This is a genomic window from Burkholderia sp. CpTa8-5 (assembly GCF_017815045.1).
Taxonomy (GTDB): domain Bacteria; phylum Pseudomonadota; class Gammaproteobacteria; order Burkholderiales; family Burkholderiaceae; genus Burkholderia; species Burkholderia sola.
The window spans coordinates 338264-395190 of sequence record NZ_JAGIQD010000004.1; the positions used below are offsets into that span (position 1 = coordinate 338264).

At 67.3% G+C, this 56927-nt stretch carries 51 protein-coding genes (2 of these 51 running past the window's edge); 29 read left to right on the forward strand and 22 right to left on the reverse strand.

What is annotated here, in order from left to right; translation table 11 throughout:
• The 4 genes from J8I35_RS09525 to J8I35_RS09540 all read left to right on the forward strand — a co-directional run.
• Positions 1-1219 carry the 3' portion of a PLP-dependent aminotransferase family protein gene (locus J8I35_RS09525; RefSeq protein WP_209925104.1) on the forward strand. The gene continues 290 nt to the left of window position 1, outside the view, so the window shows 1219 of its 1509 coding nt (coding positions 291-1509); its start codon lies off the left edge, out of view; it ends in the stop codon at positions 1217-1219.
• 145 nt (positions 1220-1364) lie between these two features.
• Entirely contained in the window at positions 1365-2429 is a 1065-nt protein-coding gene (gene selD, locus J8I35_RS09530; RefSeq protein ID WP_124555310.1) for a selenide, water dikinase SelD, read from the forward strand.
• Between the two features lie 72 nt (positions 2430-2501).
• The gene (locus J8I35_RS09535) at positions 2502-3095 is read left to right on the forward strand and encodes a LysE family transporter (RefSeq protein WP_209925105.1); all 594 of its coding nucleotides are present in this window, start codon (positions 2502-2504) and stop codon (positions 3093-3095) included.
• Positions 3096-3326: 231 nt separating this feature from the next.
• A complete protein-coding gene (locus J8I35_RS09540) occupies positions 3327-4406 on the forward strand; it encodes a purine nucleoside permease (RefSeq protein WP_209925113.1) in 1080 nt (359 codons plus the stop codon).
• A 123-nt stretch (positions 4407-4529) separates the two neighbouring features.
• Here the strand turns inward: J8I35_RS09540 and J8I35_RS09545 are convergent, their stop codons facing one another.
• The 5 genes from J8I35_RS09545 to J8I35_RS09570 all read right to left on the reverse strand — a co-directional run bounded on the left by J8I35_RS09545 (position 4530) and on the right by J8I35_RS09570 (position 8746).
• Positions 4530-5297 (reverse strand): hypothetical protein, encoded by a 768-nt coding sequence (locus J8I35_RS09545; protein WP_209925115.1) that lies wholly within the window; start codon positions 5295-5297, stop codon positions 4530-4532.
• A 13-nt stretch (positions 5298-5310) separates the two neighbouring features.
• Positions 5311-5997, reverse strand: coding sequence for a M35 family metallo-endopeptidase (locus J8I35_RS09550; RefSeq protein ID WP_209925118.1), 687 nt, complete (start codon positions 5995-5997; stop codon positions 5311-5313).
• 61 nt (positions 5998-6058) lie between these two features.
• Positions 6059-6622 carry a PAAR domain-containing protein gene (locus J8I35_RS09555; RefSeq protein WP_209925119.1) on the reverse strand — a complete coding sequence of 188 codons (564 nt, stop codon included), beginning with the start codon at positions 6620-6622 and terminating at the stop codon, positions 6059-6061.
• Positions 6623-7380: 758 nt separating this feature from the next.
• Positions 7381-7674 (reverse strand): DUF4148 domain-containing protein, encoded by a 294-nt coding sequence (locus tag J8I35_RS09565; RefSeq protein WP_124595390.1) that lies wholly within the window; start codon positions 7672-7674, stop codon positions 7381-7383.
• A 385-nt stretch (positions 7675-8059) separates the two neighbouring features.
• Entirely contained in the window at positions 8060-8746 is a 687-nt protein-coding gene (locus J8I35_RS09570) for a response regulator transcription factor (protein WP_209925122.1), read from the reverse strand.
• 331 nt (positions 8747-9077) lie between these two features.
• Between J8I35_RS09570 and J8I35_RS09575 the strand changes: the two genes are divergently transcribed.
• On the forward strand, positions 9078-9395 hold the full coding sequence (locus J8I35_RS09575) for an H-NS histone family protein (RefSeq protein ID WP_124631302.1): 318 nt from the start codon (positions 9078-9080) through the stop codon (positions 9393-9395).
• A gap of 266 nt (positions 9396-9661) precedes the next feature.
• Positions 9662-10369, forward strand: coding sequence for a hypothetical protein (locus J8I35_RS09580; protein WP_209925124.1), 708 nt, complete (start codon positions 9662-9664; stop codon positions 10367-10369).
• A gap of 18 nt (positions 10370-10387) precedes the next feature.
• On the opposite strand, the gene ceoR is transcribed toward J8I35_RS09580, so the two are convergent.
• The gene (ceoR, locus tag J8I35_RS09585) at positions 10388-11392 is read right to left on the reverse strand and encodes a putative multidrug efflux transcriptional regulator CeoR (RefSeq protein WP_089489807.1); all 1005 of its coding nucleotides are present in this window, start codon (positions 11390-11392) and stop codon (positions 10388-10390) included.
• Positions 11393-11566: 174 nt separating this feature from the next.
• On the opposite strand from ceoR, the gene J8I35_RS09590 reads away from it, so the two are divergent.
• The 4 genes from J8I35_RS09590 to opcM are packed head-to-tail and all read left to right on the forward strand — an operon-like array spanning position 11567 to position 18454.
• The gene (locus J8I35_RS09590; protein WP_050017334.1) at positions 11567-12427 is read left to right on the forward strand and encodes an alpha/beta hydrolase; all 861 of its coding nucleotides are present in this window, start codon (positions 11567-11569) and stop codon (positions 12425-12427) included.
• A 32-nt stretch (positions 12428-12459) separates the two neighbouring features.
• A complete protein-coding gene (gene ceoA / locus J8I35_RS09595) occupies positions 12460-13677 on the forward strand; it encodes a multidrug efflux RND transporter periplasmic adaptor subunit CeoA (RefSeq protein WP_050017333.1) in 1218 nt (405 codons plus the stop codon).
• A 45-nt stretch (positions 13678-13722) separates the two neighbouring features.
• Positions 13723-16908, forward strand: coding sequence for a multidrug efflux RND transporter permease subunit CeoB (gene ceoB, locus J8I35_RS09600; protein ID WP_050017332.1), 3186 nt, complete (start codon positions 13723-13725; stop codon positions 16906-16908).
• 10 nt (positions 16909-16918) lie between these two features.
• Positions 16919-18454 (forward strand): multidrug efflux transporter outer membrane subunit OpcM, encoded by a 1536-nt coding sequence (gene opcM / locus J8I35_RS09605; RefSeq protein WP_209925126.1) that lies wholly within the window; start codon positions 16919-16921, stop codon positions 18452-18454.
• Positions 18455-18646: 192 nt separating this feature from the next.
• Here the strand turns inward: opcM and J8I35_RS09610 are convergent, their stop codons facing one another.
• The gene (locus J8I35_RS09610; protein WP_209925128.1) at positions 18647-19537 is read right to left on the reverse strand and encodes a LysR family transcriptional regulator; all 891 of its coding nucleotides are present in this window, start codon (positions 19535-19537) and stop codon (positions 18647-18649) included.
• A gap of 101 nt (positions 19538-19638) precedes the next feature.
• On the opposite strand from J8I35_RS09610, the gene J8I35_RS09615 reads away from it, so the two are divergent.
• On the forward strand, positions 19639-20079 hold the full coding sequence (locus tag J8I35_RS09615) for a PACE efflux transporter (RefSeq protein ID WP_027790477.1): 441 nt from the start codon (positions 19639-19641) through the stop codon (positions 20077-20079).
• A 92-nt stretch (positions 20080-20171) separates the two neighbouring features.
• Here the strand turns inward: J8I35_RS09615 and J8I35_RS09620 are convergent, their stop codons facing one another.
• The 5 genes from J8I35_RS09620 to J8I35_RS09640 form a co-directional block, all read right to left on the reverse strand.
• Positions 20172-21023 (reverse strand): alpha/beta hydrolase, encoded by an 852-nt coding sequence (locus J8I35_RS09620; RefSeq protein WP_209925129.1) that lies wholly within the window; start codon positions 21021-21023, stop codon positions 20172-20174.
• A 239-nt stretch (positions 21024-21262) separates the two neighbouring features.
• A complete protein-coding gene (locus J8I35_RS09625; RefSeq protein ID WP_050017328.1) occupies positions 21263-21592 on the reverse strand; it encodes a DUF3579 domain-containing protein in 330 nt (109 codons plus the stop codon).
• A gap of 25 nt (positions 21593-21617) precedes the next feature.
• The gene (locus J8I35_RS09630; protein WP_209925130.1) at positions 21618-22979 is read right to left on the reverse strand and encodes a sigma-54 dependent transcriptional regulator; all 1362 of its coding nucleotides are present in this window, start codon (positions 22977-22979) and stop codon (positions 21618-21620) included.
• Positions 22969-24855 carry an ATP-binding protein gene (locus J8I35_RS09635; RefSeq protein WP_124595395.1) on the reverse strand — a complete coding sequence of 629 codons (1887 nt, stop codon included), beginning with the start codon at positions 24853-24855 and terminating at the stop codon, positions 22969-22971. The genes J8I35_RS09630 and J8I35_RS09635 overlap by 11 nt, the downstream gene beginning before the upstream one ends.
• A gap of 159 nt (positions 24856-25014) precedes the next feature.
• Positions 25015-26379, reverse strand: a complete 1365-nt coding sequence (locus J8I35_RS09640) for a 2-hydroxycarboxylate transporter family protein (RefSeq protein WP_209925132.1) — start codon at positions 26377-26379, stop codon at positions 25015-25017.
• 434 nt (positions 26380-26813) lie between these two features.
• Here J8I35_RS09640 and J8I35_RS09645 point away from each other — a divergent pair, with 434 nt between their 5' ends.
• The 6 genes from J8I35_RS09645 to J8I35_RS09670 are packed head-to-tail and all read left to right on the forward strand — an operon-like array spanning position 26814 to position 33027.
• Positions 26814-27653: a MetQ/NlpA family ABC transporter substrate-binding protein gene (locus J8I35_RS09645; protein WP_050017324.1), complete on the forward strand. Its 840-nt coding sequence runs from the start codon at positions 26814-26816 to the stop codon at positions 27651-27653.
• Positions 27654-27663: 10 nt separating this feature from the next.
• On the forward strand, positions 27664-29073 hold the full coding sequence (locus tag J8I35_RS09650) for an LLM class flavin-dependent oxidoreductase (protein ID WP_209925134.1): 1410 nt from the start codon (positions 27664-27666) through the stop codon (positions 29071-29073).
• Positions 29074-29091: 18 nt separating this feature from the next.
• The gene (locus J8I35_RS09655) at positions 29092-30276 is read left to right on the forward strand and encodes an ATP-binding cassette domain-containing protein (RefSeq protein WP_050017322.1); all 1185 of its coding nucleotides are present in this window, start codon (positions 29092-29094) and stop codon (positions 30274-30276) included.
• Positions 30269-30925 (forward strand): methionine ABC transporter permease, encoded by a 657-nt coding sequence (locus J8I35_RS09660; RefSeq protein ID WP_124555329.1) that lies wholly within the window; start codon positions 30269-30271, stop codon positions 30923-30925. Before J8I35_RS09655 ends, J8I35_RS09660 begins: the two co-directional genes overlap by 8 nt.
• 51 nt (positions 30926-30976) lie before the next feature.
• On the forward strand, positions 30977-31819 hold the full coding sequence (locus J8I35_RS09665) for a hypothetical protein (RefSeq protein ID WP_209925136.1): 843 nt from the start codon (positions 30977-30979) through the stop codon (positions 31817-31819).
• A complete protein-coding gene (locus J8I35_RS09670) occupies positions 31816-33027 on the forward strand; it encodes an acyl-CoA dehydrogenase family protein (protein ID WP_185625059.1) in 1212 nt (403 codons plus the stop codon). The genes J8I35_RS09665 and J8I35_RS09670 overlap by 4 nt, the downstream gene beginning before the upstream one ends.
• An 87-nt stretch (positions 33028-33114) precedes the next feature.
• Here J8I35_RS09670 and J8I35_RS09675 read toward each other — a convergent pair whose 3' ends face one another.
• Positions 33115-34842 (reverse strand): YadA family autotransporter adhesin, encoded by a 1728-nt coding sequence (locus J8I35_RS09675; RefSeq protein ID WP_209925138.1) that lies wholly within the window; start codon positions 34840-34842, stop codon positions 33115-33117.
• A 541-nt stretch (positions 34843-35383) separates the two neighbouring features.
• Entirely contained in the window at positions 35384-36229 is an 846-nt protein-coding gene (locus J8I35_RS09680; protein WP_050017317.1) for a helix-turn-helix transcriptional regulator, read from the reverse strand.
• Positions 36230-36485: 256 nt separating this feature from the next.
• Here J8I35_RS09680 and J8I35_RS09685 point away from each other — a divergent pair, with 256 nt between their 5' ends.
• Positions 36486-37439 (forward strand): DUF2167 domain-containing protein, encoded by a 954-nt coding sequence (locus J8I35_RS09685; protein WP_209925140.1) that lies wholly within the window; start codon positions 36486-36488, stop codon positions 37437-37439.
• Positions 37436-38161: a site-2 protease family protein gene (locus J8I35_RS09690; RefSeq protein ID WP_175974080.1), complete on the forward strand. Its 726-nt coding sequence runs from the start codon at positions 37436-37438 to the stop codon at positions 38159-38161. Before J8I35_RS09685 ends, J8I35_RS09690 begins: the two co-directional genes overlap by 4 nt.
• A 66-nt stretch (positions 38162-38227) precedes the next feature.
• Here the strand turns inward: J8I35_RS09690 and J8I35_RS09695 are convergent, their stop codons facing one another.
• Complete coding sequence (locus J8I35_RS09695) at positions 38228-39610, reverse strand: MFS transporter (protein WP_209925143.1); 1383 nt, start codon at positions 39608-39610, stop codon at positions 38228-38230.
• Between the two features lie 246 nt (positions 39611-39856).
• Between J8I35_RS09695 and J8I35_RS09700 the strand changes: the two genes are divergently transcribed.
• Complete coding sequence (locus J8I35_RS09700; protein ID WP_089489802.1) at positions 39857-41434, forward strand: aldehyde dehydrogenase (NADP(+)); 1578 nt, start codon at positions 39857-39859, stop codon at positions 41432-41434.
• 126 nt (positions 41435-41560) lie between these two features.
• Here J8I35_RS09700 and J8I35_RS09705 read toward each other — a convergent pair whose 3' ends face one another.
• Together J8I35_RS09705 and J8I35_RS09710 are read right to left on the reverse strand one after the other, a co-directional pair.
• Positions 41561-41932: a PIN domain-containing protein gene (locus tag J8I35_RS09705; protein ID WP_209925144.1), complete on the reverse strand. Its 372-nt coding sequence runs from the start codon at positions 41930-41932 to the stop codon at positions 41561-41563.
• Complete coding sequence (locus J8I35_RS09710) at positions 41929-42126, reverse strand: type II toxin-antitoxin system VapB family antitoxin (protein WP_006752328.1); 198 nt, start codon at positions 42124-42126, stop codon at positions 41929-41931. Before J8I35_RS09710 ends, J8I35_RS09705 begins: the two co-directional genes overlap by 4 nt.
• A gap of 185 nt (positions 42127-42311) precedes the next feature.
• Here J8I35_RS09710 and J8I35_RS09715 point away from each other — a divergent pair, with 185 nt between their 5' ends.
• A complete protein-coding gene (locus J8I35_RS09715; RefSeq protein ID WP_209925145.1) occupies positions 42312-42866 on the forward strand; it encodes a hypothetical protein in 555 nt (184 codons plus the stop codon).
• Between the two features lie 116 nt (positions 42867-42982).
• On the opposite strand, the gene kdgD is transcribed toward J8I35_RS09715, so the two are convergent.
• Positions 42983-43897, reverse strand: a complete 915-nt coding sequence (gene kdgD / locus J8I35_RS09720; protein WP_089489801.1) for a 5-dehydro-4-deoxyglucarate dehydratase — start codon at positions 43895-43897, stop codon at positions 42983-42985.
• Between the two features lie 229 nt (positions 43898-44126).
• Here kdgD and garD point away from each other — a divergent pair, with 229 nt between their 5' ends.
• The 4 genes from garD to J8I35_RS09740 all read left to right on the forward strand — a co-directional run bounded on the left by garD (position 44127) and on the right by J8I35_RS09740 (position 47463).
• A complete protein-coding gene (garD, locus tag J8I35_RS09725; RefSeq protein WP_124639766.1) occupies positions 44127-45680 on the forward strand; it encodes a galactarate dehydratase in 1554 nt (517 codons plus the stop codon).
• Positions 45681-45905: 225 nt separating this feature from the next.
• Positions 45906-46298, forward strand: coding sequence for a nuclear transport factor 2 family protein (locus J8I35_RS09730; RefSeq protein ID WP_089489800.1), 393 nt, complete (start codon positions 45906-45908; stop codon positions 46296-46298).
• Between the two features lie 79 nt (positions 46299-46377).
• Positions 46378-46833, forward strand: a complete 456-nt coding sequence (locus tag J8I35_RS09735) for an RbsD/FucU family protein (protein ID WP_050017306.1) — start codon at positions 46378-46380, stop codon at positions 46831-46833.
• 192 nt (positions 46834-47025) lie between these two features.
• On the forward strand, positions 47026-47463 hold the full coding sequence (locus J8I35_RS09740; protein WP_050017305.1) for a DoxX family protein: 438 nt from the start codon (positions 47026-47028) through the stop codon (positions 47461-47463).
• Between the two features lie 113 nt (positions 47464-47576).
• Here the strand turns inward: J8I35_RS09740 and J8I35_RS09745 are convergent, their stop codons facing one another.
• A complete protein-coding gene (locus tag J8I35_RS09745) occupies positions 47577-48887 on the reverse strand; it encodes an MFS transporter (RefSeq protein WP_209925146.1) in 1311 nt (436 codons plus the stop codon).
• Between the two features lie 321 nt (positions 48888-49208).
• Positions 49209-50345, reverse strand: coding sequence for a branched-chain amino acid ABC transporter substrate-binding protein (locus tag J8I35_RS09750; protein WP_050017345.1), 1137 nt, complete (start codon positions 50343-50345; stop codon positions 49209-49211).
• A 622-nt stretch (positions 50346-50967) separates the two neighbouring features.
• On the opposite strand from J8I35_RS09750, the gene J8I35_RS09755 reads away from it, so the two are divergent.
• The gene (locus J8I35_RS09755; RefSeq protein ID WP_209925152.1) at positions 50968-51762 is read left to right on the forward strand and encodes an AraC family transcriptional regulator; all 795 of its coding nucleotides are present in this window, start codon (positions 50968-50970) and stop codon (positions 51760-51762) included.
• Positions 51763-51848: 86 nt separating this feature from the next.
• Here the strand turns inward: J8I35_RS09755 and J8I35_RS09760 are convergent, their stop codons facing one another.
• Entirely contained in the window at positions 51849-52112 is a 264-nt protein-coding gene (locus tag J8I35_RS09760) for a hypothetical protein (protein WP_050017302.1), read from the reverse strand.
• 280 nt (positions 52113-52392) lie between these two features.
• The gene (locus J8I35_RS09765) at positions 52393-54285 is read right to left on the reverse strand and encodes a sugar phosphate isomerase/epimerase and 4-hydroxyphenylpyruvate domain-containing protein (protein ID WP_209925153.1); all 1893 of its coding nucleotides are present in this window, start codon (positions 54283-54285) and stop codon (positions 52393-52395) included.
• Between the two features lie 300 nt (positions 54286-54585).
• Here J8I35_RS09765 and aroQ point away from each other — a divergent pair, with 300 nt between their 5' ends.
• The 3 genes in view from aroQ to J8I35_RS09780 are tightly spaced (at most 37 nt apart) and all read left to right on the forward strand, a layout consistent with a single transcriptional unit that may run on beyond the window.
• A complete protein-coding gene (gene aroQ, locus J8I35_RS09770; protein ID WP_050017300.1) occupies positions 54586-55041 on the forward strand; it encodes a type II 3-dehydroquinate dehydratase in 456 nt (151 codons plus the stop codon).
• Complete coding sequence (locus tag J8I35_RS09775) at positions 55038-55892, forward strand: shikimate dehydrogenase (protein ID WP_050017299.1); 855 nt, start codon at positions 55038-55040, stop codon at positions 55890-55892. The genes aroQ and J8I35_RS09775 overlap by 4 nt, the downstream gene beginning before the upstream one ends.
• Before the next feature lie 37 nt (positions 55893-55929).
• A protein-coding gene (locus J8I35_RS09780) for an MFS transporter (RefSeq protein WP_209925155.1) crosses the window boundary here: on the forward strand, positions 55930-56927 show its 5' portion. 346 nt of this gene lie beyond the right edge of the window; 998 of the gene's 1344 nt are visible here — the first part of the coding sequence; its start codon is at positions 55930-55932; its stop codon lies off the right edge, out of view.

Consider the following 56927-nt stretch of genomic DNA (forward strand, 5'->3'; position numbering starts at 1 on the left):
GTCCGACGCGGCGGCCGGCCCGGCCGTCGCGACGCCGTCCGCGCGGCGGCTGTCCGCGCGCGGCACGCGGCTCGTCGAAGGCGCCGGCGTGTCGAAGCGCCAGGGCGGCGCGTTCATGCCGGGCGTGCCCGATGTGTCGCGCTTTCCGGCGCGCGTGTGGACGCGGCTGCACAACAAGTACTGGCGCCGTCTGCGTCCGGACCTGCTGACCTACGCGCCCGGCGGCGGGCTCGCGCTGCTGCGCGAGGCGCTGGCCGACTACCTGCGCACGTCGCGCTCGGTGCGCTGCATGCCCGAGCAGATCGTGATCACGACCGGCATCCACCAGTCGATCGACCTCGCGGTGCGCCTGCTGACCGACCCGGGCGACGCGATCTGGACCGAAGATCCGTGCTACTGGGGCGTGCGCAGCGTGCTCAACGTGTCGGGGCTGACCACGCGGCCGATTCCGGTCGACGACGAAGGCATCGCGCCGTCGGCGGCCGATCTGGCCGAGCCGCCGAAGCTGATGCTCGTCACGCCGTCGCACCAGTATCCGCTCGGGATGGTGATGAGCCTTGCGCGGCGGCGGATGCTGCTCGAATACGCGCGCCAGCACGGCTGCTGGATCATCGAGGACGACTACGACAGCGAATTCCGCTATGGGAGCCGGCCGCTCGCGTCGCTGCAGGGCCTCGACACGGCCGGGCAGGTGATCTACGTCGGCAGTTTCGGCAAGACGCTGTTTCCGGGGCTGCGGGTCGGTTATCTGGTCGCGCCGGAGCCGCTCGCGGAGAGTTTCGCGACCGCGAGCGCCGAGCTGTATCGCGAAGGGCAGTTGCTGCAGCAGGCGGTGCTCGCCGAATTCATCGCGGAAGGGCATTTCGTGTCGCATATCCGCAAGATGCGCACGCTGTACGGGCAACGCCGCGAGGTGCTGCTCGACGCGGTCGCGCGTCGCTACGGCGATACGCTGCACGCGCTCGGCAGCGACGCGGGGCTGCATCTGGTCACGCAATTGCCCGATGGCGTCGACGATCGCGCGGTCGCGCAGGCGGCGCTCGAGCGCAACATCGTCGTGCGGCCGCTGTCCGGGTATTACGCGGATCGCTCGCGCGCTGCATCGGGATTGCTGCTCGGCTATGCGTGCGTGCCGGAAGACGAGATCGCGACCGCGTTCGCGACGCTTGCCGCGGCGATCGACGAGCGGGCGTTCGGCGGGGCCGTTGCGCTGGCTTGACGGGTGAGCACAAGCGATATCGACGCGTTGCGATTCCGTCAAAGGCCGGTCGAAGCGCGATTCTCTCCGCAACGTGGAGTGCGTATCGGGCGCGCTCGCGCCGAATTGTCGATAATAGAACGTTGTTATTCACTGGATGCCGACGATGACCGAAGCCACCCAAGCCCAGCCTGCCGTTCCGCGCCTCACGAGCCTGTCGCACGGGGGCGGCTGCGGCTGCAAGATCGCGCCGGGCGTGCTGTCCGAGCTGCTCAAGCGCGCGACGCCGCCCGCGCTGTTCCCCGATCTGTTGGTCGGCACCGAGACGTCCGACGACGCGGCCGTCTACCGGCTCAACGACGAGCAGGCGATCGTCGCCACCACCGATTTCTTCATGCCGATCGTCGACGATCCGTTCGACTTCGGCCGTATCGCGGCCACCAATGCGCTGTCCGACGTCTATGCGATGGGCGGCAAGCCAATTCTCGCGCTCGCGCTGGTCGGCATGCCGATCAACGTACTGCCGCACGAGACGATCGCGGCCGTGCTGCGCGGCGGCGAATCGGTGTGCGCGGAGGCCGGCATTCCGGTCGCCGGCGGCCATTCGATCGATTCGGTCGAGCCGATCTACGGGCTCGCGGCGATCGGCGTCGTGCATCCGTCGCGCGTGAAGCGCAACGCGGCCGCGCGCGCGGGCGACGTGCTCGTGCTCGGCAAGCCGCTCGGCGTCGGCGTGCTGTCGGCCGCGCTGAAGAAGAACCAGCTCGATGCCGACGGTTACGCGCAAATGGTCGCGACTACAACGAAGCTCAACCGGCCGGGCGCCGAACTCGCCGCGTTGCCGGGCGTGCATGCGCTGACCGACGTCACCGGCTTCGGGCTGCTCGGCCATACGCTCGAACTGGCGCGCGGCGCGCAGCTCACCGCCCGCGTGCACTACGCGTCGCTGCCGTGGCTCGCGGGCGTCGAGACGTTCGTTGCCGACGGCGTGTTCACCGGCGCGTCGGGCCGCAACTGGGCCGCGTATGGCACGGACGTGCGGCTCGCCGACGGGCTGCCGCCCGTCGCGCAGGCGCTGCTGACCGATCCGCAGACGTCGGGCGGGCTGCTGGTCGCGTGCGCACCCCAGGCCGTCGACGACGTGCTCGCCTGCTTCCGCGCCGACGGTTTCGACCGCGCGGCCGTGATCGGCGAGATGGTGGACGGGCCGTCGCGCGTCGACGTCGCTTGACGCGGTTTTTCTCACGCTGGCGTGCCGTCGGTCGATAGAATCGATGCCTTCCGTTGAAGGTATCGACGACCGATGAACGACTTCCTGTTCGGGCTGATGATCGCGCTGTCGGTCGGGCCCGTCGCACTGATGATCGCGAACTACGGCATGCGCGCCGGCACCGCGACCGGCGTGCGCGCGGCAATCGGCGTGGCCGCTGCCGACGGCTGCTATGCGGTCGTCGCGTTCACGGTCGGCGCGATGCTCGCGGGCACGCTGGCGTCGCATCTGTCGCTGTTCCGCATCATCGGTGCGCTCGTGCTGCTCGCGATGGGCGCACGGATGCTGTGGCGGGGGCTGCGTGACCGGCGCCGCGCGCTCGACGGCGACGTACCGACGCCGCCGGGCGATCGCCCGTTCCTGTCGATGTTCTTCGTCACGCTCGCGAACCCACTGACCATCCTGCTGTTCTACGGCTATGCGACCGCTGCCGCCGGTGCGCACCGGCACTGGCTGCTCGGCGCCGCGTGCGTGTTTGCGGGCAGCCTCGCGGGGCAGCTCGTGTTCGCGGTCGGCGGCAGTGCGATCGGGCGCTTCGTGAAATCGCCGGGGTGGCTCGCGGCGAGCCACGTGGTCGCCGCACTCGTCGTGCTCGGTTATGGCGTCGCGGGGTTGATGCGCGTGTAGTGCGGCGAGAAACGGCCGACGTCGCGCGTGGCGAAGAACCCGATAGCATTCCTGATGTTTGAAAGGCCGCGGCGAACGTACGATTTTCGATCACGCAACATGCGTTCGTTCGCACGAAACACCACCCGTCGTTTCGTAGTCGGGTTCCGCATCGCGCACGCCCGTTCTATACTCCCTCGCGCAGTCTCCGACAGCCGTTCTCACCCAACACCATCGAAACAAGGAACGCCGATGCTGACTCGCTCCATTCTTTCCGCCGCTGCATTCTCGCTCGCCGCCTGTGCGACCGCGCCATCGATCGCGCAGGACAATCAGGGCAACGACGCAGGCAACGCCGCATTCGTCGAGACCGGCTCGCATGGCCGCCCGGTCAAGGTCATGATCATCACGATGTTCGGCCCGGAAGGCCAGGCATGGCTCGACCGGCTCGGCCCGTGGCGCGACATCGCCGTGCCCGGCCTGTCGCCCGACTATCCGGCCGTCCACTGCAACAAGCAGGACGTATGCGTGGTGACGACCGGCATGGGCTATGCGAATGCGTCGGCGACGATCATGGCGCTCACGTTCTCGCAACGCTTCGATCTGCGCCGCACGTATTTCCTGGTCTCGGGCATCGCGGGCGTCGACCCTGCACAGGGCACGGTCGGATCGGCCGCGTGGTCGAAATACCTCGTCGATTTCAGTCTGCAGTGGGAGCTCGATGCGCGCGAGATTCCGGCCGGGTGGAACACCGGCTTCCTCGGCATCAACACGAAGAGCCCGAGCGACAAGCCGCCGCTCGACTATCGCACCGAAGTGTTCCAGCTCAACCCGCAGTTGACCGATGCCGCGTATGCGTTGTCGCGCAACGTCGTGCTCGCCGACAGCGCACAGGCGCAGGCCGCGCGCGCGAAGTTCACGTATGCGCCGGCGAACCGGCCGCCGACGGTGATCCAGTGCGACACGTCATCGGGCAACACGTGGTTCTCGGGCACGCTGATCGGCGAGCGCGCGCGCCAGTGGACCAAGATCCTGACGGACGGCAAGGGCACCTACTGCATGACCGCGCAGGAAGACAACGCGACGTTCGAAGCGCTCAAGCGCGCGGCGAGCGTGAAGCGGGTCGACCTGTCGCGCGTCGCCGTGCTGCGTACCGGGTCCGACTTCGACCGGCCGTATGCGGGGCAGACGAGCGCCGACAACTTGCTGAACTACGCGGACCAGGGCGGCTTCGCGCCGGCGACCGAAAACCTGTACCGCGCGGGCAATCCGCTGGTGCAGGACATCGTCACGCACTGGGGCGAATGGCGTGATGGGGTGCCGCGTCGTTGAGCTGATTTGATCCGATGGGACGGTGCAGACTGATGCACTGTCCCGTCGGCCAAATGGGCCGGATGGTCTCCGGCGGCGCGGGATGCGACTGCGCCGCCGGCGATGAGCAAAGGTCGGTGGCTGCTACGGAGTGGACCTGTCCGGTCTCTCGATCCTGATTTCGATTTTCGTGTATTCGGGACCCAATAATTGCGCGCGCCCGGTTTGACCGCGTTCGTCGGTCATGCCCGAATATCGGGCGGCGCTCGTGCTGATCCGATAGCAGGTCCGTGCCAGCGGCCGCTTTTGATCATCCAGAAGCGTCAGCGGATTATCGTTCGTCCGTTCGGTCCAGCGCGTGGTGGTCACGACGCGGGTGCGCGCAGGGGCAGGATCGTCGCTGCACGTCAGACGGTCGGCATCTGGAGGCGGTCCGGGCGTGGCAGGTGTTATCGCGTGGCTGGCGACTCCTTCCAGCCCTGGCGTGTTGCAAAGTTGCTGACATCCGGCCGGCGGACATTTCGGAACGAATTGCACCCAGATTTGCTTCGCGCTGTCGGCGTCGAGCTCGCCGTCCTTGCGAGTGAAGATGCGTTCTTGTACGTAGACATCGTCCGGTGCCATGCCGAGTCCGACGAGAAAGGATTTCATTTGTTCGCCACGTTGCTTGGCCAATTGAGCCGGCCTGTGCTCCCATTCGTATGCAAGCGCATCGATCGTGGCCATCGCGCCTTCCTGTGTCCACTCTCGCGCCGTCAGATAGTGCCTGACGAGGCTGAGCCTCGCGCTGTTGCTTATCTCGGTCGAGTTCAACGGCAACTGCATGCTGTCGGTGAGCAGGACTTTGCACGCGTTTGCTTGCACCGGGCCAAGCAAAAGGGCAATCAGCAACGAGAAGAAGGTACGCTTCATGGATTCGGCCTGGTTAGCGAGCAAGAATGAACCACGCAATGCTGTCCGCATTGCCTAATGCATCGTTGGGGCGGTGTTTGGCGAAATGCAGGCATGCGGTCCGCCCATACGCACCCGAATGGTCGACCGCGTTGAACGTGTCCTCGAAGTGTGTGCACTCGTGCACGATCGTCAGTTGCTGTGAGGACAGGTTTCCCGCCGATCGCTCCGGGAGTGAACAGAACGGGAGACTGATGGCGATGGTATGGGTCGACGTATCGGGGCGGCATACATGAGCGACTTCCGCATCGAGATTTTTCATATTGGGTAGACAGCCGGTGGCGCGGTCGGCGTCTGATCCTGTACGGACGAAGTTGCTGGCGTCCAGCCTTGCCATGACGTCAGCCAGGGCGTTGAGTCCGTTTATCAGCGTGCGTTGGGTTTCGATGTCGGATATGCCGAACCAGTCGATGACGCGTGCTTCGGTGGCGGGGCTCCATCGAGCCAGTTCCCGGATTCGTTGCCGCGTGATGGCGACAGCCTCGTCTCGCAATTCGAGCATCCGCTTTCTGAACATCGAATCCGTCATGTTCGGGCATATCGGTGGGCCGTCGAGCGATAGCGGTATTGAAACGACGGAATCGCGGATCGTGTTGGCCGATACGGTCGCGATCCGGATCCATTCTTCATCGTTCGTTGCGTCGGGATCATTCAAAGGCATGGGCTCTCCTGACAGGGAAAGAACGTACATCGCGGCGTTGCGCGCCGGAATGCAAGCGTATTCATCCGGCAACAATATCGAGATGGAGTTGTCCGTGGCTGGCGAGGCTGACACGCCGCGTGCGGCCGTCCATATCGGTCGTCCCCGTGATGATGGAGTCGGGGTCGACATCGGATGTGATCCGATAGCGGACGTGCTCCAACGGATGCCCGGTTGACTGGTCGATCAGCTGAAACTGCTCGTCGTACGTTGCGCGGGTTGCCGGCGCTTCGTGCGGCGGGAGGGGAGTCGAGTTGCGGCCGGAGTGTCGCTCGAGGAAGATACCCGAGTCGCTTCCGGCCATCACTCGGTTGTTGCCGCAAGGACACGACACGGAATCGCCATCGACGACGGCGTTGCGACCGCCCTCGGATATTCCCTTTCCCGTTCCGACAATGCTGAAATGACCTTCGCAAATGCCGCATGACGCGCGGTCTTCGCTGAGCGCGATATGTTTGCCGTGGTCGAACATCGTCGACGAGTGTGCGATGACGAGCCCTCGCGTCGTGGTCGGGTCGCCGTCGCGCACGACGGCCTTGCGTTGCGTTGTGCTGTCCGTTTCACGGGTACGAGTCGACGTAGTCATATGAGTCTCCATTCGGGTATGGCCAGAGCGCTCATGCTAAGGACTCGGCGCCAGCGAATAATTCGCGGAAATGCGAACGACGCGGCTCTGATTATTGGAAAGTGTGAACGAGAAGGATGGCGATTAGGCGTGGTTTCGACGCAGAGGCGAACCTGCGCGTGCAGCGCGACATGACGTGAAGGCGATCAGCACCGCTGTGGGCGACGGCCGACATGGTATGCAGCAATGGAGCCTGTTCGCGAGATTCGCTGGTCAGGTAAACCTGCGTTCGTCAAGCGTTTGGCCAAATGGCGGCGCATCTGGATTTCCGGATCGTGGCTGTCCAATGTTATCGATTGTGTCGACGCGGCACCTTTTTGCGCTGCGATGGCAGCGCGCTCGCCCGGTATCGACAATAGCCGTCCCGTGTATCCGTCGAATGCGCGAGCGACTCCAGAGGCACCTTCTTCGCACCGGCGACCGAAAACCTGTACCGCGCGGGCAATCCGCTGGTGCAGGACATCGTCACGCACTGGGGAGAATGGCGCGACGGCGTGCCGCGCCGTTGACAGCCGGACGACGGCTCAGCGGCCCGTCAATGCGATTGCGGGGCCGAGCGGAACGGCGTCCACACCGGCGTGGTGTCGTCCCAGTGATCGAGCGGCGAAGGAAGTTGATCGTTCATCATGTGCTCCTGTAACTCACTGATTCAGCAAAGTCGTCGATAAGGTCGTTCGAGACGCCGCGCACGGGGCAACCCGCTGCGCGGCGTCGCGCGTTTACCGGCCCCCGCCGGCGAGCTGGTTGCCTTCCGGCATCGGGCGATACGGGCCTTGGGCGAGTTCGAGCCCTTGCGGATACGAGGTCGCCTTGCGCAGGTACGCGAGCGTGCCGTCCTTGCGTGCCTGCTCGACTTCCGCGCTGACTTCGGCGCGCGTACGCGGGCCGTTGTGTTGCGAGTACCACGACGTGTTGGCGTAGTCGCCGGCGTGCGGGGTGCCCGAGTCGGCAAAGGCCGGTGCGGACACGGCAAGTGTGAGAGCGAGGGCCGAGAGAAGATGGCGGCGGTTCATGGCGTAACTCCTAGAGATGTCGGAGCTGGCGCCCGAGCGCTGACTCCGGTCCCGCCAGGCGGGATCTGTTCGATGCGCAACGAGGTGCGCGACAGGGTTTACTCTAGGTGTCCGTTCCGTCGCGATAAATGCGGCAGACGCGAATTGAATTGTCGCTGTACAGGAACAATTGGAATCCGCACACGCAGTGAGGACATGCGCGCAGCCTTGCCCGGCGGCGCCGACAGCGAGATACGGCAGGTCCGCCGGAACGCGCCGCGACGATCGGCGCGTGTTCAGCAACAGTCCATTGCGTACGGTGTCAGGATGCCGCGGCGCGCGCCGTTCATCGCGCATCGTGTCGACGGGAACGGCCGGCTGCGGTACGCGATGATGGGACGGCGAATCAGATCGCTTCGAGCCGGTAGCCCAGCGTATAGACCGCGCTGAGGCGCACGCCGTTCGACGGCTGCAGCGCGAGCTTCATCCGCAGCCGATAGATGTGCGTGTCGAGGCTGCGCGACACGCCAGCCATGTCGCGGCCCCAGAGCGAGCGAATCAGCGCGTCGCGCGGCATGATCCGCCCGGGATTGCGAAACAGCAGCACGGCGAGATCGAATTCCCGCGGCGTCAGCTTGACCGGCGCGCCATGCAGCAGCACGGTTCGCGTTCGCGTGTCGATCAGATAGCCGCCGAGCCTGAGCGTGTCGTGCCGGCCGGCGCCGCCGTGATACGCGCGCCTGAGCAGCGCGTTGGCGCGCGCCAGCAGCTCGAACTGATTGATCGGCTTGACCATGTAGTCGTCGGCGCCCGCGTTGATCGCGGAGAAGACTTCATCGTCGCGCGCGCGTTGGGTCAGGAACAGGATCGGCAGACGGCCCCCAATGCGCTCGCGTGTCCATTGGAGCACTTCGAATCCGGACATGCCGGGCACCCGCCAGTCGAGAATCAGCAGATCGACCACCGAACTCTCCAGATGGCGAATCGCCTGATTTCCGTTGCTGACTGCATGCACGCGATAGCCTGCCGTTTCCAGTGTCGACGTGATCAACTCCACATAGGCGGGATCGTCCTCGAGATAGAGAACGTTCATGTTACGTACTCCTTCGATGTTGATCGTAACGATCGGGCCGTGTCGAGCGTCCAGGCGGGAAAGGGAGATCCGGCTCACGCACGCGACGATCGGCAGCACGTAATTTGCCGCGATGTTCGTCTCGATGTGTCGGAAAAATTGTCAACGATTTTGAACGTGTGGAATTCATTAAGTTAGTGGTATTAATCATTTTTTTTGGTTTGTGAAAGGGCCGCGAGGTTGGGTCTCTTTGTTGACAAAGGTTGTCAATGTCCGTGAATGGCTCGATTACGCTTGGTCGTGCCGGTAGCAGGCCGGCGCACGACAGGAATGAGCGATCCAGGGGGCGCGCATGTTGATTTACAAGTCGTTTGTGGAAAAGAAGGCGCTGCTCGAGGCCCAGCTGGAGCGGGAGCGTCTTGCCATTGCAGCGACGGTATTGACCGAAGTGCGACGTTGCATCGAAGAGTTCGGTTTCACGCCGCAGGAGATTTTTTCGGACAACGGCGGTACGCCCGGAAGAAAGCGTCGCGCGAAATACTTCAATCCGGAGACCGGACAGACGTGGTCCGGCGTCGGCCGTGAACCGGCTTGGATACGCGGTCAGGATCGAAGCCGGTTCGCGATCGATGCGCCGCCTGTCGATTCGAATCAACCTGAGTACTCCTGATCTCGTATGAATGATGAATCGGCATGTGGGTTCCGGCGGTGCGGTAACGCTGATGTTTCCCCGTGCGTCCCGCCCGCCTCGCAGGCCGGTCACCGACAGCGCGATCGCCGGTCGGTGGGTTGACTTGCTATGGCCCGATTACCATCATGAATGGGACCGGTTTCCAATACAAATATATTACATCTGTAGTGTGACATTTCGTGGAACTGACCAAGGTCCTGCCGGCAAGCGGGCGGGATACGGGTCGGTAGCGAGGAGAAATGCGTATGAACAATGGAACGGCCGGTCGGCATCAACCGGGGCTGGCACCCGCACCCGTGTGCGTGGGTATCGGCGTGGCGCACGAGACGCTCGAGATATGTATTTCGTCGCTGAGCGTGATTTTCGGCTACCGGAACGAGACGTTCGGCATCGAGTCGCTGGCCGATGGGATCCTCGCGTGGGCGCCGGCGCTCATCGTGCTGGAGTCGGCCGGCGGGGCCGAGCATGAAGTGGCGTGTGCGCTTCAGGCGCTGCGATTGCCGCTCGCCATCGTCAAGCCGCATCAGGCGCGGGACTGGCTCCCGGATTCGGTGACGCTACCGCTCGACGGAAAAGGGGCGCGGGCACGCCTGCTGGCGGCGCTCGCCGATGCGCTGAACCGGCATCCGTCGGGCGGGCGCCTCGTCGAGCCGCTGTCCGATCCGCAACTGGGGCACGTGCAGGCGCTGGTTCAGCGCCGACGTCAACTGGCGCGCATGCAGATCGCGGAATATCAACTGCTGACGTTGTGTCACGGGAGCGTGCGCAACGGCATCGTGCAGACGATCGCGTTCCTGAAACACCAGATCGCGGTGGTCGATCGCCATTGCGCGCGGCATGTGAACACGCAGCGCGACGCGTTCGCGCGGTTGCTGGCGCACGAGGTGCGACCCGGCCGCGTCGCGCGTCACGTGCAGGTGGGCGCGTTCATCCGCAACTGGCGGGCGAAGTGACGCGGCGGTGCGCCGCGTTCAGGCAACCCACTCGTTGATGACCGGCGTATCGAGCACCGGCGCGCGTTCGGCTTCCTCGAACGTCCGCTTGCTGCACGTCGCGTCGAGGCTGCCCTTGCCGCTCAGCAGCGGGCAGCGGTCGAACACTTCGGCAATCCAGTCGACGAACACGCGCACCTTCGGCGACAGATGGCGGCTGTGCGGATACACGACCGAGATCGGCATCGGCAGCGGCTTGACGCCGGGCAGCACTTCCTTGAGCCGGCCTTCGCGCAGGTGCGGCAGCACCATGAACAGCGGCGGCTGGATCAGCCCGAAGCCCTCGATTCCGCACGTCACGTACGCGTCGGCGTCGTTCACCGACACGATGCCCTCCATCTTCATCTCGACTTCCTTGCCGTCGATCAGGAACGTCCAGTCGATCGTGCGGCCCGTGCGGCTCGAGAAGTAGTTGACGGCCTTGTGCTGGCTGAGGTCGTCGATCGTCTGCGGCTCGCCGTGGTGCTCGAGATAGTCGGGCGACGCGACCGTCACGCATTCGAACAGGCCGACGCGGCGCGCAACGAGCGACGAGTCCTGCAGCGCGCCGACGCGGATCACGCAGTCGACGCCTTCCTGCAGCAGGTCGACCGGCCGGTCGGACAGGCCGAGTTGCAGGTCGATGTCCGGATAGCGCGTATGGAATTCGCACAGCGACGGAATCACGAGCAGCCGCCCGATCGAGCCCGGCATGTCGATACGCAACTTTCCGTGCGGCTTCCGGTTGTTGGCCTGGAAGCTTGCTTCGGTTTCCTCGACGTCCGCGAGGATTCGCACGCATCGTTCGTAGTACGCGGCGCCGTCCGGCGTGAGCGACAGCCGGCGCGTGGTCCGGTGCATCAGCCGCACGCCGAGGAAGGCTTCGAGATTCTGGATGATCGTCGTGACGGACGCCCGCGGCAAGCCGAGCGTTTCTGCTGCCTTGGTGAAGCTGCTTGTATCGACGACGCGAGTAAACACCTGCATGGCCTGAAGCCGGTCCATCACAACCTCCGCAATTTAATTTGCCGCCGGAACAAGAAGGCTGCGCTACCTCGTGGGTAAACGCAGCCTCGGATTGTTCGGGGGCGTTGAATTGTGTTGCCGGATTATAGGCATTTATCCCAATGTCTGCCGGACTCAGAATTCGTTCCATCTCGAAATGGACGCTGCATCGTCATGGACGCTTCTGAATTCAGCAAATTCCTGAAAGCCGCGCTGCCCGCTCAAGCCATAGCGGGCGCGGCGCTGACGGTTGCCGAAGTGGAAATTCCCGGCTACGCGCAGGACATCGTGCTGCGCCTCTACCGCCGTCCGGACAAGACCGGGCTGCCGGTAGTGCTTTATTTCCACGGCGGCGGCTTCGTCCGCGGTTCGCTCGAAGACGCGGATTTCGCCGCGCGCTTTTTAGCAGAACGCTTACCAGCTCTCGTAGTGTCGGTCGATTATTCGCTCGCGCCGGCCTTTCCTTTTCCGGCCGCGCCGGAGGATGCGTATCGCGCCGCCGTGTGGGCCGCGACGCGCGCCCGCGCGTTCGGCGGCAACCCGAAAAAGATCGGCGTGGCCGGGCACGACGCGGGCGGCCAGCTCGCGAACTGCCTGGCCTTCATCGCCCGCGACCGCGGCGAAGTGTCGATCGCTGCGCAGGCGCTGTTCGGGCCGATGCTCGATCCGAGCATGACGCGCATCGGCGACGCCGAGCGCCTCGCGTCCGACATCACCGCGCGCGAATGCGCGGCCTGTTATCGCGCATATCTGCCGCAGGCGGCGCAGCGCATGCACCCGTACGCGGCGCCGATCGAGTCGGTGCGCCTCGCGGGGCTGCCGCCGACGCTCGTCGTCACCGCGCAGAACGACGTGCTGCACGTCGAGGCGGAGAAATATGCGGGCTGCCTGATCTCGTCGGGCGTGCTCACGCAGGTGATCCGCTATCCGGACATCACGCACGCCGCGCTCGCCACGCACGAAGCCGCATTCGAGGAAGCCGTGCGCTTCTTTCAGTGCCGCTTCCAGGCGCGCCAGCCGAACCGTTCCGAATAACCAGAACCAATCCACGCTTACCGGAGATCCACATGGCCATCCTACGCACCTCCCGCTCCCGAATCGCGACCGCGGCGATCGTCACGCTCGCCGTCGTCGGCCTCGGCACGTTCGGCGCGATGCGCGTGAACGCGAACGCCCCCGAGAAAGCGGCGGCGCCGCTGCCCGAAGTCGACGTCGCGACCGTCGTGCCGCAGACCGTCACCGACTGGCAAAGCTATTCGGGCCGCCTCGAGGCGGTCGAGAAAGTCGACGTGCGCCCGCAGGTGTCGGGCACGATCGTCGCGGTGAACTTCAAGGACGGCGCGCTCGTGAAGAAGGGCGACGTGCTGTTCGTGATCGACCCGCGCCCGTACCAGGCGGAAGTCGATCGCGCCGCCGCGCAGCTCGCGGCCGCGCAGGCGCGCAACGGCTATGCGCAGACCGACTGGCAGCGCGCGCAGCGGCTGATCGGCGACAACGCGATCGCGAAGCGCGACTACGACGAGAAGCAGAACGCGGCGCGCGAAGCGAACGCGAACCTGAAGGCCGCCGAAGCCGCGCTGGAAACGGCGCGCATCAACCTCGGCTATACGCGCATCACGGCGCCGGTATCGGGCCGCGTGTCGCGCGCGGAAATCACGCTCGGCAACGTCGTATCGGCCGGCGCATCGGCCGCGCCGCTGACGACGCTGGTGTCGGTGTCGCCGATCTACGCGTCGTTCGACGCGGACGAGCAGACCTATCTGCAATACATCAACGGCGCGCGCAGCGGCCGCAAGGTGCCGGTCGAGCTCGGCCTCGCGAACGAAACCGGCTACTCGCGCAGCGGCGAGATCGATTCGGTCGACAACCGGCTCGACACGTCGTCCGGCACGATCCGCGTGCGCGCACGCTTCGACAACGCGGACGGCACGCTCGTCCCGGGCCTCTACGCACGCGTGAAGGTGGGCGGCAGCGCGCCGCACGAGGCGCTGCTCGTCGACGACGCGGCGATCAACACCGACCAGGACAAGAAGTTCGTGTTCGTCGTCGATCAGCAGGGCCGCGTGTCGTACCGCGAAGTGCAGCCGGGGATGCAGCACGGCAACCGGCGCGTGATCGTGAGCGGCCTTGCCGCCGGCGATCGCGTGGTCGTGAACGGCACGCAGCGCGTGCGCCCCGGCGCGCAGGTGAAGCCGCACATGGTCCCGATGACGGGCGGCGACGAGCCGTCCGCGCCGCTCGCGGATAACGCGAAGCCGGCCGCACCGGCGAAGGCGGATTCGTAAGCGGCGCGCCGCTTCGCATCCGCGTTCAACCAGACAGAGCAACCCATGAACATTTCCAAATTCTTTATCGACCGGCCGATCTTCGCAGGAGTCCTATCGGTGATCATCCTGCTCGGCGGGGTGATCGCGATGTTCCTGCTGCCGATTTCGGAATATCCGGAAGTCGTGCCGCCTTCCGTGATCGTGAAGGCGCAGTACCCGGGCGCGAACCCGAAAGTGATCGCCGAGACGGTCGCGTCGCCGCTGGAAGAACAGATCAACGGCGTCGAGGACATGCTCTACATGCAGTCGCAGGCGAACAGCGACGGCAACATGACGATCACCGTCACGTTCAAGCTCGGCACCGATCCGGACAAGGCCACGCAGCTCGTGCAGAACCGCGTGAACCAGGCGCTGCCGCGTTTGCCGGAAGACGTGCAGCGGCTCGGCATCACGACGGTGAAGAGTTCGCCGACGCTGACGATGGTGGTCCACCTGATCTCGCCGGACAACCGCTACGACATGACCTACCTGCGCAACTACGCGCTGATCAACGTGAAGGATCGCCTGTCGCGGATCCAGGGCGTCGGCCAGGTGCAGCTGTGGGGGTCGGGCGACTACGCGATGCGCGTGTGGCTCGATCCGCAGAAGGTCGCGCAGCGTGGGCTGTCGGCCGAGGACGTCGTGCAGTCGATCCGCGAGCAGAACGTGCAGGTCGCGGCCGGCGTGATCGGCGCATCGCCGTCGCTGCCCGGCACGCCGCTGCAGCTGTCGGTGAACGCGCGCGGCCGTCTGCAGACGGAAGACGAATTCGGCGACATCGTCGTGAAGACGACGCCGGACGGCGGCGTCACGCACCTGCGCGACATCGCGCGGATCGGGCTCGACGCATCCGAATACGGATTGCGCTCGCTGCTCGACAACAAGCCGGCCGTCGCGATGGCGATCAACCAGTCGCCAGGCGCGAACTCGCTGCAGATTTCGGACGAAGTACGCAAGACGATGGCCGAGCTGAAGCAGGACATGCCGGCGGGCGTCGACTACAAGATCGTCTATGACCCGACGCAGTTCGTGCGCTCGTCGATCAAAGCCGTCGTGCACACGCTGCTCGAAGCGATCGCGCTGGTCGTGATCGTCGTGATCGTGTTCCTGCAGACCTGGCGCGCGTCGCTGATTCCGCTGATCGCGGTGCCGGTGTCGATCATCGGCACGTTCTCGCTGCTGCTCGCGTTCGGGTATTCGATCAACGCGTTGTCGCTGTTCGGGATGGTGCTCGCGATCGGGATCGTGGTCGACGATGCGATCGTCGTCGTCGAGAACGTCGAGCGCAACATCGAAGGCGGGATGAACGCGCGGCAGGCGACCTACAAGGCGATGCAGGAAGTGAGCGGGCCGATCATCGCGATCGCGCTGACGTTGGTCGCCGTGTTCGTGCCGCTCGCGTTCATGTCGGGCCTGACCGGCCAGTTCTACAAGCAGTTCGCGATGACCATCGCGATCTCGACGGTGATCTCGGCGTTCAACTCGCTGACGCTGTCGCCGGCGCTGTCCGCGATCCTGCTGAAGGGACACGGCGACAAGGAGGACTGGCTCACGCGCGTGATGAACCGCGTGCTCGGCGGCTTCTTCCGCGGCTTCAACAAGGTGTTCCATCGCGGCGCGGAGAACTACGGCCGCGGCGTGCGCGGCGTGCTGTCGCGCAAGACGCTGATGCTCGGCGTGTACCTCGTGCTGGTGGGCGCGACCGTGCTCGTGTCGAAGGTCGTGCCGGGCGGCTTCGTGCCCGCGCAGGACAAGGAATACCTGATCGCGTTCGCGCAACTGCCGAACGGTGCATCGCTCGACCGCACCGAGAAGGTGATCCGCGACATGGGCTCGATCGCGCTGAAGCAGCCGGGCGTCGAGAGCGCGGTCGCGTTCCCGGGATTGTCGGTGAACGGCTTCACGAACAGCTCGAGCGCGGGCATCGTGTTCGTCACGCTGAAGCCGTTCTCGGAACGGCACGGCAAGGCGCTGTCGGCCGGCGCGATCGCCGGGGCGCTGAACCAGAAGTACAGCGCGATGAAGGATTCGTTCGTCGCGGTGTTCCCGCCGCCGCCGGTGCTCGGCCTCGGTACGCTCGGCGGGTTCAAGATGCAGATCGAGGATCGCGGCGCGGTCGGTTACGCGAAGCTGTCGGATGCGACCAACGACTTCATCAAGCGCGCGCAGCAGGCGCCCGAACTTGGCCCGCTGTTCACGAGCTACCAGATCAACGTGCCGCAGCTCAACGTCGATCTCGACCGCGTGAAGGCGAAGCAGCTCGGCGTGCCGGTGACCGACGTGTTCAACACGATGCAGGTGTATCTCGGTTCGCTGTACGTGAACGACTTCAACCGCTTCGGTCGCGTGTACCAGGTGCGTGTGCAGGCCGATGCGCCGTTCCGCCAGCGCGCGGACGACATCCTGCAACTGAAGACGCGCAACGACAAGGGCGAGATGGTGCCGCTGTCGTCGCTCGTCACGGTGACGCCGACGTTCGGCCCGGAAATGGTCGTGCGCTACAACGGCTACACGGCGGCCGACATCAACGGCGGCCCGGCGCCCGGCTTCTCGTCGGGGCAGGCACAGGCCGCGGTCGAGCGCATCGCGCACGAGACGCTGCCGCGCGGCGTGCGGTTCGAATGGACCGACCTCACGTACCAGCAGATCCTCGCGGGCGATTCGGCGATGTATGTGTTCCCGATCAGCGTGCTGCTCGTGTTCCTCGTGCTCGCCGCGCTGTATGAAAGCCTGACGCTGCCGCTCGCGGTGATCCTGATCGTGCCGATGAGCATTCTGTCGGCGCTGACGGGCGTGTGGCTCACGCAGGGCGACAACAACATCTTCACGCAGATCGGCCTGATGGTGCTGGTGGGGCTGTCCGCGAAGAACGCGATCCTGATCGTCGAATTCGCGCGCGAGCTCGAACACGACGGCAGGACGCCGCTCGAGGCCGCGATCGAGGCGAGCCGGCTGCGGCTGCGCCCGATCCTGATGACGTCGATCGCCTTCATCATGGGCGTGGTGCCGCTCGTCACGTCGACCGGCGCCGGTTCGGAAATGCGCCATGCGATGGGTGTCGCGGTGTTCTTCGGGATGCTCGGCGTGACGCTGTTCGGGCTGATGCTGACGCCGGTGTTCTACGTCGTGCTGCGTACGCTCGCGGGCGGCAAGATCCACGTCGCCGGCAAGGATTCGACGGGATACGGCGTGCCGGCGCCCGATGCTTGAGGACCAGAAAATGAATAACTTGCACAACACGAACGGCCTGATGCGCTTCGCGAAGGTGGCGGCCGCGAGCACCCTGCTCGCGACGCTGCTCGCCGCGTGCGCGGTGGGCCCCGACTACAAGCGTCCGGACGCGGCGGCGCCGGCCGCGTTCAAGGAAGCGCCGACCCTCGCCGCGGGCGAGCAGGCCGGCACGTGGAAGACGGCCGAGCCGTCGGACAACGAACATCGCGGCGAATGGTGGAAGGTGTTCGGCGACCCGGTGCTCGATTCGCTCGAGACGCAGGCGCTCGCCGCGAACCAGAACCTGAAGGCCGCGGCCGCGCGGGTCGAGGAAGCGCGTGCGGCGACCCGTTCCGCGCGCTCGCAATGGTTCCCGCAGGTCGGCGCCGGGTTCGGGCCGACGCGCGAAGGGCTGTCGTCGGCGTCGCAGTTCCAGCCGCAGGGCACCGGCCCGACCAACGCGACGCTGTGGCGCGCGCAGGGCACGGTGTCGTACGAAGCCGACCTGTTCGGCCGCGTCGGCCGCAACGTCGAGGCGTCGCGCGCCGACCAGGCGCAGAGCGAAGCACTGTTCCGCTCGGTGCAGCTCGCGCTGCAGGCCGACGTCGCGCAGAACTACTTCGAACTGCGCCAGCTCGATTCCGATCAGGATCTGTACCGCCGCACGGTGGAGTTGCGCGAGCAAGCGCTGAAGCTCGTGCAGCGTCGCTTCAACGAAGGCGACATCAGCGAGCTCGACGTGTCGCGCGCGAAGAACGAGTTGGCGAGTGCGCAGGCCGATGCGGTCGGCGTCGCGCGTCGGCGTGCCGCGTCCGAGCATGCGCTGGCCATTCTGCTCGGCAAGGCGCCGGCGGATTTCGCGTTCAAGGAAACGCCGATCGTGCCGGTCGCGGTGAAGATTCCGCCGGGCCTGCCGTCCGCGCTGCTCGAACGGCGTCCGGACGTGTCGGCGGCCGAGCGCGCGATGGCGGCCGCGAACGCGCGGATCGGGCTCGCGAAGTCGGCGTACTTCCCGAAGCTCGATATCACCGGGGCGTTCGGGTATGAAGCATCGACGCTCGGCAACCTGTTCCTGTGGTCGAGCCGCACGTTCCTGCTCGGGCCGTTCGCCGGCACCGCGCTGACGTTGCCGCTGTTCGACGGCGGACGGCGGGCTGCCGGTGTGCAGCAGGCGCGCGCGCAGTACGACGAGCAGGTCGCGAACTACCGGCAGCAGGTGCTCGTCGCGTTCCGCGAGGTCGAGGACAATCTTGCGGACCTGCGTCTGCTCGACGACCAGATTCGCGCGCAGGATGCGGCGGTCAATGCGTCGCGCCGTGCGGCGACGTTGTCGCGGACGCAGTATCAGGAAGGCGAAGTGGCCTATCTCGACGTGATCGACAGCGAGCGGTCGGTGCTGCAGTCGCAATTGCAGGCGAACCAGCTGACCGGCGCGCAGGCCGTATCGACGGTCAACCTGATCCGGGCGCTGGGCGGCGGGTGGGGGCCGGCGCCGGCTGCGGTTGGCGACGCGGCGACCGGCAAGGCGGAGGTGGCTGCGCGCTGAGCGTGAGCGGCGGGCGATTCGGGCAATTCGTTGCCCGGCCGTCGGCCGCGAATCGAAGAACCCCGGCATGCAGGCTCAGGCCTGCGTGACCGGGGTTTTTTCATGGTGCGTCGAGCTGATATCGCAACTAACGGTCAAACTCTCCCGGCACCGGCGGGCGGAGCGTGCGGCCGTGTCCCGCCGCACGCCCGATCAAGCTAGGTGGCCTTCAGCCCGCAGCGCCCGCACCAGTTCGCCGGCCGCCTTGCCGAGCCCCGAGTGCTTCGGCCGGCGCAGATACACGGGCAGCGGCAGCCCGTTGCGGATGTTCGCGAACACGAGCGGTGCGAGCTCGCCGGCGGCGACATGCCGGCCGATCAGCGATTCGGGAAAATTCGCCCAGCCATGCCCGGCCTTCACGAGCGCGATCGCGGTCGCCATGTCGGTCACCTTCCACGTGCGGTTGCCGATCACCGGGCGCACGTCGGTGAGCGGTCGCCCGGGATCGGCGATCACGATCTGCCGGAACCCCGACAGTCGCTCGATCGCCTCCGGATGCGCGGCTTCGGCAATCGCCGGATGATCGGGCGCGGCGACCGCGATCAGCGTCTCGGTCCACAGCGCGTGAATCTGTTCCTGCGGATGAAGATCGAGCCCGCCGTACGCGACGCAAAGATCGACGGCGCCGCGATGCAGCGCATCGACGATCGCATCCTGCGGCGCGATGACGACGCTGACCGCGAGCGCCGGATATTTCGCGGCGACGGCGGTCAGCGCGCGCGCAATCGGCGCGCCGTCGATTTCGGCCGCGAGCCCGAGCCGAAGCGTGTCCTCGACACCGTCCGACAAGTGCTGCGCATGCGCACGCAGCGCATGCAGCCGTTCGGCGATCGCGCGCGCGTCGGGCAGCAGCGCGGCCATCGCGGCGGTCGGCGTCGGCTCGCGCGAGCCGCGATCGAACAGCACGAGGTCGAGTTCGGCCTCGAGGTTCGCGATCGCCATGCTGACCGCCGACGGCGTGCGGCCGAGCGCACGCGCGGCCGCCGAGAACGAGCCTTTGTCGATGACGGCCAGCAGCATGTCGATGTGATCGCTGGTCAGCATGGTCGGCCGCCTCCTGTCAGAAAAATTGAAAGGACCTGACTTTGGCGGACGAAGTGCCCGCTGTAGTCTCGCCACCTGGTTCGAAACGAAGGTGATCGGTCATGCAAGGATGGAAGAGACGCATAGTCTACGTCGTGATGTTCGAGGTGCTCGGCATCCTCGTCGCGTCGTCGGTGCTCGGCATGCTGAGCGGCGCGAGCGCGGCGACGAGCGGCCTGCTCGGCGTGATGATCTCGACGACGGGCGTCACCGTCAATTTTCTGTACAACCTCGGGTTCGAGGCGTGGGAGCGGCGGCGTACCGAAACGACGCGCACCGTCGGGCGGCGTGTCGTGCATGCGATCGGGTTCCAGGTCGCGCTCGTGACGTTCCTGATCCCGCTGATCGCGTGGTGGCTCGATGTGTCGTTATGGCAGGCGTTCCTGTACGACGCGGTGCTGATCGTGTTCTTCCCGATCTTCACGTTCACGTACAACTGGGCGTTCGACAGCGTGTTCGGGTTGCCGGATGCGGTGACGCGCAAGGCGGCGTCGGCGGCGTGATGCAGCGGGATACGAAACGAGGCGGACCGCCCGCGCCGTTTCGCTTCTGCAAGAGAGAGGAAGACGGGCGGCGTGCATGCCGCCCGCTCGCGTTACGCGGCGACGAACTCGTGCACGTAACGGTTGAACACGGCGGGGCTCGCCGCATTCATCCCATGCGATGCGCCGGCGACGGTCTGCCGTTGCGCGTTGCCGATCCACTGCGACAGCGTGTCGACGTTGTGGCGGAACATTTTCGGGCTGCGCTGGCCGTCGATCAGCAGCGTGCGGCATGCGATATCGCCGGCCGCGTGCTGCGAATACGCGGGCAGCGGGTCGCGCAGTTGCTTCGGCAGCGTGCTCGCATTGTCGATCGCCATCGTGCGGAAGCGCGCCGTGCTCTTCTTCCACGCGCCGGGCAGGCTCACGGAATCGACGAACATCTCGAGGCCGGCTTCGACTTCGCCTTGATCGATCAGGTTCACGGCCTTCGTGCGCAGTGCGAGCGCGGCGGCCGGCAGCGCGGCTTCGCGCACGCCCGGCTGCTGGAGCGGGCCGCCCGGATCGGCGAGCGTCAGCGACTCGACGAGGTGCGGATGCTGGCGCGCGACGTTGAACGCGACACTGCCGCCGCGCGAATGGCCGACCAGATGCACGGGGCCGAGATCGAGCGCGTCGATGAATTCGGCGAGTTCGTCGACGTGGTTCTGCCAGCTGAACTCGTCCTGGATGCCCGCTTCGACGGCCGGCCAGTAGTGGCTCAGGCTCGGCGCGATGCAGCGGTAATGGGCCGACAGCGCCGCGAGTTGCGGATCCCAGTAGCGGTAGTCGCACAGCGAGCCGTGCACGAACACCATCGGCGCACCGCCGCCCCGCTCGACATACGGCAGGCTGATGCCTGACGAAAGCGTCGCAAATTGCAGGTCGGGGTTCGCGAGCACGGACGGCTCGATTCGCATGTTCATGACTGAAAGACTCAAAGGTGCGTCAACACGACGCAACTATGCATCACGGCGACCTGCAAGGAAAACGCATAATTTTCATCGTCACGATCAATTTTATTGATGACTGCGCCGGAAACCCCTGTCGCAGCGTGGTCATGCATCGAAACCTTCAATCCTCTGACGATTGATTGCTGCACCGAAAGGGGCGTGCGGCGGCCTGCGCGCACGCGCCTTTGCATTGAGAAAGGGAGGGTGGCGCGTCAGCGTACCGTCAATGCCGGCACGCGCTGAAGCTCGACCGGCAAATCATTATCGGCCGCGAACTGCATCGCGAACTCGAACGCATCCGCACACACGGCGCGCAATTCGTCGGACACGAACAGGCATTTGACGCCTCCATCGACGACCGGCATCGCGAGCCGCGACAGCGCGCACGGATAGCCGGGCCGCCGTTCGCCGACGAACAGCGTGATGACGCCCGCGAGCCGCTCGGGCCAGTCGCTCGGGCGGAAGGTTTTCTGCGCGCGCGTGACGCCGCGGATCAGGTGGCCGGCGATGCGGCCGTGCTCGGTGATGTCGATGCGATCCATGCTGTTGTGCGTGTCCTCGTGCGCGTCATTCGCCGCCGTCGGCCGCCGCGTCGCCGCGCGCGGGAATCCGCAGGTTGCGCAGCTTGTGATAGAGCGTTTTCTTCGGCATGCCGAGCGCCTCGCTCGCGTCCGCGACGTTGCCGTTGTGACGCCGCAGCATGTCCTCGATCAGCATCCGCTCGAAATACGCGAGCTGCTCCGCGAGCGTGCTGCCGGCCGTCGGCGTGCCGCCGGACGACAGCAGGCTGTCGCCGGTCAGCCCGAGCACGAAGCGGTCGGCCACGTTCTGCAGTTCGCGCACGTTGCCGGGCCACGCGTGCGTCATCAGTTCGGACACCTGCGCGGCGGTGACGACCGGCGCCGGCTGCCCGAAGCGCCGCGCGGCCGCGAGCACGAAATGCTCGAACAGCAGCGGCACGTCCTCGCGCCGCTCGCGCAGCGGCGGCAGCTCGATCTGCGCGACGTTGAGGCGATACAGCAAGTCCGCACGGAAACGCCCGTCGGCCGCGAGTTCGGCGAGATCGGCCTTCGACGCGGCCACCACGCGGCAGTCGACCGGAATCAGGTCGTTCGCGCCGAGCCGCTCGACCACGCGCTCCTGCAGCACGCGCAGCATCTTGATCTGCAGCGCGATCGGCATCGTCTCGATCTCGTCGAGGAACAGCGTGCCGCCATCGGCCCATTCGATCTTGCCGATGCGCTTCTTGATCGCGCCGGTAAACGCGCCGGCCTCGTGGCCGAACAGCTCGCTCTCGAAGATCTGCTCGGGCAGGCCGCCGCAATTCAGCGCGACGAAGTGCGCGTCGCGCCGGCCGCCGAAGTCGTGCAGGCTGCGCGCGATCAGCTCCTTGCCGGTGCCCGTCTCGCCGGTGATCAGCACCGACACCGACGTATCGGCGAGGCGCAGGATCTTCTTGCGCACGTCGGCCATCGCGGGCGACTTGCCGAGCACGAACGCCTCGATGCCCTGCCAGTTGTTCAACGCGGCGCGCAGCCCTTGCACCTCGAGCGTCAGGCGGCGTTTCTCGACCGCGCGCGCGACGCGCCCCGCGATCACGTCCGACGAAAACGGTTTCTCGATGAAGTCGTACGCGCCGACCTGCATCGCGCCGACGGCCGTCGAGATGTCCGCATGGCCGCTGATCAGCACGACCGGAATCTGCGCATCGATGGCCATCACGCGGTCGAGCAGCTGCAGCCCGTCGATGCCCGGCATTCGCACGTCCGACACGATCACCACCGGCGCGCCGGGCGCGACGTGCGCGAGTGCGTCGGCGGCCGACGCGAACGCGTCGACCGGGAACCCGGCGAGCGCGACGGCCTGCTCGACGCCGATCCGGACGTTCTCGTCGTCCTCGACGACCAGCACGCGAATCTCATCTTCCATGCTCTGTCCTTTGTTGCGGCGTCGCCGCCGCGAATTCGATGGTGAACTGCGCGCCGCCTTCGTCGCGGTTCGTCGCGGCGATCTTCGCGCCGAACGCCTCGACGATGCGCGACGTGATCGCGAGGCCCAGCCCGAGGCCCTGGCCGCGCGGTTTGGTCGTGACGAATGGCTCGAACAGGTGCGGCAGCACGTCGGGCGCGATGCCGGCGCCGCTGTCGGCCACCGTGAAGCGCACGCGGCCATCCTCGTCCGGGCCGGCCGCGTCGATGACGATGCGGCGCACCGGCGCGTCGTGCACCGCGTCGAGCGCGTTGCCGAGCAGGTTCACGATCACCTGCTGCAACTGGCTCGATTCGGCCGAGACCGTCGTACCGGGCGCGATGTTCACGTCGAGCCGCACGCCTTCGTCGCGAATCCGCGCATCGTAGATGAGCCGCGCATGCGCGACGGCCTCGTTCAGCGACACCGCGACGCGCTCGACGTCGGGCTTGCGCGCGAAGGTCTTCAGTTCGCCGGTGAGCACGGCCATGCCGTCGACCAGCTTGCCGACCCGTTCGAGATTCGCGAGCGCCGGCGCCGGCTGGCCGCGTTCGAAGAACGTGCGCGCGTTGTCGCACAGCGTGCGGATCGCGACGAGCGGCTGGTTCAGCTCGTGCGTGAGGCCGGCGGCCATCTGCCCGAGCACCGCGAGCTTGCCCGCGTGCACGACTTCCTGCTGCGAATCGCGCAGCCGCTGCTCGGTGCGCTCGCGTTCGTCGATCTCGCGCTGCATCCGCTCGTTCGCGGCCGTCAGCGCGGCCGTGCGCTGCGCGACGGTCAGTTCGAGCCGGTCGTTCGCGCGGCGCAGCGCGTCCTGCGCGCTCAGCCGCGCGAGGATCGCCCGGCGGCGCTGGATCGCATAGCCGACCAGCAGCGCGACGATCAGGAACGCGCCGGTGACGAACACGAAAGCCGTCTGCTGCTGGCGCCGCGCGCCCGCGATGTCGAGCAGCACCATCAACGAATCGCCGCCCTGCGGCGCGGGGCGCGACATCACGAGATAGCGCGTGGTGCGGCCGGCGTGGCGCGGATCGGGGAAGGTGCCGAACCACGCGGCCGAGCTGCGGTCGCCGATGCGGCGATAGGGCAGCGCGTCGACGGTGCGGCCCGCGTACTGGCGCGACGCCTGGATGTCGCGCTGCTGCTGCGCGGTGATCGGGCGCAGCGCGGTGAATTTCCACGCGGGCTCGGTCGAGATCACGACCACACCGTTGCTGTCGACGACCAGCGCGGCGACGCCCGGCGCACGCCACGCCGATTCGAGCGGGTCGACGCTGATCTTCACGGCGGCCACGCCGATCGGCGCGCCGTCGCTGCGCACCGCGCTCGCGAAGTAGACGCCCGGCACGCCGGTGTTGGTGCCGATGCCGAAGAAGCGGCCGCTGCCGCGCGCGAGCGCGTCCTTGAAGTATGGCCGGTACGACACGTTGGTGCCGACGAAGCTGATCGTCTCGTTCCAGTTGCTCGCGGCGATCACGTCGCCTTGCAGATCGATCACGTCGACCGCGCCGCTGCCCGCGTCGCGATTCACGGCTTCGAGGTAGGTGTTCACCGCATGCACGAGCGCGGGTGCGTCGTTCGGCGCGGCTTTCAGCATCGCGCGCACGCCGTCCTGCCGCGCGACCAGGCCGGGCAGGATCTCGAAGCGGCCGAGCTCGCTTTTCAGGCTCGACGCGTACAGGTCGAGCCGGTGCGCGCCGGCTTCCTCGAGCGCGTCGATCGCGCGTTCCCATGCGAAATCGACGGCCGCGCCGGCCACGCCGACGTACAGCACCGCGGCCGATGCCCAGCCCCACCACGGGATTCCCTTGAAGCTTTTCTGCACGTTCGCCCTCATCGAAGCCGCCACCGGCCGTCCGCTACCGGCCGTCCGCTACCGGCCGTCCGCAACCGGCCGTCCCAATCGCCCGCCCGGAACGACGCGCGCCGCGCGCCGGCTCAAGGCCGGCGGCGGCGCGTGCGAGGCAGCCGGCGCGACGGTGCGCGCGGCCGCGCGTTATCCGAAGTGCGCGACCAGGATCAGCGTCACCGTGACGACGATCGCGCCGCCGATGCGGGTGGCGATCTGCGCGAACGGCATCAACTGCATCCGGTTCGCGGCGGTCAGGATCGCGACGTCTCCGGTGCCGCCTTGCCCGCTGTGGCAGGCGTTCACGATTGCGGTGTCGATAGGGTACATCTTCAGCAGGCGGCCGACCACGAAACCGGTGCCCATCAGCGTCGCGACGGTCGACACGATCGTGACCACGTTGACGATCGTGAGCGCGGCGGTCAGCTTGTCCCACGGCGTCATCGCGACGCCGATCGCGAACAGCAGCGGATACGTGACGGCGGTCGAGAAGAACTTGTAGACGACGAACGCGCCTTCCTGCAGCGGCGGCGACACCGCGCGCGCGAGCTTCACCAGCACCGCGAGGAACAGCATCGCGACCGGCGCGGGCAGGCCGAACAGCTTGTGCGCCATCAGGCCGACGAGGTACAGCGTGATCGCGGTGATGCCGGCGCCCGCGATGTGCGTGACGTCGACGTGGCCGCGGATCTCTTCGCTTTGCGGCGCCATGTCGCCGCTTTCGCCGACTTGCAGGCGGCCGTTGCCGGTCAGATGCGGCAGGCGCTTGCCGAGCATGTCGAGCGCACCCGACAGGATGATCGCGGTCAGGCTGCCGAGCATCACCGGCGGCAGCACCATCGCGAACATCTCGCCCTGCGGCAGGTGCATCAGTTCCGAATAGCCGATCGACAGCGGAATCGCGCCTTCGCCGACGCCGCCCGCCATGATCGGCACGACGATGTACAGCAGCGTGTGGCGCGCGCCGAGGCCGAGCGCGGTGCCGACCGCCGTGCCGACGATCGCGGCCGCGACCGAGCCGGCCGCGAGCGGAATGAAGATCTTCACGAAGCCCTGGATCAGCACGCGGCGATCCATGCTCAGGATGCTGCCGACGATGATCGACGCGATGAACAGGTACAGGAAGTTGGTCGATTTCGTGAATTCGACCGTCAGATTCAGCACCGGCTTCGGCAGCACGTGGTAGTACGTGAGCGCCGACGGCACGAAGGTCGCGAAGATCGCGGCCGCGCCGATGTTGCGCAAGAGCGGCAGGCGCTTGCCGAGTTCCGCGCAGGTGAAGCCGAAGAACGCGAGCACGGCGATCGCCATCGAGATTTCGCCGGGCACCTTGCCCGTCACCGCGAAGCCGACGATCAGCCCGAACAGGATCACGTAGACCGGCAGCGGAATGATGCCGATGCGAATCTCCATCAGCTTCCACCAGCCTTCCGGCCAGAAGCGTTCGCGCGTGGCGGGACCGGCTGCCGCAATCGGCTCGGGATGGGACGGGGTATGGATAGAGGTCTGCAAGACGTGTCTCCTGATGTTTGGAATGCCTGCATTGCTTCGCGGCATCGTGTGCCGTCTATTACGCAACCCCCATGCCAGAATTCCGAAGCGCCGGAATATTTTTAGTCCATTGATTCATAAGGGATTTATTTCGTCTGCGGAAAGAGTTTTCCGTGAGGGCTGGCCGAGATTTCGGAATTCCCGCGGCGGCGAGGCCGAGATTTCGGCCTGACGGCGGCCCGAGCGCCCGGCCCTGCCAGCCGCCCGCCGTACCGCCCGCCATATCGCCGCGCGCGATTTTCTTCGCACAATCGCTTCGTAGACCGCCTTCCCGCCGCTCTCTATCATCGGCTGATCTTTTTCCGACGTGACGACGACTGTCCGGAGAACGCCCGCGCGTTCGCCGCGGCTTCGCTCATCCGTCGATACCGTCTTTGGACAGGAGAGTGGTTCCCATGCTGCATCCCGTGTTTTCCGCCCGCTTTTCCGCCGGCCGTGTGGCCCGCCTCGCCCGCCTGCTGACGGCCGCGCTGCTCGGCGTCGTGCTGCTGAACGGCGCGCGCGCCGACACCGCGCCGCTGAAGGTCGGCATCTCGACCAGCCCGCAGATCGAGGCGCTGAAGATCGCCGCGAAGGAGGCGAAGGAGCAGGGCCTCGACGTGAAGATCGTCGAATTCACCGACTGGAATACGCCGAACGCGGCGCTCGCGAACAAGGACATCGACGTCAACTACTTCCAGCACATCCCGTTTCTCGAGAACGCGAAGAAGCAGGGCGGCTACAACTTCATCTCGATCGCGCCCGGCACGATCATGAAGATCGGCCTCTATTCGAAGAAGGTGAAAAGCTTTGCCGAGCTGAAGGATGGCGCGCGCGTCGCGATCGCGAATGATCCGGTCAACGGCGGGCGCGGGCTGTTGCTGCTGCAGCGCGCGGGGCTCATCACGCTGAAGCCGGGCGCCGACTACCGCGCGACGACGCACGACATCGTCGCCAATCCGAAGCACCTGAAGATCATCCCGCTCGAAGCGTCGCAACTCGCGCGTTCGCTCGACGACGTCGACCTCGCGCAGGGCTACCCGAGCTTCATCAAGCTCGCCGGCACGACCGACCCGAACAGCGCGCTGCTGTTCGACGGCACCGAGAACAAGAACTTCGCGATCCAGTGGGTCGTGCGGCCCGAGAGCGCGAACGATCCGCGCATCCGCAAGTTCATCTCGATCTACCAGCACTCGCCGGCGGTGCGCAAAGCGCTCGACAACGCGTTCGGCTCGCTGTACGCGATCGCGTGGTGACGGAGGCGGCATGACGACGGCGAACCGCAAGAAGATCCTGCTCAACGCGTTCAACATGAACTGCGTCGGGCACATCAACCACGGGCTGTGGACGCATCCGCGCGACCGCTCCGCGCACTACACCGATCTCGACTACTGGGCCGATCTCGCGAAGACGCTCGAACGCGGCAAGTTCGACGGGATCTTTCTCGCGGACATCGTCGGCGTGTACGACGTGTTCGGCGGCGGGCCCGACGCCGCGCTGCGCGAATCGGTGCAGGTGCCCGTCAACGATCCGCTGCTGCTCGTGCCCGCGATGGCGCAGGTCACGCGGCATCTCGGCTTCGGCGTGACCGCGAACCTGACCTACGAGCCGCCGTACCTGTTCGCGCGCCGCATGTCGACGCTCGATCATCTGACGAAAGGGCGCGTGGGCTGGAACATCGTCACCGGCTACCTCGACAGCGCCGCGCGCGGGATGGGCCTCGCGCAGCAGATCGGCCACGACGATCGCTACGAGCGCGCCGACGACTACATGGACGTCGTCTACAAGCTGTGGGAACAGAGCTGGGACGACGACGCGGTGATCCGCGACGCACAGGCGCGCGTGTTCGCGCAGCCGGGCAAGGTGCGGCGCGTGAAGCACGACGGGCCGTTCTATTCGATCGATGCGATCCATCTGAGCGAACCGTCGCTGCAACGCACGCCGGTGCTGTACCAGGCCGGCTCGTCCGCGCGCGGCGTCGAGTTCGCGGGCCGTCACGCGGAATGCGTGTTCGTGAACGGGCAGAGCAAGTCCGCGGCGCGCGCGGCGGCGCTCGACATCCGCGCGGCGGCCGCGCGGCAGGGGCGCGACCCGGCGTCGATCAAGATCTTCGCCGGCGTGAGCGTCGTGACGGCCGAGACCGAATTGCTCGCCCGCGAGAAGTTCGACGAGTACCGGCGCTACGCAAGCCCTGAAGCCGGCCTCGCGCATTTCGCGAGCTCGACCGGCATCGATTTCGCGAAGTACGGCCTCGACGAGCCGATCTCGTACGTGAAGACCGATTCGATCCAGTCGGCCGTCGATGCGATCTCGAAGAAGAGCACGACCGGCACGTGGACCGTGCGCCGGATGCTCGAACAGATGTCGCTCGGCGGCCGCTATGCGCCGATCGTCGGTTCGCCGTCGCAGGTCGCGGACGAACTGCAGGCGTGGATCGACGAGACCGGCATCGACGGCTTCAACCTGACGCGCACCGTGATGCCCGAGTCGTTCGAGGATTTCGTCGACTGGGTCGTGCCCGAGCTGCAGAACCGCGGCGTCTACAAGGAAGACTACGATCCCGCGTCGACGCTGCGCGAGAAGCTGTTCGGCGCCGGCCCGCGCCTGCCCGCCTGGCACACCGGCGCGCAGCACCGGCCGGCGGCCGCAGCCGAACCCGAACCCGCGCATGCCTGAACGTGACGGAGCGAAGCGATGACGCAATTGTTCGATACGCTGGGTTTCATCGAGGCATCGGCCGTGCGCGCCGGCGCGGGCGTCGGTGCGACCGCGCATGACGAAACGGCCGTGCCGGCCGACGGCGCGGCCGTGTCGCTGGAGCAGGTCGGCAAGGTGTTCGCGACGCCGCGCGGCCAGGCCGCCGCGCTGCGCGACGTGACGCTCGACGTGCGGCGCGGCGAGGTGTTCGGCATCATCGGCCGCAGCGGCGCCGGCAAGTCGACGCTGCTGCGCCTCCTGAACGGCCTCGAACGGCCGAGCTCGGGCCGCGTGCGCGTGCAGGGCGTCGACGTCGGCGCGCTCGACGAGGATGGCCTCGTCGCGTTGCGGCGCCGCACCGGCATGGTGTTCCAGCATTTCAACCTGCTGTCCGCGAAGACGGTGTTCGAGAACGTCGCGCTGCCGCTGAAGATCGCCGGCGTGCCGAAGGCCGAGCGCGTGCGCAAGGTCGACGCGCTGCTCGACCTCGTCGGGCTCGCCGCGAAGCGCGACGCGTACCCGGCGAGCCTGTCGGGCGGGCAGAAGCAGCGCGTCGGCATCGCGCGGGCGCTCGTGCACGATCCGGAGGTGCTGCTGTGCGACGAAGCGACGTCGGCGCTCGATCCGGAAACCACGCAATCGATCCTCGCGCTGCTCGCGGACATCAACCGTCGTCTCGGGCTGACGATCGTGCTGATCACGCACGAGATGGAGGTGATCCGCGCGGTATGCGACACGGTCGCGGTGATCGAACAGGGCGAAGTCGTCGAAACGGGCCCGGTGTGGCGCGTGTTCGGCGATCCGCGCCATGGCGCGACGCGCGCGCTGCTGAGCACGCTGCAGCACGACCTGCCGGCCGAACTGGCCGCGCGCGTGCGGCCGCTGCCCGAGCAGGCCGCGCTGCCCGACGGCGCGCAGATCGTGCTCGACGTCCGCTATACGGGCGAGAGCGGCGGCGAGCCGGACGTCGGCGCGCTCGCGGCGGCGCTCGGCGGCTCCGTGCGGTTCCTGCACGGCGGCATCGAAAGCATCCAGGGACACGCGCAGGGGCGGCTCGTGATCGCCGCGACACCGCGTGCGGATGACGCCGGCCCGTCGGCCGCGCGCGGCGGCGCGGTCGCCGCGCTGCTCGAACGTGCGCGCCGTCATGCGAATCATGCGGAGGTGCTCGGCTATGTTTGAGCTCTGGTGGCCCGAACTGCTCGACGCGATTCGCGACACGCTGTCGATGGTCGCCGCGTCGGCCGCGATCGCCGCGCTGATCGGCATCCCGCTCGCGGTGATCCTCGTGACCACCGCGCCCGGCGGCATCTACGCGCGGCGCGGCGTGAACGCGGTGCTCGGCGCGCTCGTCAACGTGTTCCGCTCGACGCCGTTCATCATCCTGCTGGTCGCACTGCTGCCGTTCACGCGCATCCTGATCGGCACGACGATCGGCGTGTGGGCGGCCGTCGTGCCGCTGTCGATCGCCGCGATCCCGTTCTTCGCGCGGATCGCCGAAGTGAGCCTGCGCGAAGTCGATCGCGGGCTGATCGAGGCCGCGCTCGCGATGGGCGCGAAGCGCCGCCACATCGTGTGGTACGTGCTGCTGCCCGAAGCGCTGCCCGGCATGCTCGGCGGCTTCACGATCACCGTCGTCGCGCTGATCGGCTCGACCGCGATGGCGGGCGCCGTCGGCGCGGGCGGCCTTGGCGATCTCGCGATCCGCTACGGCTATCAACGTTTCGACACCACCGTCATGGCGACCGTGATCGTGATCCTGATCGCGCTCGTCTCGGCCGTGCAAATCACGGGCGACCGCCTGGTCCGACGCGTGACCCGGCGAACCTGAGCGACGCCACAAGCGTCCGCTCGCTTCATTCCTGATCCTGAGAGAAAAACCATGACCTTGCCCATCGGCGCGCCGCGCGAATGGAACGGACAATTCGAGGAAGCGCTGTTTCTGCAGGTGGCGCGACGCCATCGCCCGGACTTCCCCGACAAGGTGGCGACGCCGCCGCGCGAGCCGCGCAACGGCGACGAGCTGGCTGCCGTCGCGGACTACTACACGAAGATGGCGTCGCACGACCTGTTCATCGTGCAGGTTGTCGCGAAGGCGATCGACACGCTGTTCCGCGGCGATCCGCATTTCCAGTTGATCTTGTCGCGCCAATTGGGCGACGACGGCGCGCACGCGGTGATTGGCCGTGAGCGCGTGACCGAACTCACGGGGCGCGACCCGCTGCCGGAAGTCGACCGCCTCGTCGCCGCGCACTGGGCGCGCATCGGCGATATCGCGGTGCGCGACGTCGCGGGCTTTCTCGCGTTCGAATGGCATTACGAGCTGCACATCCTCGCGAAGCTGTGGATCCAGCGCAAGACCGGCCGCATCGGCGACAGCGCGATGCGCGAGCACGGCGAGAACCGGATTCGACCGGACGAGGAATGGCATCGCGTGCAGATCGTCCAGTGGTGGTTCGACACGCTGCAGGCGCTGCCGGTGGCCGAGCGCGACGCGCTGATCGATCGCGTGATCGCGGCCGACGAGGAAACCCAGGGGCGGCTCGACGGCTATCTGCACGACGAATACGCGCATACCGCACTGGTGTTCGGCGCGGATATCGCCGACTATCGTGCGATCTACGACGACTGGCGGCGCGAGATCCTGTCGCGGCTGACCGGCCGCCGGCTTGGCGCCCTCGTCCCGCTGTCGGGCGAAACCGTTGAACAGGAAGCTGTCGCATGAACGATCCACGCGGCCCGGCGACGCTGGCGCCGGATACCGATACACCGGCTTTGGACCGCGCCGCGCTGGCACGCGCGATCGATGCGCTGCGCGTGAGCGCCGCCGAGCGCGACCGCGCCGGCGGTCATGCGGCGCAGGAGAAGCAGTGGCTCGCCGACGCGGGCCTGCTGACGCTCGCGGTCCCGCGTGCGTTCGGCGGGCAGGAAGCGGCGTGGCCCGCGATCTACGACGTGATCCGGCAGGTCGCGCGGGTCGACAGCGCGCTCGCGCATCTGGTCGGCTTCCAGTGCCTGCAGGTAGTAAGCGTCGACGTGTGGGGCAGCGCCGCGCAGCGCGAGCGCTACCTGCGCGGCACGGTCGACGGGCGCTGGTGGTGGGGCAACGCGGTCAATCCGCTCGATACGCGGCTCGTCGCCACGGCGACGCCCGACGGCGGCTACCGGCTCGACGGCGTGAAAGGTTTCTGTTCCGGCACGCGCGGCTCGCAGCGGATGACGGTGTCCGCGCACGATCCGGCGATCGGCCGCACCGTGTTCGGCGTGGTGCCGACCGATCGGGCCGGCATCACGGTCAACGAAGACTGGGATCCGGTCGGCCAGCGTCAGACCGATAGCGGCAGCGTGCGCTTCGACGGCGTGACGCTCGCGCCGGACGAAGTGCTGCACCGCTCCGAGACTGCGCCGACGCCGCGCGCGACGCTGCGCACGCTCGTGTCGCAGCTCGTGCTGACGAACCTGTTCGTCGGCCTCGCGGAAGGCGCGCTGGCCGAGGCGCGCGACTACGTGCGGCAGCATGGCCGCCCCTGGATTCACTCGGGCGTCGAGCGGGCCGAGGACGATCCGTACACGCTGCAGCGCTTCGGCGACATGCGCGTGCGCGCGGTTGCGGCGGCGGCGCTGGCCGATCGCGCGGCCCACGCGTTGCAGCACGCGTGGGCGCGGCAGGATGCGCTGACGGCGGACGAACGCGCCGAAGTCGCGCTCGCGGTATCGGAAGCGAAGATCGTCGCGCAGCGCGCGGCGCTCGACAACGGCGAGGCGCTGTTCGACGCATGCGGCGCGCGCGCGACGGCCGCGTCGCTCGGCCTCGACCGCTTCTGGCGGAATGCGCGCACGCATACGCTGCACGATCCGCTCGACTACCGGCTGCGCGACGTGGGCCGGTTCGCGCTGACCGCGGCGTTGCCGCAGGCGTCGCTCTATACGTGAAGGCGGCCCGCCCCCTGCGCCGTGGCGCCGATGGCGGGCCGCCCGACGTCAGGAGCAGCGCCCTGACGCGTCGCTGTCGCAAGCCGATTACCAGCGGTAGCCGACGCCCGCCCCCGCGCCGAACGAGCCGTGCCCCGACACCGCCGTCGTGACCGAGCCCTTGACGAGCCATTTCGCCGTCGCGACGGACAAGCCGACCGCCATCGCGCTTTGACCGCCGTACGTGCCGCCGCCGAGCGCGACGACCTTCTCGCCCGGCAGCACGGCTTGCGGCAGGTTCGCCATGGCGATCGCGCTCGCCGTGCCCGCATTCGCGTCCTTGCGGTACTTCGACATTTCTTCGCGCACGGAGTTGATCGCACCGTTCAACTGGCGCACGTTCACGCCGTCCGTCGGTGCGGTGCCGTCCGCCACGTTGGTCAACTGGCGCTCGGCCCCGGGCGAGCCGATCGACACCGTGTTGTCCCGATCGGCAACCGAATTCGCGCCCAGCGCCACAGCATTGTTCGCGGTGGCCCGGCTGTTCGTGCCGATCGCGGTCGAATCCGTGCCGGACACGTTCGAGCCCGTGCCGATCGCCGTTCCGTTCGCCGTCGTGACTTTCGAATTCGTGCCGATGGCCGTTCCGTTCGTTGCGGCGACCGTGGAGTTGACGCCGACAGCCGTACCGTTGTCGCCCGAGACGTTCGACCCGTTGCCGACCGCGGTGCCGTTCGTCGCGGTGACCGACGTATTCGTGCCGATCGCGGTGTCGGTCGGGTTCGTCACCGTGCCGCCCGGGACGCTCGACGAGATCTTGCCGACGGTCGTCGTGAGATTGGCCAGGTCCGCCGTCAGCGTTGACACCTGATTGGCGATCGAGAAGAGCTGCGAGCCGTTCACCGCATCGGTGCTGGTCGCGCTGATGGCGCCAGCCGCGACGTTGACGACCTGACGCTCGGCACCCGCGCTGCCGACGCTGACCACACCGACCGGCGTGCCCGCGAAGCCGCTGTAGGTCACGCCGTTGAGCGCCACGCTGTTGACGGTCGTATAGGCGCGCGTGGTCGCGTTCGAGCCCAGCGCGACGGCGTTCGCGTCGGCGGCGTTCGCCCCCTCGCCGATGGCGACCGCGTTCACGGCGGAGGCCGTCGCACGGGCAATGGCGACGCTGCCGGTCGCGGATGCCGAGCTGTCGACACCGAGCGCGACCGCATCGGCCGCACCGGCATTGGCCTGGAAGCCGAGAGCCGTACCGCCTGCTGCAATGCTGCCCTTGCCGACGGCCGTCGAGAACGTCGCGGTGGCACTCGCGTTTTGCCCGACGGCTATCGACTGATCGACTGCGAATGCACCCTGGCCGAAGGCGGACGCCGTGCCGCCGGTCGCGATCGCGCCGTTACCGACCGCCGTTGCCTGGCCGCCGACTGCGCTCGAAGCCGTTCCGATCGCCGTCGCCTGGTCGCCGGTCGCCACGGCGTTTCCGCCGACGGCCGTCGCGAACGTACCGGTCGCGGCCGCCATGCGGCCGATCGCGACGGTCTCGCTATAGGCGCCGGTCGACGAGCCCGAATTCGCGACGGCCGCCGTGCCGATCGCGATGTTGTCGCAGCCGGTTGCCGCGGCCGGATACGTGCTGCTGCCCGAAATGGCGATGTTGCCGACGCAGCCCGCGGCCGTTTCGGTCGACGTGCCGTTCTGCACATAGTCGGCTCGCGCGGGCGCGGAAGCGGCGAAGGCTGCCACGGCCGCGCTGACCGTGACGGCAAGCGCGACCTTCGATTTGCGCGGTGCGCGTTGTACGGAATTTCCCAACCCTTGATGATGCGTGTTCATTTGTTTTCCTGAGCTCGATGTAAAAATCGTGTTGTGGCTTGCATGGCCCCCGCTCGCCGTCCCGGTTGCATCGATTCGTTCGTGTCTCTTTCGTGACAGGTATCGGTTTTTCGATCTGTAAAAATGAAAGGTCTACTAACGAAATTTAACGTTCGCCGGTCTCGACGCGACGGGAGCAGGGCGCGGATTACGGCGACTTGCTTGTTTCCGTTACGGCTGTGTCAAAACTTCGCGAATCCGAAGTCCGGATCGCGACGACGCATTTTGATGGGTTCGGGTCGTGCGCATGTTTGCCGCGGCGGCTGAACGCTATGCTTCGGCAGACATTCGTTGAGTGGGGCGTGATGAGGCAGTGAGCGATCACCGGCGCCGGGCAGCCGGGCAGCCGGGTTGCCGACGATCACGCGCTCGCTGGCGAGGAAGAGGAGACGGCGACGCTGCCTGATTGCATGTGCTCACGCGAAGGCGGCACCGGCCTTCGCTTGCCGGTCGTCCACCTGAAGACGGGATTCGTGCGCCGCGCTGCGTTGTCGGCGTGTCACTACGCCGGCAACGCGTCCGCCAGCGCCCGCATCGCCTCCACCGTTTCCGGGTTCGCCGGAAAGAACGCCTCGATCGCGAGTTCCGACAGCGTCACGTCGACCGGCGTGCCGAACACCGTCGTCGTACTGAAGAACGTCAGCTCGCCGCTCGTTGTGCGTAGCCGCAGCGGCACGGCGATATCCGCGAAATCGGTGCGCGCGTGCGAATCGTCGGGCTGCCCGGCCGGCGCCGGATACGCGGAGAGCTCGTCGCGCAGCGCATGCAGCGTGCGGTCGCCGCTCGCATCGATTTGCCGTTGCAGCCGATGCAGGATATGCGCGCGCCATTCGTGCCAGTTGACGATCTGCGACGCGAGACCGTCCGGATGCAGGCTCAGCCGCAGCACGTTGACGGGCGGCTGCAGCAGCGCCGGATCGGCCTGCGCGACCAGCGCGCCGAGCATCCGGTTCGCCGCGAGCAGCGTCCAGTGGCGGTCCACCGCGAGCGCCGGATAAGGCTCGTGTCCGCGCAGCACGGCTTCGACCGCATGACGCGCGGCATCCAGTTGCGGGTCCGAAAACGGCCGTTCGCGAAACAGCGGCGCGAAGCCGGCCGCGACGAGCAGCGCATTGCGTTCGCGCAGCGGCACGTCGAGGCGTTCGGCGAGATGCAGCACCATCTCGCGGCTCGGCTGCGCGCGGCCCGATTCGACGAAGCTCAGGTGGCGCGCGGAGACTTCCGCATCGAGCGCGAGCGCCATCTGGCTCAGGCGCCGGCGTTGCCGCCACGTGCGCAGCAGCGGGCCGATGCCGGACGCGCGGCCGGCGGATGGAGGGGGCGATGGGAGGGCGGCGGTCGAGTTCATGGGGAAGATGATAGGCAATCCCGCGCACGCCGGGCATTACCTGCGAGGTAAGCATTCCGGATCGGCGCGCGTCGCCGGGTCCGCCAGCCGGCACGCGCGGCGCCGTCTCACAGCCGCATTCCGTTGCCGGAAGCCGCTGGAAGCTGCGTTACCATAGCGCCCGTGCCACCTGAGAGGCGGTGCCGGACCCGCGACCACAACGCATGGGCCGGTCGCCGCGCACATCGACAACAAGGCATTCCAGGGGAATCCAACAATGAAAAAACGTGCCGTCCGGCTCGCCTGCGTGGCGATGCTCGCACTCGCCGCGACCAGCGGCCACGCGCAGACCGAAGCTGCGCAGGTCGAAATGAGGGCCGCCGCCGCGGCCGCCAATGAAGCGGTCGTGAAGGGGCCGACCGACATCGACGTCAAACACGAAGCCGTGCTGAAGCTGAAGGCCGGCGAATCGTTCGTGCCGGCCGCCGAAGCCGGCCGCTACCTGCGCTCGATGGGCAACGCGATCGACGAATCGAAACTGGTCGGCCTCGTGCTGCCCGACGATCCGGACGCCGACTGGATCTCGGTCGTGTCGTTCGAGCCGAGCGGCTACATCCGCGACGACGACGCGAAGGACTGGAAACCCGACGAGCTGCTGAAAAGCCTGCAGGCCGGCACCGAGGAAAGCAACCCGGCGCGCAAGGAGCGCGGCCTGCCCGAAACCGAGGTGGTCGGCTGGGCGAAGGCGCCCGCCTACGACGCGGCCACGCACCGGCTCGTGTGGTCGGCGATCATTCGCGACAAGGGCGCGGCGCCGAATGCCGCGAACGACGGCGTGAACTACCGGACGCTCGTGCTCGGCCGCGACGGCTACCTGTCGCTGACGATGGCGTCGACGCTCGCCGACCTGCCGAAGTACAAGGCGTCGGCCGACGAGTTGCTGTCGAACATTCGTTTCAACGATGGCAAGCGCTATGCCGACTTCAACCAATCGACCGACCACGTCGCCGAGTACGGGCTCGCGGCGCTGATCGTCGGCGTCGGCGCGAAAAAGCTCGGCCTGCTCGCGCTGATCGGCGCGTTCGCGGTGAAGTTCTTCAAGATCGGCGCGGTTGCGCTGCTGGCCGGCGGCGCGGCGCTCAAGCGCTTCTTCGGGCGCAAGCCGAAGGCGGCCGCGGTGCCGGCCGTCGCCGACGAATCCGCCACAGCCGCCACGGAGCGCAAGGAATGACGAAACTGCTGCTGCTGATCTTCGGCGGCCTGAAGCTCGGCAAGGTGCTCATATCGGCGGGCACGATGCTCGCGTCGATCGCGGTCTATGCGCTGTTCTACGGCTGGCGTTTCGCGGCCGGCTTCGTCGCGTTGCTGCTGGTGCACGAAGCCGGCCACTACGTCGCCGCGCAGCGGCGCGGGCTCGACGTCGGGCTGCCGACCTTCATCCCGTTCGTCGGCGCATGGATCCAGTTGAAGGAAATGCCGCACGACGCGGAAACGGAAGCGTACGTCGGGCTCGCCGGGCCGTTCGTCGGCACGCTCGGCGCGCTGGCCTGCTACGCGGCCGCGCGGCACACCGACAGCAACCTGCTGCTTGCGCTGTCGTACACGGGGTTCTTTCTCAACCTGTTCAACATGATTCCGCTGTCGCCGTTCGACGGCGGGCGGATCACCGCGGTGCTGTCGCCGCGCATCTGGTTCGCGGGCGTGCCGGTGCTGATCGCGCTGTTCGCGTATCGGCCGAGCCCGCTGCTGATCGTGATGGCGATCCTCGCGCTGCCGCAGTTGAAGCGCGCGTGGCGCTACGATCCCGACGCGCCGGAGAACCGCATGTATTACGCGACGTCGATCGAGACGAAAACGACCTACGCGCTCTGCTACGTCGGCCTGCTCGCGTTCCTCGCGCTGATGACGTCTGGCGTGCACGACATGCTGAGCGTCGTGCATGGGTCGACCTGACGCCGATCCGATGCAAAAAAGCGGCGGCCGCGTAAAAGGCGGCCGCCGTTTTTCAAAGGCCGAACCTCACGCGTCGCGATGACGCAGTTCGACGCGCTTGATGTCCTTCACGATCACGAGATAGCTGAACACGGTGACGAGCGCGTTCAGCCCGACGAACACCAGTGCGCCGTTGAACGAGCCGCTCGCGCCGACGAGATAGCCGATCGCGATCGGCGCGACGATGCCCGCCGTGTTGCCGAACATGTTGAACAGGCTGCCCGACAGGCCGATCGCTTCCTTCGGCGCGGTATCCGCGACGACGGCCCAGCCGAGCGAGCCGATCCCCTTGCCGAAGAACGACACGGCCATCAGCATGATGACCAGCGCTTCGCTGTCGACGTAGTTGCAGCCGATGATCGTCATCGACAGCAGCATCCCGCCGACGATCGGAATCTTGCGCGCGAGCGTCAGCGATACGCCGCGGCGGATCAGCGCGTCCGACAGCATCCCGCCGAGCACGCCGCCGAGGAACCCGCAGATCGCCGGCAGCGACGTCATGAAGCCGGCCTTCAGCAGCGACATCCCGCGCGCCTGGACGAGGTAGATCGGGAACCACGTGAGGAAGAAGTACGTGAGCACGTTCACGCAGTACTGGCCGAGGTACACGCCAATCAGCATCCGGTTCGACAGCAACTGGCGCACGTAGTACCAGCCGGCCACGCGGCTGCCCTCGGAAGCGCCGCCGCTGCCGCGCGCGCCGCCCGTCGACCGCACGAGGCCGCCACCCTGCTCGATATGATCGAGTTCCGCGCGGTTCACGGCCGGATGGTCGGCCGGGTCCTTCACGACGCGCAGCCACAGGAACGCGAGCGCGATGCCGGCCAGGCCCAGCCACAGGTACACATGGTGCCAGCCGTACGCATGCGTGAGCCAGGCCATCAGCGGCGAGAACACCACGGCCGCGAAGTACTGCGCGGCGTTGAAGATCGCCGACGCGGTGCCGCGCTCGGCGGTCGGAAACCAGCTCGCGACGACCTTCGCGTTCGCCGGGAACGCGGGCGCCTCCGCGATGCCGACCGCGAAGCGCATCGCGAACAGCGCGGCGACCGCGAACGCGGCGCTGCCGCCGAGGCCGATCGTGCTCTGCAGCAGCGTGAACGCCGACCACAGGAAGATGCTCGCCGCATACACGCGCCGCGCGCCGAAGCGGTCGAGCAGCCAGCCGCTTGGCAGTTGCGCGAGCACGTACGCCCAGCTGAACGCCGAGAAGATGTAGCCCATCGTCACCGGGTCGATGCCGAACGCCTTGCGGATCGGCGTGCCGGTGATCGACAGCGTCGCGCGGTCCGCATAGTTGAGCGTCGTGACGACGAACAGCATCGCCAGGATCCAGTAACGCACCGCGGTGCGGCGCGCGGTGCGCGCGAGGTCGAGTGGAAGATCGCGAGGGGAGGACGGATTGCGCATTTTAAACGTACGTCGTCGTATGACATGGCCGAAAGTGTATTGGCAATGCACGAATTCAGAAACCTCGGGTTTTCCCTTTGAAGTCAGCGTCACAATATGGGAATGTCGCGATTTACTGGCCGGACAACGCACGCCGGTGTATCGTCCGCGCCCTCGCAGGCGGCGAGAATGACGCAATGCCGTCGGCAGACATCGTATCTGTTGCGTTACAATGAGCCATCCATTCCCGAACCACGGAGCACACCCATGCAACTGACAGGAGAGATGCTGATCGGCGCCGAAGCGGTGGCCGGCTCGGCAGGCACCTTGCACGCGTTCGACCCGACGAAGGGCGCGCCGATCGAGGCCCCGGCGTTCGGCGTCGCGACGCAGGCCGACGTCGACCGCGCGTGCGAACTCGCACGCGACGCGTTCGATGCGTACCGTACGCAGCCGCTCGCGGCCCGCGCGGCGTTTCTCGAAGCGATCGCCGATGAGATCGTCGCGCTCGGCGACGCGCTGATCGAGCGCGCGCACGCCGAAACGGGCCTGCCCGTCGCGCGGCTGCAGGGCGAGCGCGGCCGCACCGTCGGCCAGCTCCGGTTGTTCGCGCGCGTCGTGCGCGACGGGCGCTTCCTCGCCGCGTCGATCGATCCCGCGCAGCCGGCACGCACGCCGCTGCCGCGCTCGGACCTGCGGCTGCAGAAAGTCGCGCTCGGGCCCGTCGTCGTATTTGGCGCGAGCAATTTCCCGCTCGCGTTCTCGGTGGCCGGCGGCGATACCGCGTCGGCGCTCGCGGCCGGCTGCCCGGTGATCGTGAAGGCGCACGAAGCGCACCTCGGCACGTCCGAACTGGTTGGCCGCGCGATCCGCGCCGCGGTCGAGAAAACCGGCATGCCGGCCGGCGTGTTCTCGCTGCTGGTCGGCCCCGGCCGCGTGATCGGCGCGGCGCTGGTCAGCCATCCGGCGGTCCAGGCGGTCGGTTTCACCGGGTCGCGGCAGGGCGGGATGGCGCTCGTGCAGCACGCGAACGCGCGCCCGCAGCCGATTCCCGTCTATGCGGAAATGAGCAGCATCAACCCGGTCGTGCTGTTCCCGGCCGCGCTGGCCGCGCGCGGCGACGCGATCGCGACGGGCTTCGTCGATTCGCTGACGCTCGGCGTCGGTCAGTTCTGTACGAATCCGGGCCTCGTGCTCGCGATCGACGGCCCCGATCTCGACCGTTTCGAATCCGTCGCCGCGCAGGCGCTCGCGAAGAAGCCCGCCGGCGTAATGCTGACGCACGGCATCGCGGATGCGTACCGCAATGGCCGCGGCAAGCTGGCCGAATTGCCGGGCGTGCGCGAAATCGGCGCCGGCGAGGCCGCGCAGACCGACTGCCAGGCGGGCGGCGCGCTGTATGAAGTGGGCGCGCAGGCGTTCCTGGCCGAGCCGGCGTTCAGCCACGAGGTGTTCGGGCCGGCGTCGCTGATCGTGCGCTGCCGCGATCTCGACGAAGTCGCGCGTGTGCTCGACGCGCTCGAAGGCCAGTTGACGGCCACGCTGCAAATCGACGCCGACGACAAGCCGCTCGCGCGCCGGCTGCTGCCGATCCTCGAGCGCAAGGCCGGCCGCCTGCTCGTCAACGGTTACCCGACCGGCGTCGAGGTGTGCGATGCGATGGTGCACGGCGGGCCGTTCCCCGCGACGTCGAACCCGGCCGTCACGTCGGTCGGCGCGACCGCGATCGAGCGCTTCCTGCGGCCGGTGTGTTATCAGGACTTCCCGGACGACCTGCTGCCCGAAGGGCTGCGGGAAGGCAATCCGCTCGCGATTCCGCGGCTGCGGGACGGCAAGGCGGAGTGACGTGGCATAACCGGTGAACGCACTGTCCCGGGAGGGATGCGTCCCGGCACGTTGGAACACGGCGGCGGGGCCCACGGGCCCCGCCGCTTTTTTATTCCGCGCGGCTTTGGTGCCGGTTTCGCTCGGTCAGTGAGCGGGGCGGGCGACGAGTTGCAAGCGTTCCGCTGCAGCCAGCAGGCGCCGGTCGCGCGTCCATAGCTTGCTGTCGCTGGTCAGTCTGGCCGACGCAAGCAGGTGGGCATCGACGTAACCGATGCCGAGCCCGTGAAGCGGGACGGCATCGATCATGCGCTGCACCTCGTCGTCGGTTGCAACGGTTGCGGCCGGAAGGTCGCGCAGCGCATCCAGCACGGTCTCGCGATTGCGCATGCTACGGAGGGCAAGCTCGCCGACGATGAACCGATGGATCAACACGCGCTCCGCTTCCAGCAATGCGGTGAGCGTCGCGTCGCCGGCCCGCAAGTGATCGATCCAGATCGAAGTGTCGACAAGGATCATGCGGGCTCCGACGGGCGGCGTGGAACCGATTCAAGGTCGGGCTCGGTGCCGCCGAGGCGGGCGAGTCGTCGCGCGCTTTCGCGGGCGATCAATGCGCGCAGCGCTTCTCTCACGAGCGCCGACTTTTCGGTGACGCCGGTCAATTGCTGCGCTTTTGCGAGCAGTGCGTCGTCGAGGGACAAGGTGGTGCGCATGGGCGGCTCCCGGGAAAAGTCGATGCATCAATTATGACATCAATTGGTGCTCATATTGATGCACGGACGGGGCGGCGAGAGGTCGGCTTTCCTGTTGCCCGCGTTTCTCCTACAGTAGCGAAGCCTCGGGCCGTCCGGCCCGCAGGCGAGCCTGAGAGATCACAAGACCAACAAGGAACCATCCGATGACTATCAGCAAGCGTGGCGACCACCTGTTCGCGGCCGGGTTGTGGAAAACGATCGGCGACGTCGCGAAATCGGTCCGTACCCAGATCGGCGAAACCAGCGAAGGGCGCGTGCTGGCCGACGCGCTGTTCGCGCTGCAGCGCGAACTGGGCGGCAGCGAATTCGACGTGACGATCAACCAGGGGCGGCCCGTCGCGGGCTCCGATCCGCATTCGTTGATCTTCGGCAGGGCCGTCGAGCGCTTCAAGTACGACATGGAGGCCGTGGTGTTCGCGCTGAAGCATCGCCGCAGCATCGACGGGCCGAACGGCGCGGAGCGCGCCGACGCGCTCACGCAGGCCAACACGCATCTCGCGACCGCGAAGCAGTACGCGATGTTTACCGTCGGGCGCTTCTTCGATGCGGTCGTCGATCGCGACGTGCTGGAACAGATCGTGAGCGCCGAGTCGCCGGCGCGCGGCCGGCCGCCTGCGGCCCGCAAGGGGATCGACGAGACGCAGCGTACGCTCGCGAGCGTGCGGCAGCGGATCATCGGCGCGATCGCGCAGATGTAATGCAATGGCCGCGCCGGCTCGTCGAGCCACGCGGCCATTGCGCGATACGGATAGGGAGGACTGCGGGAGCCGGCGCGCCGTGCCGATGAAGGCCCTGCGCCGCCGGCGAACCCGGCTTACTGCGGGCCCATCTTCTTGATCAGCACGTCGAGTTCGGCTGCTTCTTCGTCGGTCAGGTCGACGAGCGGCGCGCGCACCGGGCCCGCGTCGTGGCCGACGAGCTTCGCGCCCGCCTTCACGATGCTGACCGCGTAGCCGGCGCGGCGATTGCGGATCTTCAGGTACGGCAGGAAGAACTCGTCGATCAGGCGGCCGACCGTCGCGTGGTCGTCGTTCGCGATCGCTTCGTAGAATGCCATCGCCGTCTTCGGGATGAAGTTGAACACGGCCGACGAGTACACCGGCACGCCGAGCGCCTTGTACGCGGCCGCATAGACTTCAGCCGTCGGCAGCCCGCCGAGGTATGCGAAACGATCGCCGAGACGGCGGCGGATCGTGACCATGCTCTCGATTTCGCCGACGCCGTCCTTGAAGCCGATCAGGTTCGGGCAACGGTCGGCGAGGCGCTCGAGCATGTCCGCATTCAGCTTCGAATTCGCGCGGTTGTACACCACGACGCCGATCTTCAGCGCGCGGCACACCTGCTCGACGTGGTCGGCGATCCCTTCCTGGCTCGCTTCGGTCAGGTAGTGCGGCATCAGCAGCACGCCGCTCGCGCCGAGGCGCTCGGCTTCCTGCGCATATTCGATCGCGACGCGCGTCGCGCCGCCCGCGCCGGCCAGGATCGGCACCTTGCCCTTGCAGGTTTCCGTCGCGACGCGGATCACGTCCGAATACTCGCGCTGCGTGAGCGAGAAGAATTCGCCGGTGCCGCCGGCCGCGAACAATGCGCTCGCGCCATACGGCGCCAGCCATTCGAGGCGCTCGGCGTAGGTGGTCGGACGGAAGCTGCCGTCGGCGTCGAAATCCGTCAGCGGAAACGACAGCAGGCCGTGGGAGATGATTTGTTTGAGTTCTTGCGGTGAAGTCATGGTTGGGTCGTCCGTCTAGCGCGAGTGCTGGTTCGTCGGAAACGGCATACGAGCCGAATTGGCGATGTCGTTGTATGTCATCGTACAACGCATGAATGAGCGACGCAAGCGGTTTGCTGGCGGGTCAGGGGTAGGGTCTTTCCGGATAAGGGTTTACGCAGCATCATCAAGTGAGGTTGAATGTCGTATGATGACTAACGATATCGCAGATAGGCTTCCAGGAATTCCGATGACTGCTTCTCCTCTCTACATCCGCGTGCATCCGGACGACAACGTCGCGATCGTCGTCAACGACGGCGGTTTGTCCGAAGGCGCGACCTTCGCCGACGGGCTGACGCTGTGCGAAGGCGTGCCGCAGGGGCACAAGGTCGCGCTCGTCGACCTCGCGACCGGCGATCCGGTCATTCGCTACAACGTGGTGATCGGCTATGCGCTGACCGACCTGCGGCGCGGCAGCTGGGTCAACGAGCGCACGATGCGCATGCCCGAGCCGCCGGGGCTCGACGACCTGCCGCTCGCGACGCGTGCCGCGCCGCCGCTCGAGCCGCTCGAAGGCTATACGTTCGAGGGCTTTCGCAATGCGGACGGCTCGGTCGGCACGCGCAACATCCTCGCGATCACGACGACCGTGCAGTGCGTGTCGGGCGTCGTCGAGCACGCGGTGAAGCGGATCAAGGACGAGCTGCTGCCGCGCTACCCGAACGTCGACGACGTGGTCGGGCTCGAACATACGTACGGCTGCGGCGTCGCGATCGATGCGCCCGACGCCGACATCCCGATCCGCACGCTGCGCAACATCAGCCTGAACCCGAACTTCGGCGGCGAAGTGATGACCGTGAGCCTCGGCTGCGAGAAGCTGCAGCCCGAGCGCCTGCTGCCGCCGGGCGCGATTCCGGTGGCCGCCGACGGCGCGACCGACAACGGCGGCGTCGTGTGCCTGCAGGACGCCGCGCACGTCGGCTTCCATTCGATGATCGATTCGATCATGAAGATGGCCGAATCGCATCTCGAGCGGTTGAACCGTCGGCGCCGCGAAACTTGCCCGGCATCGGACCTCGTCGTCGGCGTGCAGTGCGGCGGCAGCGACGCGTTCTCGGGGCTCACCGCGAACCCGGCCGTCGGCTTCGCGGCCGACCTGCTCGTGCGCGCGGGCGCGACGATCATGTTCTCGGAAGTGACCGAAGTGCGCGACGGCGTCGCGCAGCTCACGTCGCGTGCGGCGAACGAAGCGGTGGCCCGCGAGATCATCCGCGAGATGGACTGGTACGACCGCTATCTGGAGCGTGGCCGCGTCGACCGCAGCGCGAACACGACGCCGGGCAACAAGAAGGGCGGCCTGTCGAACATCGTCGAGAAGGCGATGGGGTCGATCGTGAAGTCGGGCAGCGCGCCGATCGCCGGCGTCGTGCGCCCCGGCGATCGCGCGCGGCAGAAGGGGCTGCTGTACGCGGCGACGCCCGCGAGCGATTTCATCTGCGGCACGCTGCAGCTCGCGGCGGGGATGAACCTGCATATTTTCACGACCGGCCGCGGCACGCCGTACGGGCTCGCGCAGGTGCCGGTGATCAAGGTCGCGACGCGCAGCGATCTCGCGCGCCGCTGGCACGACCTGATGGATCTCGACGCGGGGCAGATCGCGACCGGCGCGGCAACGATCGAGGACACGGGCTGGGAACTGTTCCGGCTGATGCTCGACGTCGCCAGCGGCAAGCGCCGCACGTGGGCCGAGCAATGGAAGCTCGCGAATGCGCTGACGCTGTTCAATCCGGCGCCGGTGACCTGACGCCTGACGCGCGCGGTGGTGGCGGCAAGACGATGCGGGCGCCTTCGGGCGCCCGTTTTCTTTGCGGCGGCGTATTCCCGATTCGGCGGCGCAGGCGTGCCGCGCATGGTCGGCGCGATTTCCTTACCTCGCGCGTAATCGACCGCTTGCGCGGCCCCGGCGACGATAGCGGCACGCGGACCCGAAACGTCCGCGACATCGTCTACCGACACAAGGAGCCTCGCCATGAACACCGCTCAATCCGCTTCGTCCGTTCACGCCGACCTGATCGACCGCTACTTCGACGCGTGGAACGAATCCGACGCCGCGCGCCGCCGCGAACTGATCGACGCGACGTACGCAAGCGACGCGGCCTATCGCGATCCGCTGATGGCCGGCGACGGCCACGCGGGCATCGACACGATGATCGCCGCCGTGCAGCAACGCTTCCCCGCGTACCGCTTTCGCCGCACGACCGACGTGGACGCGTTCGGCCAGCATCTGCGGTTCTCGTGGGCGCTCGTGTCGCCCGACGGCGCGGCGATCGTGAAGGGCTCGGACTTCGGCATCGTCGACGCGTCGGGCCGCCTCGCGTCGGTCACGGGTTTCATCGACGAAATGCCGGCCGGGGCGTCGTGACGTGAACGATGCATGTACCACGGCCGCCGGGATCGGGTAACGTTATGCGATTCGTTCCCCACCCCGGAGACCCACCGACATGCTGAAGAATCTCGACCCGCTGCTGCACGCCGACATCCTGCACACGCTGCGCGCGATGGGCCACGGTGACGAAATCGCGATCTGCGACGCGAACTTCCCGGCGGAATCCGTCGCCGAGCACACGGTGGTCGGCCGCGCGCTGCGCGTCGACGGCGCCGATTCGGCGCGCGTCGTGCGCGCGGTGCTGTCGGTGCTGCCGCTCGACACGTTCGTCGACACGCCCGCGTGGCGGATGGAAGTCGTCGGCGACGCGGCCGCGGTGCCGCCCGTGCAGCGCGAAGTGCAGGCCGAAATCGACCGCGCGGAAGGGCGCTCGGTGCCGCTGACCGGCGTCGAGCGTTTCGCGTTCTACGAGCGCGCGCAGCAGACGTATGCGGTGATCGTCACCGGCGAAACGCGCGGCTACGGCTGCTTCATCTTCAAGAAAGGCGTGCTGTTGAGCGACGCGGGCTAAACGCGTTTTTCAGCGCGCCGGGCCGCCGGCGCGGCCGCCGCAGTGTAAAGATTTGCTACAACCTTTTTCTTGGACACCGCGGAAAGACCCTCTATGCTGGCCCATTTGCCGCGCGCCCTCCCGGGCCGCGCGGCGCCGAACCGCCCGGGCGCGCCCGGCGCGGGCGGCCGAATTGCATACGAGGAGAGAGGCATGACGCGTACCGTCGATTCCGGCGTCATTTTTTTCGCACGCCTGGCGCTGGCGGCGTTGTTCTTGTGGGGCGGCATCATGAAGCTGCTCGGCTACAGCGATTTCGTCGCGTATCTGCACGGGATGAACGTGCCCTATCAACAGGTCGTCGCGCCGATCGTCGTCGCGATCGAGGGGCTCGGCGGCCTGCTGCTGATCGTCGGCTACAAGGTCCGGCCGCTCGCGTTGCTGATGGCGGTCTACACGATCGCGACCGCGATGGTCGGGCACAATTTCTGGGACGCGACGAACGCCGCCGTCCAGCACGACATGGTGATTCACTTCTGGAAGAACGTCGCGATCGCCGGCGGGTTCCTGCTGCTGTTCGTCACCGGCGCCGGCGGCGCGAGCATCGACGCGCTGCGCCGGCCGAATTCGTCGTACGGCGTGCTGCGTTGAACTGAGCACACTTGGGTAGTCGTCGCGACGCCGACGCAACACAAAAGGGCCGAATCCCGCACGCCGCGGGATTCGGCCCTTCGTTCATCCGGCCGGCGCGTGCGCGCCGACGTTCAGCGTGCGTCGTTCACGTCCTTCGCATCCTTCGAGAACTGCACGGCGATCGCGCCGAGCACGCAGATCGCCGCGACGTATACGACCGGCGCGAGCGGATTCGACTTCATCATCAGCGACACGATCACCGGCGTGAGCCCGCCGAAGATCGCGTACGCGACGTTGTACGAGAACGAGATGCCCGAGAAGCGCACGACGGCCGGGAAGCTCCTGACCATCACGAACGGCACCGCGCCGATCGTGCCGACCATGAAGCCCGCGATCCCGTAGTAGAGCGGCAGCGTCGACGCATCGGCCGCGACCTGCACGAACAGCAGGTAGTAGCACGCGGCCAGCCCGATGCCGCCGATGCCCAGCACGCGCTTCGCACCGATCCGGCCCGCGAGCGAACCGGCGGTGATGCAGCCGGCCGTCAGGCACAGCGTCGCGATGCTGTTCGCGAACAGCGTGGTCGCGGGCGCCAGGTGGAACTGCTTCTGCAGCAGCGCGGGCGTCATCAGGATCACGACGACGATCGCGGCCGACAGCATCCACGTGAGCAGCATCGACACGATCACCGCGCGGCCGTGGTCGCGCAGCACCGCCTTCAGCGGAATCTCGGCCGCGAGCGCCTTTTTCGCCTTCATTTCGGCGAACACCGGCGTTTCATGCAGCCAGCGGCGCAGGTACACGGAGAACAGCCCGAACACGCCGCCGAGCAGGAACGGGATGCGCCATGCGAACGCGCCGACTTCGGCCGCGGAGTAACGGCTGTTGATGCCGGCCGCGACGAGCGAGCCGAGCAGGATGCCGGCCGTGAGGCCCGCGGTCAGCGTGCCGCACGCATAGCCGATGTGGCGCGACGGCACGTGCTCGGACACGAACACCCACGCGCCCGGCACTTCGCCGCCGACCGCCGCGCCTTGCAGCACGCGGAACAGCAGCAGCAACACCGGCGCGAGGATGCCGATCGTGTCGTAGGTCGGCAGCAGGCCCATCAGCAGCGTCGGCACCGACATCATCAGCACGCTCAGCGTGAACATCCGCTTGCGGCCGAACAGGTCGCCGAAGTGCGCCATGATCACGCCGCCGAGCGGGCGCGCGAGATAGCCGGCCGCGAAGATGCCGAACGTCTGCAGCTGGCGCAGCCAGTCCGGAATGTCGTGCGGGAAGAAGAGCTGCCCTATCGCCGGCGCGAAGAACACGAAGATGATGAAGTCGTAGAACTCGAGGGCGCCGCCGAGTGCGGCGAGGCCAAGGGTCTTGTAGTCGCTGCGCGTGAGCGCGCGTTCGGCGGCGCGAGGCACGCCGCTCAATTCGGAAGCTTGCATGGTCAGGACGATCGTTTTTCGAATGGTGTTGTCGGTGCTGCGTCTCCAGGGCCCGCTTTTCGGCATGGACTGACAAGGCGCGGCTTGCGTCGTCGAAGCGCGCCGCGTGCCGGGTGAGGCACGCAACACGCGCCGCCGCACCGGGATGGGGCACGGCGGAGACGAAGCGTCAAAGCGGGTGGGGGGATTCTACAGGAGCGCGAAATGCCCGCGCGCGGGCGCGCGCCGGGAGCGGCTTCGGACCATGCAGCCGAAGCGCGCGGCGCGGGCGGCCGGTGAGCCGCGGGCGCGCCGCGCGGGGCAGGGGCCGCGTATCGGTTATCAGTTGCCGGCGATCGTGTCGACCGGCTTGAACGCGCCGCGCTCGACCTTGTAGATCGTCACCGGCGCATCCTTCAGGTCGCCCTTCGCGTCGTACGCGATGCTGGGCGCCGACACGCCCTTGATCGACACCTTGCCGAGATACGGCGTGTACACCTTCGGATCGGTCGAGTTCGCGTCCTTCATCGCGCTGAGCAGCGCGATCGTGCCGTCGTACGAATACGGCGAGTACGTGATCACGTCTTCGTTGAAGCGCGCCTTGTAGCGTGCGGCGTAGCCGGAGAAGCCCGGCATCTTTTCCTTCGGCAGCCCGCCCATGTAGACGATCGCGCCTTCGGCCGCGTCGCCGCCGACCTTCAGGAACGTCGGCGAGCGCGACATCTCGCCCGTCACGAACGCTGACTTCATCCCGAGTTGGCGCATCTTGCGGATCATCGGCGACGATTGCGCGTCGCCGCCGCCGTAGAAGACCGCGTCCGGATTCACGCCCTTCAGGTTGGTCAGGATCGCGGAGAAATCGAGCGCCTTGTCGTTCGTGAAGTCGCGCTTGACGATCGTGCCGCCGGCCGCTTCGACGGCCTTCGCGAATTCGTCGGCGATGCCCTGGCCGTAGGCCGTGCGGTCGTCGATGATCGCGATGCGCTTGAAGCGCAGCGTCTTCACCGCGTACGTGCCGACGATGCGGCCCGCCTGCGCGTCGCTCGTCAGCAACCGGTAGGTCGTCTTGTAGCCGCGCGCCGTGTATTGCGGCGACGTCGCCATCGAGATCTGCGGCAGCCCCGCGCGATCGTACAGGTCGGACGCGGGAATGCTGGTGCCCGAGTTGAAGTGGCCGATGATCCCGCGGACGTTGTCGTCGATCAGCCGCTGCGCGACGGTCGTGCCGGTGCGCGGGTCGGCCTGGTCGTCCTGCGCGTCGAGCTGGAACGTGACGGGCTTGCCGCCGATCGTCGGATGCGTCGCGTTGAAATCGGCGATCGCGAGCTGCACGCCCTTCTGCATGTCCGTGCCGTAATTCGACTGCGGGCCGGTGAGCGGTGCGGCGAAACCGATCTTGACGACGTCGGCGGCGACGGCGTGCGCGCCCGACAGTGCGCAGGCGGCGGCCAGCGCGACGTGCGATACCTTCAGCTTCACTTTCACTTCCCCTTGATGGCGTGGTTGGGGCGCCGCGCGCATGCGGGCGGCGCCGGTAAACCGGGCGAGACGGTTCGGTCGGCAGGCCGATGCGCAGGCCATGCGTGCTCGCCGCGTGCCACGCGCGTTGTGCCGGAATCGGCGTACGCGACAGCGGATGCGGTGGCCCGTGCGTGCCGATTGCGGCAGCACCGGGAGGTCGTCTCGTGACCGTGAAGCGAAGTCTAGTTAGCGAAAATGCGTGCGTCTTGCGCGTTCGATGCGCGGCCGGCGACGATATCGGCATATCGTCGATTACCCTGACATATGCCGAAATCGTCATGACGAGTGCGCAAACCCGCCAAGACGCGGGTCGTCGGCATTTTTACGATGACGGGATTCGGGTGCGTGGTGCCGGCGTGTCGATGCGCTGCGCCGGCTACGGAGAGGGCGGAACGGTCGCTAGCCCGCACACCATATGCGCATTAGTTGCGTGCACAACCAGCGGCGCTCACCGATGGAGCCGATCGGCGGCGTGCGATGCCGCCGGCCACAGTCTTGTCCGCCCCGCATTCGATGCGACGCGATCGAAGGGGCGCTCCTATAATCGACGCCATCTGCCACTCGCTTCGCGGTTGCCGGGATGACGACCTTGCTTGCCGTACCGCCCATGAGCCTGTCCGATACGATGTGCTACCAGCCCGACAACGCCGATTTCGGCGCGATGCTCGCGCATTTTCGCCTGCTCGAACCGGTGTTCGATGCGCTGCCGGACGTCGCGTTTTTCGTGAAGGATGCGGGCGGCCGCTATGCGATCGTCAATCGCACGCTGGCGATGCGCTGCGGCTACAAGGACAAGCGCGACCTGCTCGGCAAGACGGCCGACGAGGTGTTTCCGCGCCGCTTCGGCCGCAGCTATTTCGAGCAGGACATGGCGACGATCAACGCCGGCCAGCAGTTGATGGATCAGCTCGAGCTGCACCTGTATCCGGGCCGCCAGCCGGGCTGGTGCCTGACCTGCAAGGAGCCGCTGCGCGACGCCGCGGCCCGGGTGGTCGGCCTCGCCGGCATCTCGCGCGACCTGAAGGCGCACGAGGGATCGCACCCGGCGTACAGCCGGCTCGCCGACGTGGTCCAGCACATCCAGGATCATTACGTGCAGCCGCTGAACCTGAAGCAGCTCGCGCAGATGGCCGGGATGTCGGTCGCGCAGCTCGAACGCTACTTCCACAAGGTGTTCCACCTGACGCCGCGCCAGGTGCTGCTGAAGACGCGGCTCGACGCGGCCACCGCGCTGCTCGTCACGCACGACAAGGTGACCGACGTCGCCGCGCTATGCGGCTATACGGATCACAGCGCGTTCACGCGCCAGTTCAAGGCGACGGTCGGCGTGACGCCGACGGAATACCGGTTGATGCTGCAGGAGCGGGCAGGGTGACGCGACTCGCCGGGGCGGCCGGCGCGTCACAGGGATCGGGGTAAGGCGGGGTAAGGCGGGGAAACGGGAAAGGGTGAAGCGCTGGCTCAGCGGTAGCCGAGCCCTTTCAGGACGGCCGTGCCGTCTTCGGTCAGCCGGAAGCTCGGGCTCGTATCGGGGTCGAGCTTGACCATTTCGACGAGGCCGGCTTCCTGCAGCGCGGGCAATTCGGGTTTGGCGTTCGCGCCGATCGGTGCATGCAGCAGCACGAGCAACGTCGCGATTTCATGATGACTGAGCAGGCGGCGCAGCATCGTCTTCTTTGCAGGGGGCGCGGCCGGGCGGCCCGCGGGTGCTTCTACGGCGCTCATCGCTTTCCTCCTTTTCGAGATAACCATCGGGTACTGGTTGCGGATGGTGCCGTCGAAGACTTAAGCGATTCTTAAAACCGGGGCGGGCGGCGCAATGCTGCACCGCGGTACGGGTTACGGGATGTAACGGCGGGCGGCGCGCGGGTTCCGGCATGGCCGCGGCCGACCGCGCAGGCCGGTACCTGGCTGCCCGATGTGCGACGATGGCGCGCGGCGAGATCGCGCGGTCCAATCGATCGCCGAATCGCGAGTGCGCTCCGGCCCCGAACTTCTCTCGTCCTTATTTCCGCCGCTGCGCCTGCGCCGCAAGCCGCACGGCCGCGTTCGCCGCGCCGTAGCCGTCATACCCGCCGCGCCGCTCGACGATCTCGAGCGAGAAGCGGTTGTCGACCAGTTCCGTATACGCATGCAGGAATTCGCCGCCGTCCTCGTCGCGGTCGTAGAGCAGGTGATGCGCGCTCAGCGTGTCGATCAGTTCGTCCGGTAGCGCATAGCGCGCGGCGAGATCGTCGTAGTAGTTGGCCGGAATGCGCAGGAACGGGACGCCGTCGGCCGCGAACGCGGCGACCGTCTTCACGATGTCGTCCGTGCGGAACGCGACGTGGTTCAGCCCGGTGCCGTGGTAGCGGTCGAGCGATTCGGCGACGGCCGTATGACGGTCGACCGACGCGTTCAGCGCGATCCGCACCGAGCCGTCGGCGCTGCGTACCGCGCGGCTGCGCATCAGCCCGTACGGGTCGGGCACGAGCCAGCTGCGCTCGGCGTCGAAGCCGAACGCCGTCTTGAAGAACAGGATCCACGTGTCGAGCGCGTCGGCCGGCAGCGCGAGGCACACATGGTCGATACCCGTCAGCGGGCCGACTTCGGTGGGGCCGTCGATGTCGGTCAGCACGAAGTCCGATTCATACAGCGTCGGCGCATCCGGCGCTTCGTCGACGAAATATTCGAGGCTGCCGTCCGGCGCCTTCACGCTCGGCAGCACGCGCTCGTTCGGCCCGACCTGGCCCGAGAACGGCGCGTAGCCGAAGCCTGCCGCGCGTTCGAACGCCACTTTCGCGTCGTCGACGCGGAACGCCGACGCGCACAGCGACAGCCCGTGCTGCTGGAAGAACGCATCGGCGAACGAGTCGCGCTCGGCGTTCAGCACGATCGATGCAGCGCCGTGCTGGAACAGCGTCACGTCCTTCGAGCGATGCCGGCCGGCGAGCCGGAAGCGCATCCGGCCGAGCCATTCGCCGACGGTCGCCGCCGCCTGCGCGTCGACCGCGAATTCGATGAACTGGAACCCGACGTGCGCGGGCGGCGCGGGCGGTGCGAACAGCGGCTGGCTGGCGGTCGGCGCGCGGCCCTCCTGGGCGAGCCGCGCACGCGTCAGGTCTTCCAGATAGAGCAGCGAGCGATGGCCGTCGGCGGCCGTGAGCGCGGTCGGCGCCGCGCGGAAGCCATCGTTGAAGATCTCCAGCGATAGCGGCCCCGTATAGCCCGACTCGATCACGCGCGCAGTGAAGCGCGCCAGGTCGAAGTCGCCCTGGCCGGGGAACGAGCGGTAGTGGCGACTCCATTCGATCACGTCCATCACGAGCTTCGGCGCGTCGGCGATCTGCACGAAGGCGATCCGGTCGCCGGGGATGTCGGCGATCCCGTCCGGCGAATCGTCGAGCGACAGCGTGTGGAAGCTGTCGAGCGCGAGGCCGAGGTGCGGGCTGTTCACCGCGTTCACGAGCTTCCACGCGTGGCCGTACCGCTTCACGACGCGGCCCCACGCGAGCGCTTCGTACGCGGCCACCACGCCGGCCTGCCGCGCGGCTTCGGCGAGCACGCCGAGCTGGTCGACGAGCAACCCGTCGTCGGCGATCGTATCGGCCGCCACGCTGCTGCAGACGAGGATGCGATCGGTGCCGAGCGCATGCATCACGTCGAACTTGCGCTTGATCCGGTCGAGATTGCGCGCGAGCTGGGCCGCGCTCACGCCCTCGAAGTCGCGAAACGGCTGGAACAGCACGATGTCGAGGCCGAGATCGGCGGCCATGCGCCGGACGTCGGCCGGCGATCCGTCGAAGTAGACGAGGTCGTTTTCGAAGATTTCGACGCCGTCGAAGCCCGCGGCCTGGACGGCGGCGAGCTTCTCGGCGAGCGTGCCGGACAGTGACACGGTGGCGATCGAGCGCTGCATGGGGCGATTCCTGCGGATGAGCGGGGCATGACGCCGGTCTAACCGACCGTGTCTAACCGACCGTGTCTAACCGACCGTGCCGAACCGACCCTGAATGAACCAGTCGTTGAGTTCGGCGCGGGCGCCATATCCCGAATTTACTGGGCTAGTCATCCGTATTGTACAAACTAACTAGATGGTACAAATTAGCGAAAACCCGGAAAGACAGCCCGCTTGCACGGGCGCACACTAGCGCCAAATTCCGATGTCTTCGGGGCGGCGCCGATCGTGGTCCGCCCCTGTTTCAGGAGCAGAAACACGATGAGCAAGCACAAGGTACTGGTGCTGAACGGCCCGAACCTGAATCTGTTGGGCACGCGCGAGCCCCATATCTACGGCGCGGAAACGCTCGCCGATCTCGAGCAGCGCTGCCGCACGGCGGGGGAAGGGCTCGGGCTGGAAATCGACTTTCGCCAGTCGAATGCCGAGCATCAGCTGATCGACTGGCTGCACGCCGCGCGTCACGACACGCACGGCATCGTGATCAACCCGGCCGCGTATACGCATACGTCGGTGGCGCTGGCCGACGCGCTTTCCGCGATCGCGAAGCCGGTGATCGAAGTGCATATCTCGAACGTCCATCGCCGCGAGGCGTTCCGTCACCATTCGTATGTGTCGGCGCTCGCCGAAGCCGTGATCTGCGGCTGCGGTACCGAAGGCTACGTGTTCGCGCTGCAGCGCCTGGCGACGGTGTTCGCGAAGGGAGCCGCACGATGAGCCGCCCGTCGTTCCTGATCGGCCTGATCGGCCAGGGCATCGGCGGTTCGCTGTCGCCCGCGATGCACGAGGAAGAGGGGTTCCGCCAGGGCTTCGGCTACGTGTACCGGCGCCTCGATCTCGACGTGCTCGGCGTGACCGCCGACGCGCTGCCGCAACTGCTCGATGCCGCGCAGCGGATGGGCTACAACGGGCTGAACATCACGCACCCGTGCAAGCAGCGCGTGATCGAGCACCTCGACGCGCTGTCGGACGACGCGCGTGCGCTCGGCGCGGTGAATACCGTGCTGTTCAAGGACGGCAAGCGGATCGGCCACAACACCGACTGGTCGGGCTTCGCGAAATCGTTTAGCCGTGGGCTGCCCGGCGCGTCGCTCGAACGCGTCGTCCAGCTCGGCGCGGGCGGCGCGGGCGCGGCCGTCGCGCACGCGGCGCTGCAGATGGGCGCGGCCGAACTGACGATTTTCGACGTCGACGGCACGCGCGCCACCGCGCTGGCGGGCGAATTGCAGCAGCGCTTCCCCGCCGCCCGCGTCACGCCGGGCAGCGATCTCGCCGCCGCGATGCGCGCGGCGACCGGCCTGATCCACTGCACGCCGACCGGCATGGCCAAGCATCCGGGCCTGCCGCTGCCGGCCGAGCTGCTGCATGCGGGCATGTGGGTGGCCGACATCGTGTATTTCCCGCTCGAAACCGAACTGATCCACGCCGCGCGCGCGGCCGGCTGCGCGACGCTGCCGGGCGGCGGGATGGCCGTGTACCAGGCCGTCGACGCGTTCGAGCTCTTCACCGGGCGCACGCCCGACGCCGAGCGGATGTTCGATCACTTTCAGTCGCTCGTCGCGCGCTGACCCCCTTACAGACACAGAAAGAGACCAGGAGACGACCATGCAGCAGACTACCCACACGAGCGCCGCGCCGGCGCAGGCGGCCGGCACGGTCCGGCGCACGTCGGCGCGCTACAAGATCCTCGCGCTGCTCGCGATCGGCACGATGATCAATTATCTCGACCGCACCGTGCTGGGCGTGGCTGCGCCGCAGCTCACCAAGGAGCTCGGCATCAACGCGGCCGTGATGGGCATCATGTTCTCCGCGTTTTCGTGGACGTACGTGGCGATGCAGGTGCCCGGCGGCCTGTTCCTCGACCGCTTCGGCAGCAAGGTCACCTATTACTGGTCGATGACGCTGTGGTCGCTGTGCACGTTCCTCCAAGGCTTCGTGCCGGGCGTCGCGACGTTGCTCGCGTGCCGGCTGGGCCTCGGCGTGACGGAAGCGCCATGCTTCCCGACCAACAGCCGCGTCGTCGCGACGTGGTTTCCGCAGAACGAACGCGCGATGGCGACCGGCACCTATACCGTCGGCGAATACATCGGCCTCGCGTTCTTCAGCCCCGTGCTGTTCGCGCTGATGGGCGCGTTCGGCTGGCGCTCGCTGTTCTGGGTCGTGGGCGCGGTCGGCATCGCGTTCGGCCTCGTCTGGTGGAAGTTCTATCACGAGCCGCGCAACCATCCGGGCGCGAACTCGGAGGAACTCGCGTACATCGAAGCGGGCGGCGGCCTCGTGCACGGCGTGCGCAAGACCGACGCCAAGAGCGGCAAGGCCGAGCAGCCGAAGTTCAGTTGGTCGATGGTCGGCCAACTGGTGAAGAAGCGCCAGCTCGCGGGCATCTGCCTCGGCCAGTTCGCCGGCAACTCGACGCTCGTGTTCTTCCTGACCTGGTTCCCGACCTATCTGGCAACCGAGCGCCACATGGGCTGGCTGAAGATCGGCTTCTTCGCGGTGATGCCGTTCATCGCCGCGTCGGTCGGCGTGATGTTCGGCGGGATCTTCTCCGACTGGCTGCTGCGCCGCGGCAAGTCTGCGAACCTCGCACGCAAGCTGCCGAT

Coding starts and splice junctions, on each gene's coding strand:
- garD (WP_124639766.1), top strand. CDS start 44,127: ATGACTGCTTCTCCTCTCTACATCCGCGTGCATCCGGACGACAACGTC.
- J8I35_RS09760 (WP_050017302.1), bottom strand. CDS start 52,112: ATGAGCGCCGTAGAAGCACCCGCGGGCCGCCCGGCCGCGCCCCCTGCA.
- J8I35_RS09700 (WP_089489802.1), top strand. CDS start 39,857: ATGCAACTGACAGGAGAGATGCTGATCGGCGCCGAAGCGGTGGCCGGC.
- J8I35_RS09660 (WP_124555329.1), top strand. CDS start 30,269: ATGTTTGAGCTCTGGTGGCCCGAACTGCTCGACGCGATTCGCGACACG.
- J8I35_RS09620 (WP_209925129.1), bottom strand. CDS start 21,023: ATGAACATGCGAATCGAGCCGTCCGTGCTCGCGAACCCCGACCTGCAA.
- J8I35_RS09650 (WP_209925134.1), top strand. CDS start 27,664: ATGACGACGGCGAACCGCAAGAAGATCCTGCTCAACGCGTTCAACATG.
- J8I35_RS09730 (WP_089489800.1), top strand. CDS start 45,906: ATGAACACCGCTCAATCCGCTTCGTCCGTTCACGCCGACCTGATCGAC.
- J8I35_RS09590 (WP_050017334.1), top strand. CDS start 11,567: ATGGACGCTTCTGAATTCAGCAAATTCCTGAAAGCCGCGCTGCCCGCT.
- J8I35_RS09715 (WP_209925145.1), top strand. CDS start 42,312: ATGACTATCAGCAAGCGTGGCGACCACCTGTTCGCGGCCGGGTTGTGG.
- J8I35_RS09675 (WP_209925138.1), bottom strand. CDS start 34,842: ATGAACACGCATCATCAAGGGTTGGGAAATTCCGTACAACGCGCACCG.
- J8I35_RS09545 (WP_209925115.1), bottom strand. CDS start 5,297: ATGAAGCGTACCTTCTTCTCGTTGCTGATTGCCCTTTTGCTTGGCCCG.
- J8I35_RS09540 (WP_209925113.1), top strand. CDS start 3,327: ATGCTGACTCGCTCCATTCTTTCCGCCGCTGCATTCTCGCTCGCCGCC.
- J8I35_RS09535 (WP_209925105.1), top strand. CDS start 2,502: ATGAACGACTTCCTGTTCGGGCTGATGATCGCGCTGTCGGTCGGGCCC.
- J8I35_RS09550 (WP_209925118.1), bottom strand. CDS start 5,997: ATGCCTTTGAATGATCCCGACGCAACGAACGATGAAGAATGGATCCGG.
- J8I35_RS09690 (WP_175974080.1), top strand. CDS start 37,436: ATGACGAAACTGCTGCTGCTGATCTTCGGCGGCCTGAAGCTCGGCAAG.
- J8I35_RS09575 (WP_124631302.1), top strand. CDS start 9,078: ATGTTGATTTACAAGTCGTTTGTGGAAAAGAAGGCGCTGCTCGAGGCC.
- J8I35_RS09685 (WP_209925140.1), top strand. CDS start 36,486: ATGAAAAAACGTGCCGTCCGGCTCGCCTGCGTGGCGATGCTCGCACTC.
- J8I35_RS09710 (WP_006752328.1), bottom strand. CDS start 42,126: ATGCGCACCACCTTGTCCCTCGACGACGCACTGCTCGCAAAAGCGCAG.
- J8I35_RS09695 (WP_209925143.1), bottom strand. CDS start 39,610: ATGCGCAATCCGTCCTCCCCTCGCGATCTTCCACTCGACCTCGCGCGC.
- J8I35_RS09625 (WP_050017328.1), bottom strand. CDS start 21,592: ATGGATCGCATCGACATCACCGAGCACGGCCGCATCGCCGGCCACCTG.
- J8I35_RS09555 (WP_209925119.1), bottom strand. CDS start 6,622: ATGACTACGTCGACTCGTACCCGTGAAACGGACAGCACAACGCAACGC.
- J8I35_RS09745 (WP_209925146.1), bottom strand. CDS start 48,887: ATGCAAGCTTCCGAATTGAGCGGCGTGCCTCGCGCCGCCGAACGCGCG.
- aroQ (WP_050017300.1), top strand. CDS start 54,586: ATGAGCAAGCACAAGGTACTGGTGCTGAACGGCCCGAACCTGAATCTG.
- J8I35_RS09580 (WP_209925124.1), top strand. CDS start 9,662: ATGAACAATGGAACGGCCGGTCGGCATCAACCGGGGCTGGCACCCGCA.
- opcM (WP_209925126.1), top strand. CDS start 16,919: ATGAATAACTTGCACAACACGAACGGCCTGATGCGCTTCGCGAAGGTG.
- J8I35_RS09635 (WP_124595395.1), bottom strand. CDS start 24,855: ATGAGGGCGAACGTGCAGAAAAGCTTCAAGGGAATCCCGTGGTGGGGC.
- J8I35_RS09630 (WP_209925130.1), bottom strand. CDS start 22,979: ATGGAAGATGAGATTCGCGTGCTGGTCGTCGAGGACGACGAGAACGTC.
- J8I35_RS09610 (WP_209925128.1), bottom strand. CDS start 19,537: ATGCTGACCAGCGATCACATCGACATGCTGCTGGCCGTCATCGACAAA.
- J8I35_RS09765 (WP_209925153.1), bottom strand. CDS start 54,285: ATGCAGCGCTCGATCGCCACCGTGTCACTGTCCGGCACGCTCGCCGAG.
- J8I35_RS09775 (WP_050017299.1), top strand. CDS start 55,038: ATGAGCCGCCCGTCGTTCCTGATCGGCCTGATCGGCCAGGGCATCGGC.
- J8I35_RS09665 (WP_209925136.1), top strand. CDS start 30,977: ATGACCTTGCCCATCGGCGCGCCGCGCGAATGGAACGGACAATTCGAG.
- J8I35_RS09740 (WP_050017305.1), top strand. CDS start 47,026: ATGACGCGTACCGTCGATTCCGGCGTCATTTTTTTCGCACGCCTGGCG.
- J8I35_RS09755 (WP_209925152.1), top strand. CDS start 50,968: ATGACGACCTTGCTTGCCGTACCGCCCATGAGCCTGTCCGATACGATG.
- J8I35_RS09705 (WP_209925144.1), bottom strand. CDS start 41,932: ATGATCCTTGTCGACACTTCGATCTGGATCGATCACTTGCGGGCCGGC.
- ceoB (WP_050017332.1), top strand. CDS start 13,723: ATGAACATTTCCAAATTCTTTATCGACCGGCCGATCTTCGCAGGAGTC.
- J8I35_RS09680 (WP_050017317.1), bottom strand. CDS start 36,229: ATGAACTCGACCGCCGCCCTCCCATCGCCCCCTCCATCCGCCGGCCGC.
- J8I35_RS09565 (WP_124595390.1), bottom strand. CDS start 7,674: ATGAACCGCCGCCATCTTCTCTCGGCCCTCGCTCTCACACTTGCCGTG.
- selD (WP_124555310.1), top strand. CDS start 1,365: ATGACCGAAGCCACCCAAGCCCAGCCTGCCGTTCCGCGCCTCACGAGC.
- kdgD (WP_089489801.1), bottom strand. CDS start 43,897: ATGACTTCACCGCAAGAACTCAAACAAATCATCTCCCACGGCCTGCTG.
- J8I35_RS09615 (WP_027790477.1), top strand. CDS start 19,639: ATGCAAGGATGGAAGAGACGCATAGTCTACGTCGTGATGTTCGAGGTG.
- J8I35_RS09570 (WP_209925122.1), bottom strand. CDS start 8,746: ATGAACGTTCTCTATCTCGAGGACGATCCCGCCTATGTGGAGTTGATC.
- J8I35_RS09655 (WP_050017322.1), top strand. CDS start 29,092: ATGACGCAATTGTTCGATACGCTGGGTTTCATCGAGGCATCGGCCGTG.
- ceoA (WP_050017333.1), top strand. CDS start 12,460: ATGGCCATCCTACGCACCTCCCGCTCCCGAATCGCGACCGCGGCGATC.
- J8I35_RS09670 (WP_185625059.1), top strand. CDS start 31,816: ATGAACGATCCACGCGGCCCGGCGACGCTGGCGCCGGATACCGATACA.
- J8I35_RS09735 (WP_050017306.1), top strand. CDS start 46,378: ATGCTGAAGAATCTCGACCCGCTGCTGCACGCCGACATCCTGCACACG.
- ceoR (WP_089489807.1), bottom strand. CDS start 11,392: ATGGACCGGCTTCAGGCCATGCAGGTGTTTACTCGCGTCGTCGATACA.
- J8I35_RS09645 (WP_050017324.1), top strand. CDS start 26,814: ATGCTGCATCCCGTGTTTTCCGCCCGCTTTTCCGCCGGCCGTGTGGCC.